Genomic DNA, 57,671 nt, shown 5'->3' on the forward strand with positions numbered 1-57,671 from the left:
AAAAGCTCTTAAGCAAGGGATTACAAAAGTTGTTTTTGATCGTGATGGACGTTTATATCATGGACGTATTAAAGCTTTAGCTGATGTTGCAAGAGAGGAAGGATTAATATTTTGATAAACGAAAACAATCAAAGATATAAATTTAGTCCTAGAAAAATTAATAGTATTTTTAAAGAAAAAGTAGTTTTAATTAATAGAATTACTAAAGTAGTCAAAGGTGGACGTCGTTTAAGATTTTCTGCTTTAGTTGTTGTCGGAGATAAAAAAGGTCAAGTAGGTTTTGCAACTGCGAAAGCTCAAGAAATTTTAGATGCTATTAGAAAAGCTTTAGAAAAAGCTAAAAAAAATTTAATTAAAGTTTCGTTATCTGGAACTACTATTCCACATGAAATTATAGGTAAATTTGGCGCTTCTAAAACTTTATTAAAACCTGCTTCTAAAGGAACGGGAATTATTGCTGGTGGAGCAGCTAGAACTGTTTTTGAATTAGTTGGTGTTCGTGATATATTAGCTAAATCTTTAGGTTCGAGAACTTCTATAAATATTTTAAGAGCTATAATGGATGGTTTACAAAAATTAAGAACTATAAAAGATGTTGAAAAAAGTAGAGGCATTAATTTGATTTCAAGATTCAAAGGTAAAAACAAATGAACAAGTTAGAAATCACTTTAAAAAAAAGTTTAATCGGTAGAACGCCTAATCAAATTAAGAACGCTAATGTTTTAGGTTTGAAAAAAATTAATCAAAAAGTTATAAAAGATGATGTTCAAATTATTAGAGGCATTCTTAAGAAAATTAATCATTTGGTTTTGATTAAAGAAATTGTCAGCAAAGAGAGCGATTAAAAAATGTTATTACATTCATTAAAACCGGTTAAAGGTGCTAGAAAAACTACCAAACGTTTAGGACGTGGCCCTGGTAGTGGTAACGGAAAAACTTCCGGAAAAGGTCATAAAGGCCAGTTAGCTCGTACTGGTGGAGGCACTCGATTGGGTTTCGAAGGAGGTCAAACACCTTTTTTTCAAAGAATACCAAAAAGAGGTTTTCATAATTTTAATCAAATTAAATATTGTGTAGTTAATTTAAAAGATTTAGAAGTTTTTGAAGATGGTACTACTGTAACAAAAGAAATGTTATTTAAAAAAAGAATAATTAAAAATAATAAATCATTTGTTAAAATTTTAGCCAAAGGCGATTTAACTAAAAAATTAATTATCCAAGGATGTCAATGTTCTCAAAAAGCAAAAGATGTTATTAATAAAAATGGTGGCAATATAGAAATATAAGGTAATTTTATATGATAAAATTAATTAGTTGCTTGTCAAATAAAAAAAAAATAATTAAAAAAATTCTATTTACTTTGGTGATTGTTTTGATTTATTTTATTGGTACTCAAATATATATTCCTTTTCATACGAAGAAAGAATATATATTTTGGCGTTCGAATATTACCAATAATCAAAACAATATATTGTCTTTGTTTGATCATAACAACAGTTTAACTCTTTTGTCTTTGAGTGTTTTTCCTTATGTTACTGCTTCTATAATAATTCAATTAGGACAAAAAATTTTACCTTTTTTAATAGAATGGCAAGAACAAGGAGAAAAAGGTAAATATAAAATTAATATAGTTACTAGAATTTTGACTATTTTGATCGCTTTAGGTCAAGGATGGGCCATTATCAAAAGTTTAACCTTATGGGACGTTATGGCAGGGTACAAATACGCTAACATTCTTGTTGATCTCTTTTTTTTAGTAGTAGGGGTTTTCATTTGTATTTGGTTAGCAGATTTGATAACTTCCAAAGGATTAGGCAATGGAATTTCTATTTTAATAGCTATAGGAATATCCGAAAAATTATATAAAACTTTTTTTTATTTGTTAAATTTTGATAACAATCAAGATTTATTAGTTCGTTCATTAGTTCTGATTTCTTTTTTAGTTTTATTGATATTAACAATTGTCTTAAGTACAGCTTATTTAAAAATTCCTATTTATTATGCTGTAGATAAGAATAATGATAAAATAGATAAGCATATTCCATTTAAATTAAATACATCTGGTATTTTACCTATTATTTTAGCTGATACTTTTTTAAATATATTTTCTTATATAAAAATTTTATTTAATAATGATAAGGTTAATAATTTTCTTCAAATATTTATTAAATCACGTTCTAATTTAGGTATATATTTTTTTCTTTATCTATTATTAATTTTATTATTTTCTTTTTTTTCATCTTTTATGGCTATCAATCCAAAAGACGTTGCAGAACATTTGTCTAAACAAAATGCTTATTTAAAAGATGTTAAACCAGGAATATCTACTGTTAAAAAACTTACTCATGAAATTTTTAAATTAACTTGTATTGGAAGTTTATTTTTAACTTTATTAGCTGCTTGTCCACAAATAATTAATTATTTTGTTGGCCCTGATATATCTAGTCAAATTCAGTTTGGTGGAACTAGTTTTTTGATTATTGTTGGTGTCGCTATAGAATCTATACAAAATCTTAAAACTGAAGATAATGTTAAAAAACAATATAATACATTTTTTTAAATTTTAAAAAAACAGAAGTTGTTGATTTATTATGACATTAATTAAATCTTTAGATGAAATTATTATAATGAGAGAAGCAGGAAAGATTTTATCTCGTATAAGAGAAGAAATGTTAAATTTTTTAAAAATAGGTATTTCTACTTTTGAATTAGATATGATAGCTTCAGGTTTAATTAAAAAACATAGAGTTGTTTCTGCTTTTAAAGGTTATCAGGGTTTTGGAGGTCATACTTGTATTTCTATTAACGAAGTTATAGTTCATGGTTGGCCTTCTAAAAAGAGAATTCTAGAATTCGGTGATATTGTTTCTTTAGATATAGGTATTAAATATAAAGGTTGTTTTGTAGATTCCTCTTGGACTTATGTTTTAGGAATGGTTTCTTCTGAAACGCAACAATTAGTAGATAATACAAAAGAAGCTTTATTTTTAGGTATCAACCAAGTGAAACCTGGTAATAAAATTTCAGATATTTCTAGAGCTATTGCTAAAATAGGTAATTTTCACAATTATGGTATAATAGAGATTTTTTCAGGCCATGGTATAGGACGTCAACTTCATGAAAAACCTTATATTTTTAATTTTGATTTTACACCTGAAGATTACGTGTTAAAACCAGGAATGACCTTTTGTATCGAACCTATGTTTACTTTAGGAAGTAAAAAGGTTAAAATATTAAAAGATGGCTGGACCGCTATTACTTTGGATTCAAGTTTAAGTGCTCATTTTGAGCATACCATTTTGGTCACTGAAAAAGGATATGAGATTTTAACATAAATAAAAAAACAATAAATAATTAAGGAGAAATAATGAAATGGTTGATGATAAAATTTCTGAGGCTATAGTTGTTGAAGCGTTACCTAATGCAAATTTTAAATTAAAATTACCTGACGATAGAATTATTACTGGTTATATTTCTGGCAAGATAAGAAAGAGTAAAATAAATATATTAGTAGGTGATACAGTACAAGTTGATTATAAAGGACGTATTGTTTATCGTTTAATTAAAAAGGAGTATCACAAATGAAAGTAAAAGCTTCTGTTAAAAAACGTAGTGATGATGATATTGTTGTGCGTCGTAAAAAAAGGGTTTACATTATAAATAAAAAAAAACGTCGCTATAATCAAAGACAAGGCTAAAAGAAAGGGAAAAATTGTTTAAATGAAAAAGATTTCAAAAAAAATTCCTCCAAATAGACAAGCAGATATTTACTTAAAACAAACCTATTATGGTATTGGTATATCGACGGCTACAAAAATATTAAAACAATTAAATATTGATCCCAAATCTAAAGTTGGTGAATTGAATGAAAACCAATTATCTAGCATTCGAAACGAATGTAATAAGTTGAATATAGAAGGTAATTTAAGGAGAGAAATTACTTTAAATATTAAAAGATTAAAAGAAATAGGTTGTGACAGAGGTATTCATCATCGTAGAGGTTTACCAGTTAGAGGTCAAAAAACTCGAAATAATGCTAAAACAGCTAAAAAAAGTCGTAAAAAAGTTTCTGTTGGAACTACAAAATCTAATAAAGGGACGGGAAGAGTATTTTAATTATGTCTCAAAATAGCGCTTCAAATAATAAGCAAAAAAAAAGAATTAAAACAAAAAAAAATAAAAAAAATGTTCCTATAGGAATAGCTCATATTCAAGCTACTTTTAATAACACTATTATAACTATTACAGATTTAGAAGGTAATGCTGTTGCTTGGTGTAGTGGTGGTTTAGTGGGTTATAAGAATAGTAAAAAATCTACTTCATATGTAGCTCAACAAGTAGCTAAAAAAGTTTCTTTTTTAGCACAAGAAAAAGGAATGAAACAAATCGAAGTTTATGTTAAAGGTCCTGGTACAGGTAGAGAAACTTCTATTCGATCTTTGCAAGAGTCTGGTTTAGAAATCACTGCTATTAAAGATGTTACACCTGTACCACATAATGGTTGTAGACCACCTAAACGTCCTCGTGGATAATACAAACTTATGAAAGAGAATTAATTGTTTATAATGAAAAAATTAAAATTTATAAAACCTAATATGATTGTACAACAAGAAGAATCAGATTTATCTTTCGGCAAATTTATTATCCAACCCTTGGAAAAAGGATTAGGCCTTACAATCGGTAATTCTTTAAGAAGAATTTTGTTATCTTCTTTGCCAGGGGTTGCTATTGTTAATGTTAAAATTGAAGGCGTTGACCACGAGTTTAGCGTTATACCAGGTGTTTACGAAGATGTTATGTCTATTGTTTTAAATTTAAAAAAAGTTATTATTAGTACAACTTCGCAAGAAGAAGATTTTGAAACAAAATTATATATTGATGCTGTTGGCGAAAAAGTAGTAACAGCAGCTGATTTTAGTTCTAACGAAGAAATTGAAATTTGTAATAAAGAACATGTAATAGCTCATTTATCTCCAGATGTTTCTTTTAAGTTAGAAGTGACTGTTAAAAGAGGTATTGGTTACGTATCTGCTCAAGATAACGAAATTTATAATAAAAATCAATTTGGAGTTATCGCAATTGATTCTTTATATACTCCAATTTTAAAAGTTTCTTATAATGTAGAACAAAAAATAAGTAATAAAGAAGAATTAGTTATGGACATAGAAACTAATAAATCTATTGCACCTAAAGAAGCTTTATCCATGGCATCTAAAATTTTAGTTGATCATTTAAATGTTTTAGTTAATTTATGCGATCAAACTAAAGAAAAAGAATTCATTTATGAACCTCAAGTAGATAATTTTAATCATGCTTTAAATTTAAAAATTGATCAATTAGAAGTATCAGTTAGATTGTTTAATAGTTTGCAAAAATCAGGCATTAATACAGTTCAAGATTTAGTAAATAAAAATGAAAAAGATATTTTGCAATTAAATAGTTTAGGTAAGAAATCTTTCGAAGAATTAAAAAAAAAAATGAAAGAATTAGAACTTAAATTTAAAGATAATAATTAATTTAAATGATAAATGATATTAAATATTTAAAAAATAACTTAAAATAAAATGTGTATATAATAAAAATTATTTTAATTGTTAAAAAAGGTGTAAAAATATATGGCTTATAGTAAATTAAGATGTGATACATCTCATAGAAAATCTTTGTTAAAAAATTTAGTTTCTAGTTTAATTATTAATGAACGTCTTATTACTACCGAAGCTAGAGCTAAAGAGATTAGCAAATTAATTGATAGAGTGATCTCTTTAAGTAAAAAAAATACTTTAGATTCTAAAAGATTAGCTTCAACTTTTTTATTTAACCAAAAGATTGATTTAGAAAAAACTGTTTTAAAGAAATTATTTCAAGAAATAACACCTAAATATACAGATAGAAACAGTGGTTATACTAAAGTTATCAAAAGTGTATGTCGTAGAGGCGATGCCGCTCCAATGGCTTTTATTCTTTTTGTTTAACTATTAAAAAACATTTTTTATTTAAACAATAAAAATTTCAAAATTCAAGAAAATAAAAAGGTTAATTTAAAATGATAATTGTTAAAAATTTAAGTTTTAATTATAAAGATAAACAAATTTTTAATGATTTGAATTTTGAAATTTCTATGGGCCAATGGGTTTCTATTGTCGGTGATAATGGTTCTGGAAAAACTACTTTAGCTAAAATTTTAATTGGTTTATTAAAACAAAATAAAGGTCAAATTTTTATTAATAATAATGAATTAAAAGAAAATAATTTGTTTCAATTACGTTCTTTAATGGGTATTGTTTTTCAAAATCCTGATTATCAATTTGTTGGTTTTGATGTTGAAAGTGATATTGCTTTTGGTTTAGAAAATAAATTATTATCACGAGAAGAAATAAAAGATACAATTGATAAATACGCTAAAATGTTTAATATTAAACATTTATTAAACTCTAAACCTAATGAATTATCTGGTGGTCAAAAACAAAAAGTAGCAATAACTTCTGTTTTAGCTATGAATCCAGATATTATTATTTTTGATGAACCTACATCTTTTTTAGATCCTCAAAGTTCTAAAGAAATATTTAACATTATTAAAAATATCCATAAACAAAAAGATAAAATTTTGATTACAATAACTCATGATTTATCTTTTGCTTTAAAGAGTGATAAAATTATGATTTTGGAAAAAGGTAATTTAATAAAACAAGATACAAGTTCCAATTTATTAAAAGATATGTCATTTGTAAAAAAATATTTTCATAATTTACCCTTAGGACTTAAAATTTATTATGAATTAGAAGAAATACAAGATTCATTAGAAATAAATCAAAAAAAAATGAGTAAATTAAAGGATTTTTTATGGCAATACAGTTTAGAGATGTAACTTTTTACTATAATAAAAAAACAAAAGCAGCTTTAAAAAATATAAATTTAGATATAAATGAAAAAGATGATTTTATATCTATAATTGGTAAAATAGGATCTGGAAAATCAACTTTAGTTCAATTGATGAATGGTTTATTGATTCCTTCTGAAGGTTATTTGAATATTTTTGGACATAAAATAGATAAAAAAACATCTCCACAAAATTTAATTTCTTTAAAGCAAAAAATAGGTTTAGTTTTTCAATTTCCAGAATATCAACTTTTTGAGAATACTGTTTTAAAAGATGTTATGTTCGGACCTAAGAATTTTAATAAAAATGACAATGAAGCAAAAAGAAAAGCTATTCAAGTTTTAAAACAAGTAGGAATACATGAATATTTATTCGAACAATCCCCTTTTAAATTATCTGAAGGGCAACAAAGAAAAGTTGCTATTGCTGGGGTTTTAGCTATTGAACCATCTATTTTGATTTTGGATGAACCTACTAGAGGTTTAGATGTTAATAGTCAAAAAGAAATTATGACTATCTTAAAAAATAAAAATCAAAAAGAACGTAATACCATTATGTTTATTACTCATGATATGGATTTAGTTGCTGAATACGCTAATAAAATTCTTTTTTTAGATCGAGGGGAAATTTTTTTCTTTGATTTAAAAAAGATTTTTTTTATGAAATATAAATTATCAGAATTTGGTTTATCAGAACCACAAAGTTTTAAAATTTTAAAATTTTTAAATAAAAAATTAGGTATTCCTTTTGAACCTAAGTTTTCATATGAAGAATTATTACAATATTTGAAAAAAATTTATAAAGGTTATACAAAAACAAATGGAGATGGTTAATACAAAAGCGAAATCTTTTATATATAAAATTCATCCTTCTTTAAAAATTATTTTATTTCTTTTAATTTTTAAAATTGTTTTTAGTTTTAATTTAGATTTAAATACTGAATTTAAGTTAATATCAACAAAAACAATATTTTATTTAACTTATTTTATGTTTTTTATTTATGTTTTTATATTTTTATCAAATATTGTTCCTAATTTTTTTAGAAAATTAATAAGACAAATTTTTAGTTTAAAATTTTTTTTCTTTTTTAATCTATGGCTTAATGTTAATTCTCGAATGATAAATTCAAACGATTTATCTTTTTATATTTTTAAAATTGATACAAAATTATTTACATTTCTTATTATTTTTTTATATTTTGTATCATTTTTTTTTGTAAAAAGAGAAACATATAAAAATATTTATTTTTTTATTATGTCGATCTCTTTTTTTTTATTACCTTCTGTTTTAGGATTTTTTTTCGAAGACATTTTTTTCCATTATTTAACACCGTTTTTTTTTGACAAAAAAGTTTTTTGGAACATTTTTGTGATTTTGTTTCGTATTTGTTTATTTTTTATGATTAATTTATTAATTAGTAAAACAACTTCTTTTATCGAAATTAATGATGGTTTAGAAATTATTTTAAAACCTTTGAAATTTATTAAGTTTCCTGTCGAAGTTTTTTCTCTTATGATGTCTTTAATTTTTATGTCTATACCTTTTTTGTTAGAAGAAAGTCAAAAAATTTTAAAATCTCAAATATCTAGAGGTCTTAATTTTTATACCAAAAATATTATAAAAAAAGTTTATTATTTAATTTCTTTATTAGTTCCTATTCTTATTTTAGCTTTTAAAAAATCTTTTGTTTTGGCTAATGCAATGGAAACTAGAGGTTATGTTTTAGGTAATAAACGAACAAAATTTCATAATTATAAAATCAAACAAATGGATTGTTTTGTTTTTGTTTTTATTTTGATATTCTTTTTGTTGAGTTTTAATATTTAATAATAAAATTTAATATATAAAGAGGTTTTATTTGAAAACTTTCAATTTTAAACTAACTTTAAGTTATGATGGAACTAATTATTATGGTTATCAAAGACAGAATAATGTAATAACTATCCAATCGGTTTTAGAATTATCTTTATTTAAGATAACTAAACAAAAAATAAAAACTATAGCTGCTAGTCGTACTGATAAAGGAGTTCATGCCAAAGAACAAATTATTAATTTTAAAACTTCTTTTTGGATTGAACCAGATTCTTTAAAAAGAGCTTTAAATAAAATTTTTCCTAACGATATTCAAGTTTTAGATATAGAACATGTTGATTCTTTTTTTCATGCTCGTTATGATTCTAAATCTAAAATTTATCAGTATGTTTTTTCAAAACATAAATTAAACCCTTTTAATTATCGTTTTCAAGTATATTTTGAAAATCTTGATTTCTTTTTAATTGAACAAGCAATGTTATTGTTAACAGGAGAAAAAGATTTTGCTTTGTTTACTAGTAATAAAGATTCTAAAAAAAAGACAATTAAGTTAATTTATGAAGTTTATTTAAGAGAAAATCAAAACCAGTTTATTTTATTTTTTCATGGAAAAGGTTTCTTAAAACAAATGATTCTTTTTTTAGTAGGTTTTTTGATTTTGATAGGTCAAAGAAAAAAAACTTTGATAGATTTAAAAAACATGTTTAATATAGAAGAAAATAAGAAATTATCTTTTATCGCACCTGCTAATGGGCTTTGTTTAAAAAAAATTTTTTATTAAAAAGGAAAATATATAATGTTTATTTCTTTTGAAGGCTGTGAAGGAACAGGCAAAACTACTTTATCTAAATTTTTATGTCAAAAAATTCGTAAAAAATATGAAGTTATTTTAACTAAAGAACCAGGATGTTATTTGCCTTTGAATATTGAAATCCGAAAACTTCTGTTACGATTTTATGATAAAATTGATTTTTATACAGAAGCCTTGTTATATGCCTCTGATAGAACAGAACATTTAAAAAAAATAATTATTCCTGCTTTAAAAGCAAATAAAATTGTTATTTGTGATCGTTATCTGGATTCTTCTATAGCTTATCAAGGATATGCTAGACAATTAGGTTCAGATTTTATAAAACAAATTAATTTTTTGGCTATTCAATATTTACCTAATATAACTTTTTATTTAGATATTGATCCTAAAATCGGTATACAAAGGTTAAATGTTCAAAGAAAAGATAAAATAGAATATTTTGATTTAGAAAAAATTAATTTTCATAATGAAGTAAGAAAAGGCTATCTTCAACTTTATAAAGAATATCCTAATAGAATTTATAAAATAGATGCTTCTCTTTCTTTAGAAGAGATTGAGTTAATAATCGAAAAAAAAATCGAACAATTATTAAAAAATAAAATATGATTAATAAAAATGAATTATTAGAAAAATTTAAAGTCATTATTCAGAATAAGAAATTAACTCATCTTTATTTAATAGAAAGTTCAAATATAGAAGAACAAAAATTATTTATGTTTGAATTGGTTTATGAATTTTTAAAAAATTCAAATTGTTCTGAATCTTTAAAAAAACTTATAAGAACTTTTTCTTATCCTAATTTTTATTATTTAGATTCTTATGATAAGAAAATAACTAAAGAACAAATTTTAGCAATGCAATCTTATTTCAATCAAACTTCTTTAATTCAAGAAAAAAAAGTTTATGTTATTAATGGGATCGAAAATATATCTTATAATTCTTCTAATAGTTTGCTGTATTTTTTAGAAAATCCTATTAACGAAAATATTTTGGGTATTTTATTGACTAAAGATCGTCATCTATTACTTCCAACTATTTTATCTCGTGCTCAAATTTTTTCTTTAGCAAATAAACACTATACTGATTTATCTTTGGTTAACGAAGTTGAACAATTAAATGAATTAGATATAATTTTAATTTCTTTATTGAAAAAGAATAGAACAATAGAAATAGATGATTATTTTTATGATTTAAAAAAATTTTTTGTATTTTTTTTGAATACTTTACCAGAAAAAGAAATAGTTTCTAAATTATTTTTTCATGTTCGTTTTTTAATTAAAGACAAATATTTTATGGATGATTTTATATTGCTTGTGATAAATTTTTTTTTAGATTTATATTATAAAAAAAATGATTTTGTTTCTTTTTTTCCAAGTTTTTTATCAAACAACACTTTTTATAATAAATTACCTTTTTCAGTGATTATTGAAATTTGGAATTGTTTATTAGATGTAGAACAAAAAAAAATATTTTTAGATTCTCGTTCTTGTTGTGTTTTATTATTCATAGAACTAGATAAAAAAATAAAATCTTTTATAGGAGTTTTTGGTTCTAAATAATATGGTTACTATTCAACAAACTTTTCTTCAAAATAAAAATATTTTGTATTTAGTTGCGACACCTATTGGTAATATGTCTGATTTAAGTTTTAGAGCTTTAGAAACTTTAAAAAAAGTTGATTACATTTTATCTGAAGATACTAGAATGGCTTTGAAAATTTTACATTTTTATGATTTCAAAAATAAATTAATTTCTTTGCATAAATACAATGAAAAAGAACGTCTTCAACAAGTTTTATTTTTATTAAAAGAAGGTAAAAATTTAGCTTTAATTAGTAATGCCGGAACACCTTTAATTAGTGATCCAGGTCTTTTTTTAGTTCAAGAAGTTAAAAAAGTTGGTTTTCATGTAACTGTTATCCCTGGTCCATCTGCTTTTTTGGCTGCTTTTGTTCTTTCTTCTTTTGAAACTCCTTTTTTATTTTTAGGTTTTTTATCTAAAAAAAAAGAGATGAAGAAAAAAATTTTATTAAAATATCGTTTTTTTGAAGGTTCTTTAATTTTATATGAATCTGCTCCAAGAATTAAAGAAACATTATTATTAATTCAAGTTTGTTATGGAGAAAGAAATATCTCTTTGTCTAGAGAATTAACTAAAAAATTTGAAACTATTATCACTGGTTCTTTAGAAGAAATTTTGGAACAAAAATTATCTTTAAGAGGGGAATATGTTTTAGTTATAGAAACTAATAAAAATAATTATTTATATCAAGATATTAGTTTAGAAGAACATATTAATTTTTTCTTAGAACAAGGTTATAATGAAAAAGAAGCTTTCATTAAAGTAGCACGAGCACGTAAAATATCTAAAAAAATACTTTTTAATAAGTTTAAGATTCAAAAAAAATAAAATAAAGGTGTAAAAGAGATAAATGAGTAATTTAGTTGATAAAAAAAATTTTTATATCGCAACTTCTATTGTTTATGCTTCTTCTATCCCTCACATTGGTAATATTTATGAAATGATTTTGGCTGATGTTATAGCAAGATTTAAAAGATTAGAAGGCTATCAAGTTTATTTTCAAACAGGAACCGATGAACATGGTCAAAAAATAGAAAAAAAAGCATTACAATCAGGTTTAGATGCTCAAAATTATGTTAATCAAATTTCTGATAAAGTAAAAGCTATTTATAACCGAATGAATATTAAATATGATTTTTTTATAAAAACAAGTTCTTTGAATCATAAAAAAAAAGTTCAAATGATTATTGATAAACTTTTTCAAAAAGGAGATATTTATTTAGGTTTATATGAAGGTTGGTATTCTGTTAACGATGAAAGTTATATTTCTGAAAAAGATTTAATTGACGGAAAAACAGTTGACGGAGAAACTCCTGTTTGGACTAAAGAAGAAGTTTATTTTTTTAAATTATCTAAATATCAAGATAAATTATTACATTATTTAGAGAATGAACCTGATTTAATTCTCCCTCTTCATATTAAAAAAGAAATTTTGAATTTATTAAATACTCCTTTAGATGATTTATCTATTTCGAGAACTTCATTTAAATGGGGCATTAAGTTAAATATTAATCCTAAACATGTGGTTTATGTTTGGATAGATGCTTTAAGTAATTATATTACAGGATTAAATTATCCTTTTTTTGATGAGGAAGAAAGTCTTAAGTTTAAACAATTTTGGCCTTGTGATGTTCATGTTATCGGAAAAGATATTAGTAGATTTCATTTGATTTATTTCCCTATTTTATTAATGGCTTTAGATTTGTCTTTGCCAAAAAAATTTTTAATTCATCCTTGGATTTTATTTAATAATAAAAAAATGTCTAAATCTTTAAATAATACTATTTATACAGATGATTTATTAAAAATTTTTCCTGTAGATGCTATTCGTTATTTTGTTTTACATGAAACACCTTATACTTCTGATGGTGTTTTAACTTATGACCTTTTATTTGAAAGATATAATACAGATCTCGTGAATACTGTAGGTAATTTATTGAACCGTACTTTAGGAATGATTGAAAAATATAAAAATAAAAAATTAAGTAAAAATTTAAAACCTGTTAAAGAATTTGAAACAATTAATTTAATTCAAGAAACTGCTAATACCGTATCTTGTGTACGCTATCATATGAAAGATTATAAAATAGGTGATGCTTTAGAATGTATTTTAAAATTATCTCGTTTATGTAATAAATATATTGATTTTACTAAACCATGGAATTTAATTAAAGATACAAAAAATTTAGATAAATTAGATTTTGTTTTGTATTCTTTGATCGAAACTATTCGTTTTATAGGTGTTTTATTACAACCTTTTTTACCAATAACAGCTAATAATATTTTAAAACAGATCAAAGCAGAAGATATTACATTTGAAAGTTTAAAGATATTTGGGCTTACAACGGAAAAAGAATTGAATGTTAAGATAAAACTTTTTGAACGTTTGAATAAAGATGATTTTTTTATAAATTAAATTCACATATTCATTTAATAAAATTTGAATATAAAATGCTAAATTATAAAATACGCTTGTTAGTTATTTATAAGATAATGATTTTATTTAGAAAAAAAAGAAAGAATTGATAACATTAAAACAGAAAAATACAAAATTTTATTTATCTTAATTATTTGTTTTTTTATAAAAATTAATTACAATATTTTTTCAGTATATGGTCTGATAGAATTAGAACAAAACAAAAAACCTATACCAGATATAATTAAAATTCAAAGAATAAAAAATGATAAAGTAGAAAAAATATATGATTATGGTTATGATGGAAATACCAAATTATTAGCAAAAAAACAAAATAACACAATAAAAAGAATTTATGAATATTATTATAATCACGAACATAAAATGACTAAAAGAATAGAAAAAATTTATTGGGATGGAAACGATAGTTATAATCAATTGTTACAAGAAAATTTGAATACATTTGAGTATAATAACAAAAATCAATTAGTTTATTTGAAAAATGAAATAAAAAATATTGAATGTATATTCAAATATAATAACAAAAATCAATTAGTCAGTTTGATAGATTTCAAAAACGGATTTAAAGTTAAATTTAAATATAATATTCAAAATCAATTAGTACAAAAAATAATTAAATATCATAATAATTTATTTATATCAAAAAAAACATTTATTTATGAATACAATGATTTAGGTCAAAAGACTAAAAAAATTCTTTATAAAATGAAAATAATAAAAAATTTCTTTTTTTCTTTAATTACACAAAATAAAATAATGAATATGACTGTTCAAGATTATAAATATAATGAACAAGGACTTAGAATGCAAAAAATAACAAAAAATATTGATAATACATATTCAATATATAAATATAAATATTTTGATGTTAAAAATAATAAAATCATTGAATAAATTTTTATTATATGTTTTTGCATAATTATATTTACAAATATAATTTAATTTATTATTTAAATTTTTTTAAAAAAATAAAATATAAAGCATATGTTGAAGAATTTTAGTTTTAAAAGTTTTTTTAGATAAAAATGGTAAAAAATATATATTATAGATAGACAACTACGTCATTATTTTGTTACTTTATCGAAACAATATTTTAAATAAAAAATAAATATTTTAGTTGACAATATCGTCGAAGAGGTGTTTTCAAATGCTTACAAAAATTTTTTGGAATGTTTAGAACAAATCTATAATATAATACAGCCAAACAATTTACACCAGTGATAATAAAGATTAAACAAAAAACTATATTATAAATATAATATGAATATAAATAATAAAAATAAAACTCAAAAGAATTTTAAAAATCAAAAATTTAAGTAATAAAATAATTGGATTCAACTTAATTATTTTAAATTATATACAAAAAAATCATACTGTGTAGGTATGATTTTTTTGTATAAATAAATTTTATTTCTTTAATTTTAGATATTTTGTAAATATTATATTGAATAAATTTTTTAATAATTTTATCTAGAAATATTGCCATTGTCCTTGTTTTTTGGTTTTTGTATAAGTTTTTGTTCTGTTCTTTGCAATCGACGTTGACAAATAATAATAATTTGTTGTCTGATTTCTTGAAACCTATTTTGAATAGATAATATTTCTTCTTCAGAAGGATTGTTAGACATTTGTATTCCTAACAAACCTTGTTCTAGTGATAAAGCTAGCAATATACGATGATCATTAAGTTCTTCCATTATATTATGATTATTTTTTGAAGAATCATCATTACTTTCTGGAAAATGTTCATTATTCATACCTAAAATTTTATTATTGTTCATAAAAATCAAAAAAAATAAACAAATGCAAATAAATTTAAATTGATTTTTTAATTTCAACATTAATTTTAAAAACTCCTTTGTATTATTTATACTTAAATTTTTTTAAACCATTTTTAATAATATAAAAAATTTTATTATTACTAATTTTTTTATCATTTGTAAACTCTTCTCATAATAAATTACTAAGCTTCTCTTATAAAAAAATAATAAACTTAAAATTAAAGGCACACATATACAATATTATCACATTTGTGAGTTAACTTTTTTATTTATTATATTATCAAAGAAATAGTGACATAAAGAGAATTGCAAAAAAATAAAACTTCTTTAATAAAATATAATTTATTTATGTTACGATTATTTTCTCAAAATAAATAAAGATAGTTTTGTATTTTTATCGGAATACAAAAAAGAAAAAATTAGAAAATTTCATTGATTACCCTCATTTTGAATTAGTTTTTGATATACATTATAGAAGGCAAGTAAGCAAAACCACTTTATTACAATAATTTGTTAAAAATATAAAATTTTTTATTATATAGCTGATTTATCGAATTTTAAAAGAAAATTTAAAAAAATAACAATTACATTATTAGAATAATTTTAAGAGTCCTAAAATTTTTTAGAAGATTTTTAATAATCTTTGAAAGTTAACTAAATTAGTTTTACTTCAACTATTATCTATTTTGTTTGATATTTTTTTTATAAATGTAATAATTGATTTTCAAGGATTTTTAAGTTTGAAATTTTAAAAGATATAAATATTTTTTTCAAAACATATTTTAATTATTTATTTGATTAATAATAATTGGTTTGTTAATTTTATTATTAATACTTTTAAGTTATAGTTATTCTATTAAAAAAGAATTATAAAAAAATGAGATTCTTAAATTTTTGGTAAAATTAATTTTATTAAATTAGATAATTTTTTCGAATTTTAAAAAAAATACTTAGGATAATATTTATTTTTTTTGATAGTTACGTAATAAGCTATCCAATTTTGTTTTTGATCTAAAACAACGAAAGACTTTCGAGTTATAATTTGTCTTTCGTCTAAAATAATACCATTTTTAACTAATTTAATTAAAAAATCATTTAAAATTATTTTTTGTGTTTTTTGAAAAAGTTCTTTAACATCTATTAAATTTTCAAAAGTAATTGATTCAATATTTTGAGCATTTTTTAAATTATAAGAACCTATTTTAGTTCGAATTAAATTTTTTAAAGCTCCATAAGTATTCATTCTGGCTGCAATATCTCTAATTAAACTTCTTATATAAGTTCCTTTTGAAACTTTTGTTTTAAAATTTATGGAATCATTTGTAAAAGGCGGAATTATTTTGAAATTTTTAATATGAACTTGTCTAGGCGGAATATCAATTTGAATATTTTTTCTTGCTAAATTATACATCTTTTGACCTTTTATTTTGATAGCAGAATACATAGGAGGTATTTGTGAATATTTTTTTTTATCAAAATAAAGAGAGTTTTGTTTTATTTGTTGGGATTCTAAAATATTTTCCTTTTTATGAATTAAATTTCCTGTTATGTCTAAGGTATCAAAATGTTGGTTAAATTGCACTGTTCCGTTTTTTTATACAATTTTTATCTATAAAATTGTTCTTTAAGACTTAAAATTAAGTTGATAATTGCATATCTTTTCAAAATCACAAAGCATTTTGATTAGTTTCAATTGTGTCTAATGTTTTTTCATAATTTGTTAGTTTCAAAAGATATTTTTTTTTATATTTTACCTCTCACTATATAGTTAGGTAAAAAAAGTTCAAAAGTCACCTATAAAATGAAAAGAAAATGATTTTTATTATTAATAATAACATTTTATGCAAAAAAAGGCGCAAAAAAGTTACCTTTTTTAAAAGGTCTGGTTTTTAAAAATTTTTTAATTCTTTTATCTTAAACTTTGTTTATTATATTGGATAGGCGAAAGATAATTTAATTTGGTTAACAACCATTTTTTATTCCAAAAAGAAGGGAATTGGTTAATGATTTTGCTTATTTTGGCATTGGAATCTTGAAATAATAAAGGATGACGATTGAATAAAATGCTTTTCATTTGACCGAATAAATTTTCAATAACAGCGTTATCTCTAGGGGTGGCTTTACGCGACATGCTGATAAGAAAACCTTTTTTAACTAAAATTTTTTGTATTTTTTGAGATTGATAAACTGCGCCTTGATCAGAGTGGATAATACAAGGATTTTTTAGTTTAGGAATTTTTTTGATAGTGTTTAGAATTAAAGCTTTATTTTGTTTATCAGAAACATGTGAAGCGATAATTTGGTTGTTAAAAGCGTCGATAATACAAGAAAAATATAAAAATCCTTCATTAGTTTTAAAATAAGTAATGTCGGTAAAGAGTTTTTGCATCGGTTGGGTTGTTTTAAAGTCTTGTTTAATTAAATTAGGCACTATATTTAAATTTTCTTTCAAAGAATGATAACAGTATTTATTTTTTTTCATCCTTAAACGACAACAAATGCCTTTTTCTTTCATAATATGGTAAACTTTTTTCTTAGTGATAGTTTCATTAAAAGTTTTTAAGTATAAATCAGTGATTTTTCGATGCCCTAAGAAATATTCATGAATTTTACATAAAGATGCAATACGTTTTTCTTGTAATAATTGTTTTTCTTGCTTTAATTTTAATTTTATTTCAGTTTTTAACCAATAATAATAGGTACTCCGTTTTATTTGAATGGTTTTTAAAATTGTGGTTAAATTGAGGTCTTTTTCAAACTGTTTCACTAACTTAAAAACTATTTCTTTGTTGATATTATGAATTTGAGAAAGCATTTTTTGTAATAATTTCAGTTTTTGTTTTAATTTATGCATTAATTTGATATTAATCACCTTTATATATTTTTAGTATATTGACAATTATAACTCTAAAAGTTTTTTATATTAAGAAATAGTTTTAATTATTTATTAAAACACTTATTAGATGTTTTTATAAAAAACCTCATTAACTAATACTGGTTAGGCAGTTAATTTAAAAATTAAAATTTATTAATAAATTAAAATATTTTAAAAAATTAAGTTTTTAAAAAAGAAATCTTTTTTTATATCGATTAATAATAATGATAGATAAAAGATACAACGATAATATCAAATATCGAGTATCATTATCATTATCGATATAAAATATAAAATATCACTCGTTAAAAGAGGTTTGTGTTTGTATAGGGTATTGAAAGGGATAAAGTGTCATAAAAATATCAATAAACTGTTAGTGAAGTGTCATAAAAGTGTCAGTCTTGAGAAATATATTTATATTTAGGATGTTTTTTTACCCGATAACCTTGTTTTGACTTAGTTAAGAAAAATTGGATATATTTGAAATCTTTCAACTGATAATAAATAACATTTAAGCCTTTTTTATAGTTGGTTTTGATAGGTTTATTGTATTTATCTACTTTATTAAGGTCTAATTGATATAATTGTAAGGTTTCTAGTTTATGAGGATTAATTTTGCCAATTAATTCTTTGATGGCGTTTTTAGATGCATTTTTATAATTTTGACAAAATATTTTTATGATTATTTTTTTGTTTTTTTATCGAATTTATTTTATTTATTTTTTCATACATATTTTCTAAATGATAAATTTTTATCTTTAACATAATAACTAATTTTTAATTTATCATTTTTGTTTGCTTTAGAAAGATTTTGAAATTTTATATTATAAATTGCTTGTCAATTGGTTTTATTTTGATTGTTTTTTGTCGCCATCACTTGATGATTATTAAAAATAAATAATAATCCTACAAAAATAATTAAAAAAAGATAAATTGTTTTAAATTGATTTTTTAATTTAATCATTGATTAAATCTACTTTATTTTTATTATTCTTTTTTAGTATTATGTTTATCTTTGAAGATTGATAAAGTTTGGCGAATAGGGTTTTTCAGTGGAGATGGAAGTCTGTTAATTTAAAGTTGTCATTGTGGACGACGAAAGCCTCGCCAAGGTAGTTAGTCTTTGTCTTCTTCGAGTAAAGTATTTAGGATCTTTGTATTTAAGAGGATGAGCGTAGTTATATCCTTAAGGCCTTTATATTGTTGTTTTTTCGATGTTTATGCAAAAGATAATATATAACTGATTGTCGTCTTGTTTATTAAAATCTGTGCTATCGAAATCATCTAGAGTATTTTTTTATCTATTTTTTTATTATAACTCTTACTTTCTTTATTCCTCAACGGTTGAAAGGGTTGACATTTTTTTAATAAATAATAAAAAACTTTATTTTTTTTGCAAATTATGTCTTTATATATAAAATTTATATTTTTTAAAGTTTTGTAAAAAATGACTACTTTATACAAAATTTATTTTTTAATTTTTTTAAAAACAGGAAAAGATAATTTTTAGTTTTTTATCATTTATGTTTTTGAATTATTTTTTATTTCATCTTGAACAATTTTAAATATTAAAAAAATAAAAAAATTTTTTAATTAAAAAGATATAATTTTTAAATTATCTTTTGTTATTTTTAATAATAAACTTTTATTATTATTATTTTCTTTTTTTAGAATATTTAGTTTATTTTTTAATTCTGAATCATTTAAATAAGGAATATTAGCGAAAGTTAAGGATAAAGAGGTCGCTTCATTTATATTTTTTACTTTAACAAATACTTTTGTTTTAGTTCTAAATTTAGATAAAGCAATTCCATATTTTTTATCATCTACTAAAATAGCAGCAATAGAATGTTTTAAAGTAATTTGAATTATACCCCAAGTTAAAATATCTTCCGGATTTTCAGAATTATACATTTGAGCAAGTAATTCATGATTTATATTTTTTTCAGCTTCTGTTTGAATTTGATACATTGTTGCCACTGCATTTTTTGGATAAAGTCCTGAAGCTGTTTCGCCTGATAACATTGTAGCGGTTGTTCCTTCTAGTACAGCATTATAAACATCACTTGTTTCTGCTTTGGTAGGACGAGGATTTTTTTGCATAGATTCTAACATTTGTGTCGCTACAATAACAGGCTTGCCAACACGTAAACAATTTTGAATTATTTGTGTTTGATAAAAAGGAACCTTCGCGCTATTAATTTCGATTCCTAGATCTCCACGAGCTACCATAATACCATCAGAAAATTGAATAATTTCTTTTAAATTATCTAAGCTTTCTTGATTTTCTATTTTAGAAATAATTTGCACATTATGATTCGGTTGAGTATTTAAAATTTTTCTTACATCTAAAATATCTTGTTTTCTTCTTACAAAAGAAAGAGCTAAAAAATTATAGTTTTGTTGACAAGCAAAAATAATATCTGTTTTATCTTTTTCGGAAATATAAGGCATGTTTAATTTGATATTTGGAACATTAACACCTCTACGTGATTTAACTACATGACTATTATTAGCTTTAGTTATTAATTCACGATTTTGTGAATCTTTTCCAACAACTTCTAAAGTTAAGTAACCATCATCAATAAAAATAAAATTACCTTCTTTAATATCATCATATAATTTATCATAAGTTAAAGAAAATTTTTCTTTTGTTCCTAAAATTTCATTAAAAGCAATTCTTACTTCAGAATTTTTTTCAATTTTAACTTCTCCATCGAAATTATGAGTTCGAATTTCAGGACCTTGGGTATCAAGCATAGTTCCTAAATAATTATCATTTTCTTGATTGATATCTTTAATTATTTTTAAAATATTTTCGCTATTTTTGTGATTAGCATGGGAAAAATTAAAACGAACTACAGATAGTCCTTTTTTAGATAAATTTTTTAAAATTTCTTTATCTTCACAAGCGGGTCCTAATGTAGCAATTAATTTTATTTTATTCATTAATTTATTTCACTAACTTTCTTTAAATATGTTGGTTATAAAAAAACAAGATTTTAAAATGTTTTCTTCTTTCTAATATTTAAAAAAATGTTTATTTACTACATAAATAATAACATAAAAAAAATATCATAAATATTTTTTTTATGTTATTATTTTTATGATATAAAAAAATTGTAATGTAAGTTAATAAATTAAAAGTTATGATCGAAATTTTTTGCAATTTTAAAATTTATTTTAATATATAATTTATAAAATCATAAATTTGATATTAAATGTATTTTTTATTATAAACATCCGAATCAAGTTCATCTAATTCAAATTATTTTGTCAATATAATTAAAAAAAAGTATAAGAGTAATTTCTGTGATTGCCAAAAAAATATCAAGATTTTGTAATTTTATTATTTATTTTTTATATTATGTTTTTGTCTTTATTCTTATTTATTTTATTTTGTTAAATATTTCTAATTATTTGTTTCCTAAACACACTTCTAAATTTATTTTTTTTAATATTCATCATATATCTAGTGGAAGTATGAAACCAAAGTACGATAAAAATGATTTAATTGTGATAAAAAGAATAACTGATAAAGAACGTGAAGAATTAAAAAAAGGTGAATGTGTAGTTTTTTATATTGATGAACAATTTCAAACTAATCCTGTATTAAGACAAAACCCTTTTATATTACACGAAGTACAAAAAAATAATAAAACAGAACGTTTTATAACAACGAAAGGGAAGGCTAATAAAGAAAGTTTAGACTTAGAAAAACATATTAATTATGATAATGTTTTGTTTAAAATTCTTTATTCTATACCTTTATCAAAAATTACAATTAAAAATAGATATTTTTCATATTTTTTTGTTTTCATCTTTTTCTTATCAATGATTATTTTGTTAAAATCGAAATTTTATTATATTATTAAATTTATTAAAATGCGATTTATTAAATTCAAATATTTAAATTTTGATAAATAAAATATAAATAAAATTGAATATACTTTTGCTTGACATAAATAAAAAAGGAATTTATTAATAATTGAATAATAATGTCTGATGAAAAAAATTATTTAGTATTGGTTGTGAAAAATTGAATTTTATTAATACATTTGAAATATTTTTAAAAATTGAGCGTAATTATTCGCCTTTTACTATTAAAAATTATGTTTATGATGTAAAAGAATTTCAGCATTTTTTGTTTCAAAAAAATATGAAATTCAATTTCAATAATTTATCTAAAGCAAATGAAGCTCGCTATTTTGTATCTTATTTAAGTATTAAAAAGTTTTCTAATATTAGTATTTTAAGAAAGATTTCTGCCTTAAGAACTTTTTATAATTTTTTAATTGAAAGATATCATTTTAAACATAATATTTTTAATTTAATTAAATTAAAGAAAAAATCTAGAAAATTACCTCAAATTTTATCTGAACAATTTATTCAACATTTATTTGAATCCATTGATATATCTAATATTTTAGGTTACAGAAATTATATTATTTTAGATTTACTTTATAGTTGCGGTTTGAGAGTCAGCGAATTAATTCATTTAAAAATCAAAGATATTTATTTAATCGATAATCGAATTTTAATTTATGGCAAGGGCAAAAAAGAAAGATTTTTGCCTCTTCATAAGAATTTATCCAATATGCTTAAATATTATTTAATTTCTATTAGAAATAAATTTTTAGATAAAAAAGAAAATTTGAAACAACCAAAAAATCAATTTTTATTAATTAATTACAAAGGTAATCCTTTAACAGAAAAAGGGATTAGATTTATTTTGAATAAATTAAGTTCGAAAACTGATGAAAAGATTACTATAAATCCGCATGCTTTAAGACATGCCTTTGCTACTATTTTATTAAATAATGGTGCAGATTTGCGAGTTGTTCAAGAGTTATTAGGACATGCTAATATTAAAACAACTCAAATTTATACTTATATTTCTGATGTTTTTTTAAAAAATAAATTTTCAGAACATCATCCTAGAAATTTTTATAAACAAAATTTAGTTAAAAAAGAATAAAAGGTAATTAGAATTGCAAAATAAAGTAAAATTTTTTTTTGAAATAATAAGTTCTTACAAAGATAAAGGTATTAATTTGCCCCAAAGACAAACTCTTTTTAGTGCAGGTTATGATTTTGAATCTGCGATAGATATTATTATTAAACCTCGAGAATTATTTTTACTTCCTACAGGTATAAAAAGTTGTTTTGATTCTGATAAAGTATTATTTATTTATCCTAGGTCATCATTATCTGTAAAAAAAGGGTTAATCATGCCTAATAGTGTAGGAATTATAGATAGTGATTATTATAATAATCCTAAAAACGAAGGACATATTTTCATACCTTTATATAATTTATTTGATAAAGAAATCAAAATTAAAAAAACAGAAAGAATAGCTCAAGGTATTTTAAAAGATTTTTATTTAACTAATAATGATTTTGTTTCAAATAATAAAAGTCGTAAAGATGGTTTTGGTAGCACTTAAAGTATTTTTTAACAAATTAAATAAAATTTAGATTATAAAAACAAAAATATGTTAAAATAAGATTTAGAATCATATCAAATAATAATTTAATAAAAAATATAATTTGTATATTCAAAATGATGATAAATTTGATTTTGTAACAATTTTATTTATTTCAAAGTGTTTCGAAGTTTTTATAAAAAAATTAAATAGGAGTTGTTTTGATTTTATGTCATCTGTTGTCTCTATTAAGCAATTATTAGGTTCAGGAATTCATTTTGGAAGTGCATCTAGAAAATGTCATTATAAAATGAAACCTTTTCTTTTTTCCAACGAAAATGGAATACCTATTGTAAGAAATAAAATTCATATTATAGATCTTAGAAAAACAATTGAAGCGATTGAATTAGCTTATCCTAAGGTAGTAGAATTAGTCGCTAATAATGGAAAAATTTTGTTTTTAGGAACAAAAAAACAAATTCGCGAAATCATTCAACAAGAAGCCGAAAGATCCAACCAGTATTATATTTCATATAGATGGTTAGGCGGAACTTTTACTAATTTTCAAACTATTTTAAAAAGAATTCATTTTTTAAAAGATTTATATAATCAAGAAAAAGATGGTTTATGGAATGGATTGCCTAAAAAAGAAATTATAAAATTAACAAGACAAAGAGAAAAATTAGAGAGATTTTTAGGTGGCATCAAAGAGATGAACAAATTGCCACAAGCTATTTTTGTTGTTGATGTTAAAAAAGATATTATAGCTATAACTGAGGCTCGTAAACTTAATATTAAAGTTTTTGGCATTATTGATAGCGATTGTGATCCTGATTTAGTTGATTATATTATTCCTTCTAATAATGATGCTATTAAAGGAGTTAGATTGATAACTTCTATTATAGCTAATGCCGCAATCGAGGGTGAGACAAAAATAAATAAAACTAAGGATAACTATATAAATATAAAAGATAAAGAACAATTAGAAATAGAACAAAAAGTATAAATTCAAATACTTTGTATTGATAAATATAAAGTATTTGAATTATGTTTAATGAATGTAAATCAATTTAAAAAAGATGTTTGTTTTTCTTGATATTCAGACGTCTTTTTTTATATTAAGATTTAATATACATTGATATGTTTTGTTATAAAACATAAAATAAATTTGTTTATTGTATAATATTAAAATAAAAAATAAAAAGGAATAGTTAATGAAAATAACACTTGAAATGATCAAAGAGTTAAGAAAAAAAACTCAAGCAGGGATTACTTATTGTAAAAAAGCTCTAGAAGAAACTCAAGGAGATGTTGATTCTGCGGTTGATATATTAAAAAAAAAAGGTCTTTTTTATTATAAACCCGATAAAAAAGATACTTTGCAAGGTTTAACAAATGTTATTGTTAATAAAAATAAAGCTATTTTATATGAATTAAATACAGAAACAGATTTTGTTACTCAAAATAAAAATTTTATCGAATTATATAATGAAGTAGGACAAATTTTATTAGAAGCTGATTTTTATGTTAAAATTTTGTCAGATTTTTTGAAATATAAATGGAATGGACGAACTGTAGAAGAAATTATTTCTCAAAAAGCTTTTATCATCAAAGAACAAATTGTTTTATCACGTATTCAAATAGTTTACAAAAAAGATCAAGAAGGTTTTGGTTTTTATAAACATCAAGGAGGCAAAATTTCTTCTTTAGTTCATTTGAGTAATTCTTCCGCTGACGCTGAAGAACATTTACCAGTACATGTAGTAGCCATGAAACCTAAATTTCTTAACAAAGATTTAGTTGATATTAAGTTTGTAAATCAAGAAAAAGAAAATTTATTGGAACAAATAAAACAAAAAAATACTAATAAACCATTAAATGATACAACGTTAGAAAAAATAGCAGTAAATAATTTAAAAGCTTTAATCGAAAAAAATTGCTTTTTAGAACAACCATTTTATATGGATTTTAATCAAAAAGTTAGTGAATATTTAAAACAAAATAACACTAATATTATTGCTTATTATTGTTTTGAAGTTGGTAAAAGATAATTTTTTGAAATCAATTTATTTTTTATATCTAAAAAGGAGGAAAATTAATGTTTCAAAGAGTTCTTTTAAAATTAAGCGGAGAGGCATTAAAAGGAGAAAATTTTAACATTAATCCTCAAAAAGTTAAAAAAATTGCTGAAGAAATCAAAGAAATCAAAGATTTAGGGATTGAAATTATAATTATTGTTGGTGCTGGTAATATTTGGCGGGGTTTAGTAGGTCAAGAATTAGGAATGGAACGAAGTCGTTCTGATTATATGGGAATGTTAGGAACTATTATTAATTCTTTAGCTTTACAAGATGCTTTAAATAATTTACAAATTCAAACGAGAGTAATGACATCTTTTCCTGTTATTGCAGTGGCAGAACCCTATATTAAAGAAAAAGCTTTAAGACATTTAGATAAAAATAGAATTGTTATTTTAGGAACGGGATTAGGTTTGCCTTATTTTTCAACAGACACTGCTGCTGCTCTTAGATCAGCAGAATTAAATGTAGATGCTATTTTAATGGCCAAAAACGGAGTACAAGGTGTCTATGATAAAGATCCTAAAAAACATAAAAATGCTTGTTTATTGAAAAACATCGATTATAAAGAAATTATTTCTAAAAGATTAAATATTATGGATATGACAGCTGTATCTTTGTGTTGGGAAAATAAGATTGATATTTTAGTTTTTGACATGAATACAAAAGGTAATATTAAAAAAGTTATTTTACGAGAAAACATAGGAACTTTGATTACTTCTGAGGAGAAATAAAATGGAAGATTTAACAAAAGAAATTTTAGAACAATTAGATATAGAAATGTTAACAGTTCATAAAATAATGCTAAATAAATTCGATAATATCCGAACAGGAAGAGCAAATCCGAAAATTTTGGATAAAATAATTATTAAATATTACGATTCCGATATATCTTTAAAAAATATTAGTAATATTAGTGTTGTAGAAGGTAATCAAATCAATATTAAACCATTTGATAACACAATTATTAATGACATTTCAAAGGCTATTTTGAATTCTGATTTAGGGATAACTCCTGAAAATGATGGTCAAATAGTAAAATTAGTTTTTCCAAAACCTACAGAAGAAAAAAGACAAATGTTAATTAAAGAAGTTAAAAAAACTTCAGAACAAATTAAAATTCAAATAAGAAATATTATTCGTCGCGGAAAAGACAAATTTTACAAAATGAAAACTAATGAAACAATAGAAAATATTTTTTTAAAAGATTTAAAAAATTTAAATAATAAATGGATTAAATCAATAGACAATGAAATCATTAAAAAAAATAATGAATTATCTGTAATTTAAAATGAAACAAAAAACAATTATTAAGAAAATTTATATCGGGATAATTCTTTTTTTAATAAATTCATTGTTTTTTTATTTTTTAACAAAGTTCGATCAAAATAATGACGCTTATGTTTTTGTTTATTTTTGTTTATTTTTTGTTTTGTTTATTATAATAGGTGCAATTAAAGAAATATTAAAATCAGCAAAATTAAATAAAAATAAATTTTTACAAATTCCTTATTTTCTTTTTTCTTTTCTATTTTTTTTCTATTCTTTTTTTATTTTATTGTTTCAATTTAAAGACAAACATATATTTAATTTTGGCTTTGAAAATGGTTCGAGTAAAATATTTTTAATAATTCAAAAAATAATTTTATTTGATGAAAATTATTTTTTATTTGCTTTTTTATTTTTTTTCATTTGTTTATGGTTTTGTTTTTTATTTATTCGTGATTTTAAAACGAAGAATTTAAATTTTCTTTTATTAATTTTATTTTATATTGTTTTTTCTAATGCTTGTTTTTTAGTTTTAGTATCTTTCAATTATCAATGGTTTTTATATCTTTTTGTTATTACTATTGCAAATGATAGTTTTGCTTTTTTAGGTGGTATTTTATTTGGTAAACATCTTTTATATCCTAGTGTTAGCCCTAAAAAAACTTGGGAAGGTTTTTTTTGTGGTATTATAATGACTTTCATTATTGTTTGTTTTTTGTTTCCAAATCAAATAATAAAACCACTTTTTTTACTCTTTACTTTGTGTAATTGTGTTATATCCCAAATAGGAGATTTAATTTCCTCTAAATTTAAAAGAGATTTTTCAGTTAAAGATTTTGATGATATAATACCAGGTCATGGTGGTTTATTAGATCGTTTCGATTCTTTATTGTTTTTATCTTTTTTTGTTATTTTGTTTTTGTCAAGTCCTTTGTCAAACAATATTTAAAAAAAAAAAAAAACAAATATTTTTTATGAAATATTTGTTTTATATATTAAACTCTTTGTAATCTTAGTTTTTTTAATGCACGTGCAGATATGTAAACTTTTTTCTTTTGTCCTTTTTCATCTATAATGCGAATTTTTTGTAAATTAGCTTTCCATGTTTTGCGAGTAGCATTCATTGCATGACTACGTTTATTGCCAAATAAAGTTGTTTTTTGAGTGATATAACATTTACTCATGATATTTTATAAACTACTCCTTTTTATTGATGTTTTATTATTTATAACTACTTTTTATTATAATATATTTTTATTAAAAAAAACATATTATAAAAACAAGATTTTTTGTTTATTATTTCTGAATTGATTTTTGCCTTTTTTATAAAATAATTATTTAGATTATCTTTCTTGTTTTATATTTTTGTGATTTATTATTTATTCTTTTTTTGTATTATTGGAACATGTTATAATATATTTAGTTTTAATTTATTTTAAATTTTTAAAATAATATAATTAATTAATAAATATGAACTTGTGTTTATAATAATTATTTCTATATTATTTTTTGAAAAATTTAAAATAAAATAATATTTAATAAATAAAAGGATTTTATAACCACATGACAGAATATAAAATTATGGATGGTTTTTTGTTTAAACAAATGATTATAAACGGAGCTTTTAATTTAAAAAACAATCATCAAAAAATAAATAATCTTAATGTTTTTCCTGTCCCTGATGGCGACACTGGAACTAATATGTATTTGACTATGATGGAAGGAGTGGAAAAACTTCAATCAAATGATGAATCTTCTATTATTAAAGTAACTCAAATTTTGTCTGATGCTTTGTTAATGGGTTCTAAGGGTAATTCAGGTGTTATTTTATCTCAATTTTTTTCTGGAATTCATGAATATATTAATAATTTACAAAAAAACAGTGTTGATGTTAAAGAATTTATTGAATCCTGGATTAGTGGTTACCAAAAGGCTTATGCAGCAGTTATTGAACCAGTCGAAGGAACTATTTTAACTGTTTTACGAGAATCTATTGAATTGACTGTTAAACAAAAAGACAAAATAAACACAATTAAAGAAGTTATACAAACAATCATAAGAAACGCTAAAATTTCTTTAAGAAAAACTCCTGATTTATTACCTATTTTAAAAGAATCAAAAGTAGTTGATAGCGGAGGAGCAGGATTTATTTTTATTATAGAAGGTATGTTGTTATATTTAAATAATATTAAGTTAAAAGACGAAGATATAAATGAACTATATTTAAAAGCGAATCATAGGAATCATAATATTAACGAAAATATTGAATTAAAATATACTTTTTGTACAGAGTTTATTATTAAATTAAATAAAAATAATCAGTTTGGTATTGATGAGTATAAGAAGACAATGAATTCTTATGGTGATTCTTTAATTTTGTTCACAGATGATGATTTGTTAAAAATTCATATTCATACTAATTTTCCTGATAACGTTTTAAAACAATTATTGCTTTGTGGTACATTAGTTAAATCTAAAATTGATAACATGAAAAAACAAAATAAAGAATTTATATGGAATAATCAAACGAAAAATAATAAATATTTTCTTGTTACTTTTGTTGATGATTTAAGTGAAGATATTGAAAAAACTTTTAAAGAATTACATTCTGATATTGTGATAAATTTACAAACAAAAAATTATTCATCAGAAGATTTAAACTTGATATTTAATAAAATAAATTCCGAAATAATTGTAGTATTTCCTAATGGACCTGAAATAATTTCTGTTATTGAAAATCTATCTAAATTAGAACCTTCTTTAAATATTAAAATTATGCCTACCAAAAACATTGTCGAAAGTTATAATGCGCTTTTAGTTTTTCAACATGATTTATCTTTAGAGGAAAATTTAAATAATATTCAAATGAATATGAAAAAAATTAAAATTAGTAAAATTATTAATTTAAAATATTTAAGTAAAATCCAAACAGAAACAGTTGATTTAGATGGTTTTTCATCTTGCTTTCAAGAAAAAATTATAGAAAATCATAAAGATTTAGTTGTTTTAGCTAAAAATTTATTAACAAAAATGATTGATAAAACAAATAGTTTTTTAACTATTTTTTATGATAAACAAACTATTTTTGAAAAAAATTTAGAAAAAATAGAATCTTTTTTAGAAAAAAAATTTCCTGAACTTGAAATAGAAAAAATAGAAAGTGATAACAATGTTTATCCTTATATTTTTTCTTTAGAATAATTTTTTTAAAGCTTCTTGTTGTGTTGTTATTTAAATAAAGCAAATATTTTGCATATCTAAATTTTTTTATTATTTTTATGTAGGTATGGTGCAATTTGGTATGCGCTCATGCTTTGAGGAGCATGTGAATTTTTTTGTGAATTCTAGTTTTCACTATCCACATCATTTTTATAATATTTAATTTTCTATTTTTGTATTATAATAAAGTATAATTAAAATTATTTTTTAATAATTTCATATTATTTAAAGAAAAAAATAAAATTTGATTTTGATCAAATAATTTTATTTTATTAATTATAAAATTAACTTATAATTGGCTCACATTATAGATCAAAAATTTATGTTTTTTAAAAAAAATAAATTAATTTAAAGAAAGAGGGTTCATAATATTAAAAAAAGATTATTTTTTTTTGATATCGATGATACTTTATATAGTAGTCATAAAAAAGAAATTTTACCTCAAACTAAAAAATTAATTTGGGAATTATCTCTTATACCTGATACGGTATTAGGAATTGCTACTGGAAGAAATTATGCAAATTTAAATGTTCTTCAGGAATTATTGCCTTGTTTTAAATATTTAGTTTTAATTAATAGTGCTTTGGTTTTAGAAGACGATCATATTATTCATGAAAATCCAATTCCTTTGAATTATATTAATGAGGTTTTAGATAAAATAAAGTTATATCATAGAAATAATAAAATTATAGCTGCTGGAATAAGCATGAATAAAACAGCTTTTTTTTATAATGATAATTTTAATCAAATAAACATTATTGATTATTGGCAGACAAAATTTGATATTCCCATTGATAATCAATTTCATTTGAAAGAAAAAGTTTTCATGTTAAATATTTTCGGAGATGAACAACAAAAAATTAAACCTTTTCTAGATGAATTAGGTTATTTTCAAAGTTATTTTTGGAAAACTCATATCGATTTAACAATGAAAAATATTAATAAGTTATATGGTATTCGAAAAATTCAAAAAAAATATCCTGAACACCAGTTAATTTGTATTGGAGATGGACGTAATGATAAAGAAATGTTGGATTTTGCTGATATTGGTATTGTGATGGATAATTGTGAATATCCAGATGTTAAAGAAAAAGCTAATTTAATATCGAATCATATTTTGGATAATAAAATGTATGATTTTTTTAAAAAACATAATTTAATTTGAAATAAGTTAATTTTTTTTCATTCATTATTTTGTGTTGAAAAAAAATTTTCTTTTTTTTCTTAAAACAAAAAAATTAATGATTTTTTATTTATATTTTTTTCTTTTAAAATTAATAATTGATAAAGGAATTTTAAATGGATCAAAAAACAAAAGAGTTATATATTTTTACAGAAAAATTCCAAAATTTGAAAGAACCGGAAAAAAATATTTTTTCTAAAATTGTTAATAAATTGTTTCAAGTAAATTATTTGACTATTCAAAAAACGGAAGACACGAAAGATTATCGTTTTATTTTATTATATAAGGAACTTTTTTATTCTTTTTTTCAACTTTCTGATTTTCAATTAGAAATTAGAAAATATGATGAAGTAATTTTTATTAAAAATTTAAATAATTTTAATAAATTAAAATTAAAAAAAGAAGAAAGTTTAATTTTATTAATTTTACGTATTTTGTTTCAAAAAAACAAAGAAAATAAATCCGGCGGAGATATTATTACAATATATTTACAAGATATTTATTATAAATTAAATAGTATCGGTTATAAAGAAATTAAAAAAATAACTAAAGAAAAAACAAAAAATATTTTAACTTTATTTAAAAGATACAATATTATTAATTATGTAGATAATGATTTATCCGATGATTCCTTAATAACAATTTATAATACTATTCTTTATTTGATTGATCTAAATATGATTGAACAATACAAAGAGTCATTAAAATTTGAAATTTGATAAAATTAAAATGAAAAAATTAACTAGAATAAAATTAATTAATTGGCATTTATTTGCTTATCAAGATATAGAAATTAAAGATAATATCTTGATTTCAGGAGAAAACGGAGCTGGAAAATCAACTTTATTAGATGCTTTGCAATACGTTTTGATAGGAGAGAAAAAAGGTGTCAAATTTAATATAGCTGCTAATGATAATGCTAAGCGTTCTTTAGAAAGTTATATTAAAGGAAAATTAGGTCTCGAAAATAAAGAATTTTTGAGAAATAAAGATGTTGTAACTCATATTGCTTTAGAATTTTATGACGACATCCGAGAAGAATATACTATTTTAGGTTGTGTTTTAGAATTACCTTATAGAGGTTTATTAAAAGATAAATTTTATCTTTTTTCTGGATTATCATTAGCTAAAAATATTTTTGTATTTGAAAATCAAGTTAGAAATATTAAAAATATGCGGGAATATTTAAGGACTTTGGATAAAAATTTTGATTTTTTTGACACCAAGCAGCAATATCGAAATGCAATTGGTAAATATTTAGACATTAATATTATAAAATATTTAAAAATATTACCTAAAGCATTATCTTTTAAACCCTTGAATTTGCAAAAATTTATTTTTGATTTTTTATTGGAAGAAAATCCTATTAATATTAATAGTTTAAAAAATAATGTACAACAGTTAAAAAAAATTGAATCTCAAATGGAAATAGAGAAAAATAAATTAAAAGAATTAACTAAAATTATAGAAATAGAAAAAAATTTAAAACAAATAGACATTCACATTAAGATTCATTCTTTATCAGAAAAAATGTTTGTGGTTCATAAAAATGAAACTTATTTAAAACAAATATTAACTAAAAAAGAATTAATTGAAAAAGAATTAGTTTCTTTGCTATCTCAAAAACAACAATATAATGAATCTATCCAACAATTAAATGATTATATTTTGCGATTTCAAACTAATAAAATTCAAAAAAATTTAGGTTCTGTTTTATATTCTTTGCAAACAAATTTAGTTAATAAACAAATAATTTTGGATAAAATTCAAGATAAAATAGATATTTTCGATAAACAATTAAAAGAAGAAATGGTTCTTTTAGAAAAATTGTTTATTTTAGACAAAGAATTTATTTTAGAAGAAAATTATAAGCAAATTAATTCTTTTTTAAATCAACCTACGGAAAAAAATTCTGTTTCATTACAGAATAATATTAATGAAATATCTAATTATTTTTCTCAAAAAATTATTAATATCAATATTTCGCAAAATAATTTAAAAAAAGAAATGGTATTTTTGCAAGAAAAAATCAATAAAAATAATTATGAGTTAGACATGATTAATAAAAATTACGTTTCTAAAAACAATCATTTTGTTAGGATTAATGATTTATTAAAAAAGAAATTAAATGATAAATATAATAAAAATATTTTTGTCTATCCTTTGTGTGAATTGATAGAAGTTAAAGATGAATTATGGCGAAACGCGATAGAAGGTTTTTTAGGTTCTAGAAAATTTAATTTAATTATAGACTATCGTTATTTTGATTCTGCTTTACAAATTTATGAACAAATACAAGATGATTTAAAAATTTATGATGTTGGTTTAGTCAATGTAGAAAAAATTCCTTATATAGAGGATAATCTTGATAGTTTAGCTTCTTATATTTCTAGTGATAACAAAGATGCTTTAAAATATATCAAAATATTATTATCTAATATTAAATGTGAATTAAATATTGCAAATTTGAAAAATCACAAAACAGCTATTACTCCTTTAGGAATGATTTATAGCAATTATACTGCAAAAAAATTAAATCCAAGGACTTATCAAATTCCTTATATAGGTGTTCATTCTTATAAAATACGTAAAAAGATTCTTTTAAACGAAGTTAATTTTCAAAAAGATGAATTAATGGACAAACAAAATGAATTTAGAAAAAATGAAAATATTATTTCTTTAATTGAAAAAAGTAAAATTCTTTCCATTATTAATTTAGATTATTTTTCTTTATTTCAACAAAAAAAAGAAACAACATTGCATTTATTTAATATCAAAGAAAAGATAAAAAAATTAAGTCTTGATTCTGATTTATCTCAATTAGAAAATAATATTTTGCGATTACAAGAAGAAACAAAAACAAAAAAAACAGAATTAGAAAATATTTTGTTAAAGATTTCTGAAAATAAACATAAAGAAAATATTTATATTAATCAGATTCATAATTTAGAAAAAGAACTTCTTAAATATAAAGATGAATTATATGCTGAAGAACAAAAAGAAATTATTAATATTGAAGCAGCTTCTGTTCAGTTTCATAATTATTTACGTGAATTTTTGAATAATTATGAAATCATTTTTAAAAATATTAAAGAAAATTTGCAAAATATTGAACAACAAAAAAATATTTTAAAAATAGATCTTATTTCTTTGATGAAAAAATATATTGATGACTATCATTTATTACATCTTGAACCTAAATTAGAAAATTTTATTTTTTTTATGAAAGAATATAATTTTATTAATTCTAAAAATTTAATTCAATATGAGCAAGAAGCTAAAGAATTAAGTATCAAAACAGAAATTATTTTTAAAGAAGAATTTATTAATAAATTAAAAAAAAGCATTATGGAAACTAAGCAACAAATTGAAAATTTAAATCAAATTTTAAAACATAGACCTTTTGGAAATGATTATTATCAAATTATAACTAAACCTTCTGATGATGTTGAGTATCAAAAATATTATTCTTTTTTTATCAAAGAAAACGAAACAGAAGAAATTAATGTGTTAAATGAAAATGATTTATTGCATAAAGATAATCTTTTAAACGAATTATTTCAAAAGATAATGTCTTTTGAGAAAGAATACGAAAATATAACTTATCAATTTTTAGATTATCGTAATTATTTAGATTATGATATCAAAATCTATGATAAAGAAGGTAATTTTTCTTTTTTTTCTAAAATTTTTAGAGAAAAATCAGGAGGAGAAACTCAAGTTCCTTTTTATATAATTATAGCTATTTGTTTTGAACAATTATTAATTGAAAATAGTTCATCTAAAGGTTGTTTGGTTTTTTTTGACGAAGCTTTTAATAACATGGACGAAAGCAGAATAGACGCTATGATGTCATTTTTTAATAATTTAAAAATACAATTTTTTATTGCAATTCCTCCTCAAAGAATTTTTAATATTTTGCCGCATGTAAAAACTAATTTAATTGTGGTTAAAGAAAATAATTATGCTATCATAGAGAGTTTTATAAAAGATATTTAACAAAGATTTTTATATTAAATGTACCTTATTTTTAAATTTCATTCCTAAACAAATAGAAATTATTTCATTTATAAAAATATTATTTTTTGTCATTAATTTAATTGTAATAAAAATTATAATTTATAAAAATACTTAATATGAAAGAAGATATTTGGAAAACATGTTTCGAAACAAAATAATTATAAAAACAATTATTTATTATGTTTTCAGAACTATTTTGTTTTTGATTAATTCTGCTGTTAATATTTTTATATTATATTTATTTTTAATGTTTTTAGGAAAATTTTTTTTATCACCACAAAAAAATATTTCTTTTTTTAAATTTGATATTTATAGAGTTGCTAGTGAAAGCATGGAACAACATATTAACAAAGGTGATTATGTTGTTATTAAACATCTTTCTGATAGCGATAAACATAAACTTAAACAAGGTGATATTGTAATTTTTAGCAACTCAAGGTTTCCGAATTCTATATCACCTACAGGTGTTATATATCCTATTATTCATAGGGTTGTTGAAAATAATGTTGTATTGCAACGAATTCAAACCAAAGGCGATAATAATGATGAAATTGATTATTATCCAACTGATTATGAGGGTGTTTTTGCTACATATTTTATTCATTTTAATTTTATAAGCTTAATGTTGATGATGTTTATTTTTATTCCTTTTATGTTACTTATGTCTTATGCACCATCATTTTTAAAAAAGTTATTATTGTTATAAAAAATTTTAAAAAAATAATTAGGTTAAAATAAATGTGGAAAGAATTTCTTTGTCAAGAAAAAAAGAAAAGATATTTTCAAAAATTGATGAATTTTATAAAAAATGAAATCCAAAAAGGAAAGAAAATTTTTCCTCCTTTCGCAAATATTTTTGAAGCTTTGCGATTAACTCCTTATCAAAATATAAAAGTTGTTATTTTAGGTCAAGATCCTTATTTTAATATAAATCAAGCTCATGGTTTATCTTTTAGTGTTTTGAATAATCAAACTCCTTCTAGCCTCAAAAATATTTTTAAAGAATTAAAAAATGATTTAAATTTAATATCTTATAATAATAATTTAACTTCATGGGCTTTAGAAGGAGTTTTATTATTAAATAGCATTTTAACAGTAGAAGAAGGTAAACCTTTAAGTCATCAAAATATTGGTTGGGAAGAGTTTACCAAAAATATTTTCAAATTTTTGTATCAAAAAGACAAAATAGTTTATATTTTATGGGGTAAATTTGCTCAAGGATATACTAAATATATTAATTTAGACAAAAATTATATTTTAAAAAGTGCTCATCCTTCACCTTTTTCAGCTTATAAAGGATTTTTCGGAAATAATTTTTTTTCTAAAACCAATTTTTATTTAATTAAAAATAAGATCGCTCCTATAGATTGGGATTTAAATAAAATAGTAAAAAAATAAATTATTTAAGAAATATTATAAAAGTGGGAACTTTTTGTATGAACCATTATGTTTTTAAAAAATTAAATTTAGAACAAATACAAATATTACAAAGAAAATATGAAAATTATATTATTTCTAATTATACAAATAATATTTGTTTAACAATCAAAAAACAACTATTAAAGATAACTTGTTATAATAACGGAACTTGTTTATTACAAGGTAAGGAAGTTAATAAAGAAGTAGAATATATAAAAAAATTTTTATATTTAGATGAACCATCTAATATAAATATTGATAAATCAAAAGAAATAAATAATAAAAAACATGTTGGCTCAGATGAAGTAGGTATAGGTGATGTTTTCGGCCCCATTGTCGTTTGTTCTGTTTTAGTAACTGAAAAACAAATACCTTTTTTGAAAGAAATAGGTATAAGAGACTCTAAAAAAATATCAGATAGTAAAATTGAAAAACTTTTTCTGATGATTAAAGATAAATTTGATTATTATGTTAAAATATTGACGCCTTGCGAATTTAATATTTGGATTCAAAAATATAATACGAAACATATCCAAGCTTTATTGCATAATCAAGTTATTTTAGAAATTATAAAAAAAATAAAAGAAAACACGATTGTTGTTTTGGATCGATTTGTGAATTCTAAAAAATATTTTCAATATTTACAAAATGAACAAAAAATATATAAGCGAATTAAATTCGAAACTAAAGCAGAAAGTAAATATGTAAGTGTTGCTTTAGCTTCTGTTATAGCAAGAGCTGTTTTTTTAAAAGAAATTAACAAATTAAAAGATGAAATAGGTTATAAATTATTATTAGGAGCAGGTTCTAAAGTAGACGAACAAATATATCAAATGTATCAAAACAATAAAGAATTAGTTTTTTTTCAAAAAATAGCTAAATGCAATTTTAAAAATATTAAAAAATATTTTAATTAATATTTTTTTGAATTATTTTTACATTTGAACTATTTTTTTAAGATTTATTTATATATTGTAAATATTTAAATTATTTATCTGTTATGATAACGTTGATTATATATTTATTTTTAATTTTTGTAATGTTGAAAAGATAGAAACAAATTGTTTATAAAAAGAGGTAATATATGTCTACTATTTTTACTAAAATAATTAAAAGACAAATCCCTAGTTATATTCTTTATGAAGATGAATTAGTTATTGCTTTTTTAGATATTTCACAAGCTACTAAAGGACATACTTTAGTTGTTACTAAAGAAGAATATAAAACCATTGATGAAGTTCCGACAAATGTTTTTAAACATCTTTTTGAGGTAGTACACAAAATTAGTAAAACTTTGATCACAACTTTGAATTGTCAGGGTATTAATTTGATAAATAATAATGGTATTGTATCAGGGCAAACAATATTTCATTATCATATTCATTTGTTGCCTCGATTTTCTTTAGAAGAAATAAAAATTATTTTCACTGATAATAGTGATAAAATGAATAGTACTTATTATGAACGAATTACAAAAAATATTGTTATGAATTTAGAAAAACAATTAATGATAATTAAATAAAGGTTAACAAAATATATGAAATGGACGATCAAAAACACTAAAAAACAAACTATAATGGAAGAAATTTTGAATGCTGTTTCTCATGGTTTAATGGTTCCTAGTAGTGTTGCTATTTTTGTTTATTTTTGTATTAAATTTGAAGGTTTCAGTTTGTCTTTGTTTTTCTTAACATTAACTATGTTTATGCTTTATTTAATGAGTTGTTTATATCATTCTTTATCTTTTACAAAAGCTAAAAAACAATTTCAAAGATTCGATCATATTTGTATTTATTTATTAATTTGGGGAAGTTTTTTACCATTTTTATTTTTCAAACAAGAAACCGATTTATTTACTTTAATTTTTTTTATCTTGCAATCTCTTTGTATTTTGATAGGAATATTATTTAAAATATTTAAAATGGGACAAGGAGAACGAATTCATTTAATTTTATTTTTATTATTAGGGTGGAGTGGTGTTATTGTTATATTTCGAAACAAAAAAATTTTTTTCGATTTTAAACAAATTATAATATTATTATTTCTTGTTTTAGGAGGTGTTTTTTATAGTATTGGAACTTTTTTTTATGTTAACGTATATAAAAAATATTTTCATTTTATTTGGCATTTATTTGTTGTTTTAGGTAATTTATGTCATGTATATTCTGTTTATAAATTTTGTACTCTTGTATAAATTATTTTTAATATGAAGGTAATAAAAATGATTTTATTTTTCGAAAATAATATATAATATGAATATGGATAATGAAATGAAATTAATTTTAGCAATAATTTCTAACGAAGATGCTAATAAAGTACAAAATTATTTAAATGAATATAATTTTTTTCATACTAGATTAGATATTAAAGGTGGATTTTTAAAAGAAAACAATACTACTTTTATTATTGGTCTAAAAAAAGAAAAAGTAGATCAAGTTTTAGAAATTTTTAAAGAACATTCGCAAGCAAAAACACAATTAATCCCTAAGAATGATTTCAATGAAATGAGCGCTTATTCAGATTTATCTTCTGAAATTACTATCGGAGGAACTACTGTTTTTGTCTTAAATATAGAAAAATTTTTACAAATATAAAACTTTTTATATAATATAAAAAGTTAAACAAAGAAAGTGAAGTAATTATAATGGCTTTAACTAAAAAACAAAAAAAAGATATTATTTTACAAACTATTGATTCTGAAGTAAATACAGGTTGTACTGAAGTTCAAATTGCTATATTATCAAGAGAAATTGAAGAATTAAATAAACATTTAAAAGAACATCCTTCTGATTTTCATTCTAAACGTGGTTTATTAATAAAAAATAAAAAAAGAAGTACTTTAATAAAATATTTAAAAACTCAAATAAAATAAAAAAACTATCTTAAGAAACTAAGATAGTTTTTTTATTTTATTTGAGTTTTTAATTTGGAGCGAATGAGGGGAATCGAACCCCCGTCTTATGCTTGGCAAGCATAAGTAATAACCACTATACGACATTCGCAATTAGAATTTATAAAATTAAAACAAAAACTTACCATGTAATTATAACATAAAATACAACATCTAGATTAATTATTATTATGATGGTGCCTCAAACAAGAATTGAACTTGTATTTTGTCATTACCATTGACATGTTTTACCATTAAACTATAGAGGCTATTTTATTATATTGAAGTGTTCTTAAAAACCGATCTATTAGAGAGTCTCGTTTTGTTCTATGGAGTGTTCGTAAAAACTGATCTATTAGAGAGTCTCGTTTTTTCTAAAAATTATTTTTTAGAAATCAAAATTGTTTATTAATTATTTTTATAATAACATAATAAAATAATTTTTTAACAATTAAAATTTTGAAAATTATTTTTTTAGAAATCAAAATTGTTTATTAATTATTTTTATAATAACATAAAATTTATTTTTTTTAAGAAATAAATTATTTTTTGAAATTATTAAAATTAAAAATCTTGTCAAGTGTTTTTAAACATTTTTTTTAATTTTTTTTAAGCCTATAAAAGGTTTGTTTTAAAGATAATTTAAAAAAATTTATAAATTTGAGGTTGACAAAGTTTAAAATTAAGTTATAATTAAAACGAAAGTTTTTTAAAAAAGAAAAAAAGAAAAAGAAAAGAACCAAAAGAAAAAGAAAAAAAGAAAAAATTTTAAAAATCTAAATCTAAATCTATGATCTAAAAAGACATATCATCTACTTAATATAGATGATATACAAAAAAAAAAAAAAAAAAAAAAAAAAAAAAAAAATAGATTTTAGATTTAGATTATTAAAAAAATTTTAAAAAATTATTAATTTAAAAATAATTCAAAAATATCATTAATTACATTGATTAAATAATAAGATTTTAATGTTAACAAATCAAACATTAAATCTTTTTTTTGTAAAAAAATCATGAAATATTTATAAAAATTTAATAAAATATTATGTATTTTAGGTATTTATTAAGATTAAATATTTATAAAATTAAAAAAAAGATAAAAATATCGCGGCGACTAAACCGCAAATCAATGTTTCCTACTGCAATCAAAAAAATCTCGCTTATTTTAGCTGTTTGAGGCCTTATAGAAGGTGTTTTGAAGTTGTTTGAAACCATAATAATGATTTTGACAAAAGAATTGTTTAAAATGATGTTTAAAATTAAAAAAAATAATTTCTATTAATAAAACCTCTTTGAAAGAGGTTTTATTAATTTTAACCAACAGTTAAAGGTTCTCAAATTATATTGTTTGAGAACTTTTCTTTTAATTAATATTTTGAGCTTTAAATTGTAAAGGCGATAAATAACCTAAATAAGCTAAAGGACGGTGTTGATTATAATTTTGAATAAATAAAGGAATTTTATGCATTAAAAACTCTTTGGTTAAGAGTTCTTTTTTTTCAAGATAAAGAAACTCTGCTTTTAAATTGCCGAAAAAAGCTTCAATGCAGGCGTTTTGTGAAGGTTGACCTCTCTCTGAGAAACTAGGAATAAAGTTTTTCGCTTGCAGGGCTTTTTGCCATTCTTTCGAAGTATATTGGCTTCCTTGGTCTGAATGAAACAAACAACCTTTTAAAGATTGAGGCAAAGATTTTAAAGTTTGGATCATCATTTCATGAGTCATTTTAGAACCGATATTATAAGTAACAATTTCACGGTTATATAAATCCATAATGACTGATAAATAAAGTGTTTGATTTTTCCCATAAGTTAAATAAGTAATATCAGTGCATAGTTTTTGATAAGGACGAGAAGCTTGAAAATTGTTTTTGATTAAATTGAAACTAGAATAAGGTAAATAATGGATTTTTCTTTCGCGTTTGACATATTTATTTTTCAAAGTTTGGCATAATAAACCTAGTTTTTTCATTTTTAAATAAATTTCTTTTAAATTCGTTTGAAAATGTTTTTTGACAGCTTGATAAATTCTTCGATGACCCCAAAGATAAAAACTTTGACCTTCTTTATTGTAATATTGGTGTTGAGCACAAAGGTTTTGAATAGCTTTATCTAAAGGAGTTAAAAAAGGCGGTTGATTTTGTTGTTTTAACCAATGATAATAAGAATTTTTGGAAATCCCTAAGATTTTTGTCAGTTGAGTTAAAGCAATTTTATTTTTATATTTATTAATGATGTTTAAATAAAAATGTCTAGATTGTTTTCTTTTGTTTAACAATTTTTTAACTTTTTGTTTGATTTCAATGATAAAAGGAGAATGAGATTGGTATTGAATACTTGTTTTCGAAGAGTATGTATGGCCTAATTTTTGTTGCAGGCGATAACTTTGATGATTATTAAACCATTGACTCCAACGATCAATTTGTCTAGTACTACGAATTTGAAATTTCTTTTGAATGTCTTTTCTTCTCATCCCTTCTTTTTTAGCAAAAACTACTTGCAATTTCGTTTCAAAGGAATAAAAATTTCTTTTTAAAGCCATCAAATACTCGTTTCTATCCGTTTTCTTAAATAAAATCGTTTAGCTTTTCTATTATAAACTATTTTTATTACTTTTATTTAAGAAAATGGTTTTTTAATTATTTGGACTCCTTTTTTGTTTAAATGTTTATTTAAATGTTATTTATCTTGCTGAGTATTCATTGGTTCCGTGTATAAAGTAATATATTGTTTTACAGGGTTGAAGTGGAGGAAGTAGGTTTTGGTTCTTTCTTTATCTGTTGTAGGCCAAATAGAACGACCAAGAAAATCTTCTCTAGGCATGTCTATTTTACATAAATACCAATCTTGATCAGTATCTAAGATGTATTTCGGTCCGTCATATGTAATCTTAATGTGGTCTGTTTCTTTGTTATCTATATTATGATTTATCCATACACCACTTCTATTTATATTATTTAATGTGAACAAAGAATTATCCTTAACATTATCATATTTTACAGAAACCTGTTGAAACACATTATATCGGTCTCTCATACTTGAATCGTTTCGAGCCCACCATTCACTAAAAGGTTTATTTTTAACAAAAGCACCTAATTCACTAGGTACTTTCTCTGGATATTGACATTTATTTAGACCATTGAATCCAAAAAAAGTATAAGTTCTGTCGATCATTGGTGTTCCAAAAACATAAACTGAGTCTGACAAAGATAATATATCTTTATATTTCCCATCTTTGTTCCAATTTAACATTATATTTGATTTTGCATCAATTAGATATTCTTCGAAGATAGGATTAAAATCTTTATCTTGTCTGGCTTCAAACCATTCTTTTTTAGTTTCAATTTGAGGTTGAGGAATAGGAATTATTTTGTTAGCATTTTGTTTATTTTTTATATACGCAATAATAAAACATATAAATAATATTTATAAGTAGATGATAGACATAATAATGTTAATTTTTTTGTTTTTAAACATAAATAAAACCCCTTTTTTTAAATAATGAATTATATAGTTTTATTTTAACATAAACATTGTTTTATTTATGTTTTCAATCTTCTTACCACCAATTTTTAATTTGATCCCATATAAGATCTCGTGTTGCAGAATCAATCAATTGTAGACCTGCATTACCTCCTGGTACAAAACTAGCTGCTATATGGCCTACCCTCATTACCTTATCTGCTTTTTTGTTAAAATCCCATTTGTCTTTTAAGTCTGTGTATTTTGTTGTTAATGTATCATATTTGTTTGTTTTCTGTTTTAATAATGTATCTTGCATATCTAAATCCTTTTTCGTCTTCTCATGCGCCTCTTTCTCTTTTTTTAATTCCTCTTTTAATTCTTCAATCTTTTGGTTTAATTCAGCGTTGTCAATTCCTAAACTATTATTAGCGTCTTCTAACCCTTTAATCGTTCCTTCTAAATTTTGAATGCGTTTGCCTTGTTCTACGTATAATTGCATTTGTTGGTTTAATTCATGATTTAAACGATTAATTTCAGTTGCTTGTTCTTCAATGGTTTTTTGTAATTGGGCTATTTCTTCATCTTTTTGTTGGATAATAGTTTTTAATTCTTGTTCGTGTTTTTCTAATTGCTTAACTTTCTCTTGAGTATGTTTTAATTCTTGTTCTTTTTGTTTTAATTTTTCATTTAGTGTTTGGTCAATGTTCCCTGTTTTTTCTAAGTCCGCTTTTATTTGTTGGATATCATTGATTAATTCATTATTTTCTTTTGTTTTGGCTGCTAGTTCTTGGTTAACTTGATTTAAGTCATTATGATATTTTGCTTTTAAGTTAGCGTTTTCTTCTTCTAATTGTTGGATATTGGTTTGATATCCTTTTTCTTTTGTTTCTAATTCTCGTTGTTCTTGTTTTAATTTTTTAATATGAGCTTCTTTTTGACGAATTGCTTCTTGTAAACCAGGATTATCTGTTTGTTGTTGTTTAATTAATTTCTTAAGTTCTTTTTGTAATTCTTGTTGTTCTGAGGTTGTGTTTGTTATTGCTTCGTTGACTCTTTTTATTTCTTGTATTTTGAAATTAGTTACAGGAGGCGGAGTTAAACTTAAATTTTTGGTGAACTTGATTATTGTATATTTACTTTGTACCTTCTGATCCCAATCAGGTCTCCAATCTATCTGGATTTTATCTAAATTTTGATCTGCTTTGTCTTTGAAATAAAAATACTTATTATATTTGTCAAACTTAACATAATAATTGCCATTATGATCTATTTGGCTGTCGTATTTTTTGTCATCAACTATTATTTCAAAAGGTTCAGGTGAATAATAACGTTTTAAATCTTTAATTTTAGCCCAACTTGCTTCGTCAGATATCATTCCATCAGTACCAGTTTTAATTTCAGAATTATTCAGCCACTTTTGGTAAGCATTTTCTTCATTAATTAAAGCGTATTTCGTTTGATGTAGTTCATTTAAATTTGTTGTTACTTTGTTTACTTTGTTTTGTTTTTTGATTAAATCATTCTTTAATTGTTGACTTTTTTCGGTATTTTTTTGCATTTGTTGTTTTAAATTAGTAGTTTCGATTTCTAATTCTTTAATTTGTTGTTGGTATTTTGTGATTTGTTCTTTGATTTCAGCTAAAGTTTTTTCATGTTGTTCTCTTAAATTCTTTGTTTCTTCTTTTTTACCTTGTAATTGTTCTTTTAAAGATGTTTCTTTTTCTTTTGAATTTTTAATGTGGTCGTCTTTCAGAAGTAATTGCGTTTCGAAATGAATTTGATTAGCCGTAATTTGGGCTTTTAAATGGTTTATTTCTTTAGTTAATAATTCTTTTTCTTGAGTAGAAAGGTTGTTTGCTTCTATTAAGCGGTTTTCTTTGTTAATTAATTCGTTTTCTTTATTGTGAATTTCTTGTTGAAGTTGTTTCAAATCTTCCTCTTTTGTTTGTAATTTGTTTTCTAAATCTTTCATTTTTTGTTCGTCTTGGGTAATTCTTTGGTTTTTATTGTTAATGAAAATTTTGTTTTCTTCTAAATTCTTTTTAATCTCTTGAATTTCTTGTTCTAATTGGGTTTTATCAATAGTTAAAGTTTGGTTTTTCGCCTCTAAAGTTTGTTTTTCTTGTTGAAATTGTTCTTCCAGGGTTTTGATTTCTGTTTGCATTGTTTCTAAAACTGTTGTTAATTCTTTTTGTTTTTGTTGTTCTTGGGCTAAAATCTCTTTTTGAGCGTTCATTTTTGTTTCTTTAGTGTTTAAATCAGTTGTTAATTCCTTAATTTTTTTTCTTAGAGCTTCTTTTTCTTGTTCGGTTAAATTCGTATTATGTTTTAATTCTTGTTCTTTGTTATCTTTATCTTCTTGAATTCGTTGATAATCTTGGGTTAATTGTTCTACAGCTTGGTTTTGTCGTTCCAATTCTGTTTTTAAAGTTTCAATAGCTATCTTTTGTTCTTCTAACGCTTCTTTTTTCTCTTCCACAACCTTTTTTTCTTGTGCTAATTGGGCTGTTAACGCTTGAATTTCTTGAGTTAAAGCTGTTTTTTCTGCTTCATTAGGTAGTGCTTTATTGAAGATTTGTTTTTTTTTGTTAACAAGTTTTTTAAATTATCTTTTTCACTTTGCAAGTTCATTATCGGGATAGATCAGATGCGTTTCGGATTACTCCTATTACAAACTGGCCTCCCACACCACGGAACAAGCAAGTTTCCAAGCATTCCGCGGTTATAATATTTCTAGTTTTTGACGATTTAAAATTATTTTATTTGGATAATTTGTTTTGTTTTTGTGTTTTCTGGAACCAAGCAAATGTATTTATTTGTTGGTTCGTTATTTTACGATGACAATCTTTGCATAGTATTTTCGTTTTTTTGTTTCTGATACTTTGCCAGTTCTTGTTTCGTATTGTCTTCGTGTGATGGATTTCAAGTTGTTTTCTATCTTTTCGACAATTTTCACATTTAACAGCTTGCAATCTATCCGTTAATTTGGTTTTAGTTTTGTAGCTATTTGCATTAGGGGTTAGGTTTATCTTTTGATATTTCCTTAATCCTTTTACATAATTCCAACTAAACGCAGGCCAAATATCATATCTGAATTTCGTTTTGGTTTCGTATTTAATTCCAAAACTTTTTCCAATTCGATATTTTTTTCGGACAGTTGCAATTGAACTTTTATCCTTTCCTCCAAGAGTTTTCAGTAGTGAATACGTTGCGTAGTAGTACCATTTATTTAATTGGGAGATGTTGGAGATATAGGAATAATAATTTGTTATGCCACTAAATATAGCTTTATAATTCCTTATTATTTCTAACTTTTCCAAACTTAACAGTGATTTATTATGAATAATTTTATTATTTTTATTTATCCATCCTAATTCTTTTGCTTTCTCCGCAATTAAGTTCCTATTCATTTTAAGTTGTGGTTTTCCATTAAGACTGGATTTGGTATTTTTTTCTCTGATGTCCTCTTTGGTTGGCTCAACCATTAATTCATATCCAAGAAATTCAATACCTTTCTTTGTCTTCTGGATTTTCGTTTTATCGATTGAAGTCTTTAATTTTAATTTCTCTTCAATAAATTCCATTACCATCTTCTTAATCTGTTCGGGCAATGTTTTACTTTGACAACTAACCCCGATTATAAAATCATCTGCATATCTTATATATTCAATTCGAATTGATTTTTGTTTGTCACAACAAATTCCTTTCAATTCTCTTTGTAATCTTTTGACTAATTCTTTATCCTTTTTCTCTTTTCCCTTTTCAATTTTCCTTAATATTTTCCTGTAAGTTGGATTGTCTTTGGTTTTGAGGAATCTTGATAACTCTCCTTTAAGGTTTTTTATATAACTGTCTAGTTCATTTAACATGATATTAGATAATATCGGCGATATAATTCCTCCTTGCGGAGTGCCTGAATGGGTTGGTATGTGTTGTCCTTTTTTCATGACGCCACTTTTAACCATTCTCGCAATTAGTCTTTTGACTTTATATTTTGTGATATGTTTGTCGATGATTTCATATAAAATATTATGATTAACTGTGTCAAAAAAATCTTTTAAATCAATTTTAATAAACCAGTTGATACCTTTGAATTTCTGTTGGAATCGTTTTAGAGCGTCATGACATGATTTGCCAGGACGGAATCCAAAATTATCTTCCGAGAATTTCGGTTCATAATATGCTTCTAACTGACATCTTATAACTTCCTGAATCGTTCTGTCTTTAACAGTTGGAATTCCAATCGGTCTCGTTTTGTCGTTAGGTTTGGGTATTTCCACTCTCTTCACTGGTGAAGGTTCATATATTCCTTCTCGAATTTCGTCATTCCATTTTTTGATTGTTTTTAAAGTCAATCCGTCTATGGTTTGTGAATCGATTCCAGCGGTCCCAGCCCCTTTGTTGGTCGCAATCTTATTAAAGGCTTTATAATAACTCTCAATATTATTGGTTAACCATTGAAAGGTGGCTTTTGGTACTCTCTTATTGTCTTTCGATTTCGTCGCAATTCTGTTTAAATGCGTAGTCAGTTTTGAAATTTTGTTAATTTCATTTGATAACATATAGTCACCGTCCTTCTACGCCGTTAAACTCGAAATATTATTTCCTCTTTCGCCTTGTAAAGGTTATTAACCTTCGCCTTGGTTGGTCGATTATCTAACATCTTCCGATGTTAGTTTTGCTCCAACGACTACTATGATTCTGCTTTTTCCTTGAATCCATAAGGCTTTTTATCCCCTTATGTTTAGGTTTGACCTTGATTTTTGGGAAGATCCAAGTTTCTCTTATTAACTACGATGGATTTCTTAGGTATGCTGACCTTGGCATTTACTCTAGGTGTTTAGTCTATGAGATAGGGAAATCCCGTTTAGCTAGGTGAGTCAAGACGTTGGTTTTTATACCAGAAAGAGGATTTTTAGTCCTCTTGATAATCTAAATAGTCGAAGAATTTAACTATTTATTTCCATCTTGCAAGTTGTTTCAGTTACTTTCAACTTGGTTAATCAATTACCCTTCTTATTGCATTTAGGCTCATTTCAGAGCTTATCCATAAAATCCATTCTTCTTGCGGTCTCATCTTGGCTATTAACTTCGCCTCAATCCGCTTTTATCTTCTGCTGTAATCCACTATTCTTTCGTTTAGCGAACCGAAGATATGAATTACGCGATTATCACGCGTTGCAGTTCGTTAATCTGCTCTTAATAAGGCCTCTTTGGCGCCCTTCTTCTTGATTTAAAGAAGTATTGATGATGATAGGAAGATTATTATGATGGCGAGTTTCTAAAAGAGATAACAAAATATCATTACGAAAATATTCTGTCATCGTACCAAAACCAAAATCATCTAATAATAAAACTTCAACTTCGGATAAGATTTTCATTTTCTTTTCTGTGGTTTCGTCATACCAATTTAATTTAAATTGACGGATAAAATCAGGCATAAAGATAAATAAAAAATTTTTTTGATGATTTAAAAAATGTTTCATCAACAATTTGAAAAAGAAAGTTTTCCCAGTATCTAACTCGCCGTATAAAAACAAACTCTTTTTTTGTTGATAAGAAGTTAAATAATTTTTTAAAATGCTATCAATATTATGTTGTTGACGATAAGAAATTAAATTATTAATGGTTAAACCTTTTATTTTTTCAAAATTAATATTTTGTTGAAAGAAATAATGTTTTTTTGAAATCTCTATTTCTAAATATTTTTGATGAACATGTTGAGTTTCTTTGAAAACAATATGGACATAAGGTGTTAATTTTAAAATGGGTTGGTAACTATCTTTTAAAGGATTAAAATCTTTTTTAGCTTTTAAATATTGATGTACAGTTAATAAATCTTCATCGTCAAAAGCATAATTTTTTAATTCTAAATCTTGTTGAAGTGCTGCTCTTATTGTTTGGAAAATATTTTCTATTAAATCATTTTTCATTTTAATTTCTTTTATTTCTTCCTAACAATTCATCTCTTAAATCTAACCAATAATCTCTTGTTCTTTGTTTGTGATAAAGATGAGGATGGACTTGAAGAATTTTTTGTTGTTGATGGAAATAATAATTTTGGTTGATTTGATCTGTTATTTTTAGTTCAAAGGGTTTATTTTTGATTTCAGACAGTTGTTTTAAATCTTGGTAATTGATAAAATAAATATTTTTTTCAGTATTAAAATTAGTTTCATTATCATCTTTTAAAGAAATAAGAATATGATATTTTTTTAATTTTTTTAAATATGTTAAAATTTCTTCATTATCATAAATTCTTTTTTTCATGGTCTTGAACTCCTTTTTTTATTTTTAAATAATGTAAAATTGTTAATCAGTCTCTATCTTTTGAATTGTTTGGCCGTCTTTTTCGTAATAAATTTTACCAAAAACGGTTTTACCATCAGAGTTATAAAAAGTTTCTTGAATTATTTTTTTTGTAAGTGGGTATCGCGATAGATTAGATGCGTTTCAGAATTACTCCTTATTACAAACTAGCCCCGCACACCACGGAACGAGCAAGTTTCCAAGCATTCCGCGGTTATAATATTTCTAGTTTTTGACGATTTAAATTTATTTTATTTGGATAATTTGTTCGTTTTTTGTGTTTTGTTGACCCATACAAATGATTTTATTTGTTGGTTCGTTATTTTACGATGACAATCTTTGCATAGTATCTTTGTTTCTTTGTTTCTGATGCTTTGCCAGTTTTTGTTTCGTACTGTTTTGGTATGATGAATTTCAAGTTGATATCCGTCTCCATAACATTTTTCACATTTAACAGCTTGCAATCTATCCGTTAGTTTGGTTCTACTTCGGTAAGAATTCTCGTGAACTGCTAAGTCATTCAAATTGTTATTTTTAAATTTCCTTAGTCCTTTCACATAACTCCAACTGAATGTAGGCCAAATATCATATTTGGGTTTTGTCTTAGTTTCATACTCAATTCCAAAACTTTTCCCAATCCGATATTTCTTTCGGACAGTTGCGATTGAACTTTTATCCTTTCCTCCAAGAGTTTTTAGTAGTGAATATGTTGCGTAGTAATACCATTTGCCTAATTGTGTAATGTTCGATATGTAGGAATAATAATTTACAATCCCATTAAATATGGCTTTATAATTCCTTATTATTTCTAATTTCTCAAAACTTACTAAAGATTTATTATGAATAATTTTATTATTATTGTTTATCCATCTTAATTCTTTCGCTTTCTCCGCAATTAAACTCCTTTTCATTTTAAGTTGTGGTCTTCCGTTAAGAGTAGATTTAGTATTCTTTTCTTTTATTTCCTCTTTGGTTGGATTAACCATTAATTCATATCCAAGAAATTCGATACCTTTCTTCGTCTTTTGGATTTTCGTTTTCTCAATTGAAGTCTTTAATTTTAATTTATCTTCAATAAATTCCACTACCATTTTCTTAATCTGTTGGGGTAATGTTTTACTTTGGCAACTAACTCCAATTATGAAGTCATCTGCATATCTTATATATTCAATTCGAATTGGTTTTTGTTTGTTACGACAAATTCCTTTCAATTCTTTTTGTAATCTGGCGACTAAATTTTTATGTTTTTTCTCTTTTCCCTTTTCAATCTTCCTTAACATTTTCATGTAAATTGGATTTATTTTGGTTTTAAGAAATTTTGATAATTCTCTTTTAAGGTTCTTTATATAACCATCCAGTTCATTTAACATGATATTAGATAATATCGGTGATATAATACCACCTTGTGGAGTGCCCGAATGAGTTGGTCTGTGTTGTCCTTCTTTCATGACACCACTTTTAACCATTCTAGCAATTAGTCTTTTGACTTTATATTTTGTGATATGTTTATCGATGATTTCATCTAGCATTTTATGATTAACTGTGTCAAAAAAATCTTTCAAATCGATTTTTATGAACCAGTTGATGCCTTGGAATCTCTGTTGGAATCGTTTTAGAGCGTCGTGACATGATTTACCAGGACGGAATCCAAAACTATCTTCGGAGAATTTGGGTTCATAATATGCTTCTAACTGACATCTTATAACTTCCTGAATCGTTCTGTCTTTAACAGTTGGAATTCCAAGCGGTCTCGTTTTGCCGTTAGGTTTGGGGATTTCTACTCTTTTCACTGGTGAGGGTTCATATGTTCCTTCTCTAATTTCCTCGTTCCATTTTTGGATTGTTTTTAAAGTCAGTCCATCGATGGTTTGTGAGTCAATTCCAGCGGTACCAGCTCCTTTATTGGTTGCAATTTTATTAAAGGCTTTATAATAGCTTTCCATATTATTGGTTAACCATTGAAAGGTGGTTCTTGGTACTTTCTTATTTTCTTTCGATTTCGTCACAATTCTGTTTAAATGCGTAGTCAGTTTAGAAATTTTGTTAATTTCATTTGATAACATATAGTCACCGTCCTTCTACGCCGTTAAACACGAAATATTATTTCCTCTTTCGCCTTGTAAAGGTCATTAACCTTCGCCTTGGTTGGGCGATTATCTAACATATTCCGATGTTAGTTTTGCTCCAACGACTACTATGATTCTGCTTTTTCCTTGAGTCCCCCAAGACTTTTTACCTCTCGGGTTTAGGTTTAACCTTGACTTTTAGGAAGGTCCAAGTTACTCTTATTAACTACGATGGATTTCTTAGGTATGCTGACCTTGGCATTAATTCATAAATGATTAGTTTATGAAATAGGTAAATACCGTTTAGCTAGGTGAGTCAAGATGTTGGTTTTTATACCAGAAAGAGGTTTCTTAGTCCTCTTGATAATCTAAATAGTCAACACAAATAACTATTTAATTCCATCTTGCAAGTCGTTTCATTTACTTTCAACTTGGTTATGAAATTACTCTTCTTATTGCATTTAGGCTCATTTCAGAGCTTATCCATAAAAATCCTTTCTTCTTGCGGTCTCGTCTTGGCTATTAACTTCGCCTCAATCCGCTTTTATCTTCTGCTGTAATCCGCTATTCTTTCGTTTAGCGAACCGAAGATATGAATTACGCGATTATCACGCGTTGCAGTTCGTTAATCTGCTGTTAATAAGGCCTCTTTGGCGCCCTGTATTCTTCAATGTAAGTAATTGTTTGACCATCTTTTTCGTAATAAATTTTTTTGATCAATTTATCATCGCAATTATATTCTTTGATAACATCATTTTCTTGAATAATTTTATTGTTCATTTTTTGTTAACTCTTTTATTTATTCATTGCCATAATTGTCAATGGCTTTAATTTGTCCGTCAAGATGGTAGCATATTCTTTTAATTTTGTATCCTCTTTCAGGATGGTAATCAGTAATATAATCAATTGTTTTACCGTCGGAATAGTACTTTATTTGTTTAATTAATCTATGTCCTTTATATTCGTTAATGTACTCAATTTTTTTACCATCCATTTGGTAATAAGTTGTTGTAATTCCGCATCCTGATTTCGGATTATATTCTTCAATAGAAAAAATTTTTTTACCGTCATAGTGATAAAATGTTCTTTTAACTATGTCTCTTATGTTAGGATGGTATTCAAAAACACAATTAAGGGTTTGGTCTATGACATCAAAGTGTTTTAATTTAATGCGAGCGCCTGTATTCAGGATGGTATTCTTGAATAAGCCAAATTTTATCCTCGTTAGGATATGAATAGTAGGTTGTTAATTTAATTAATTTCTTTTCTTGATTAAATTCTTTAACGATTCTTTCTCCGTATTCGTCTCTTGTTTCAATGATTGTATTTTGGTTCATAATTTACTCCTTTTTTGTGTAAATCCTTTTACACACAAACTAAATTAAAAAGGAAAATATTCAAACCTTTTTAATTTAGTTTCTATTTAAAAAAATTTTTTTAACTAAATTATTTTTTAAAAATAATTTCGGGCAAAAGAAAAAAGTCAAACTGTTTATTTTTTTTAATAAACAATTTGACTTAATTAGTGACTTCATGGTGGTTCCATATTTTGGAACTCAACCTATTTAAACCCACTAAATAATTTTATTATAATAAATAAATCTTTTAAAACGTGATATAAAATAATGTTTATTTTATCAATATTTATTATATAATAAAAAAGGTGTTTCATCTAATTATATAATATATATAAAAAGGAGTTTTAAAATTAATTAATGGAAAACAGAACAAAAATTAAATTCCAAGGCGTAGTAAAATGGTTCGATGTAACTAAAGGTTTTGGTTTTATAAAAACAGTAAAACCTATTGGTGAATTTACATATAACGAAATTGCTGAACAATTTTCTTTAGATAACGATGAAATAGAACAATTTATCGATAATAGAGATAAATCAGAAGATGATTTATTTTGTCATTCAAATTCTATTATAGAAGGCAATAATGAAACATTACCTGGACATTATCAAGATAGTAAATATAAAAAATTAAAAGAAAATGATAAAGTAGAATTTTTTATTAAATTAGTTAAAGGCAGAGAACAAGCTTGTTATATTGTTTTAGTTTAATTTATTTATAAAAAAATCAATATTTTAAAAAAGATTCTATTTATTGAATCTTTTTTTAATTAAAAAAACAATTTGTTTCTTTTTTTAATTAAAAAAAGAAACAAAAATATAATAGTAAAACTAGGATATTTTTAATGAAAAAATTTAGTAGTGAATCAGTTACCAAAGGACATCCTGATAAAATAGCAGATCAAATTTCGGATGCTTTGTTAGATTATTTTTTACAACACGATCCTGAATCTAAAGTAGCAATTGAAACAGCAGTAACAAAACAAAAAGTTATTGTTTTTGGTGAAATTAAAACTTCTTTTAAAATATGTTCTGAAAAAATTGAAGAAATTATTCGACAAGTTATTCAAGAAATAGGATATGATAATGAAAAAGAGAACTTTTGTTACCATAAATTATCTATTTTAAACTTAATTCATGAGCAATCAACTGAATTAACACAAATTGTTAGTAAAGGTGCAGGAGATCAAGGTTTAATGTTTGGTTACGCCACAAACGAAACACATCTTTTGTTGCCTTTAAATTTTTTTTTAGTTAGAAATTTATCTTTAAAATTAACTGAAGTTAGAGAAAATAAAGTTTTACCTTTTTTAAGACCAGATGGTAAAACTCAAATTACTTTAGTTTATGATGATCAAAATAAACCTCTTTATATAGATTCTATTGTTATTTCTGCTCAACATACAGAAAATATTACTCAAGAATTTTTACAAAAAAAAATTTTAAAATATATTATCGAACCAACAATTGATCCACGTTGGATAAATAAAAAAACTAATTTTTATATTAACCCTTCTAAAAGTTTTATTATTGGAGGTCCTTCAGCTGATGCAGGATTAACAGGAAGAAAAATTATTCAAGATGCTTATGGTAGTGAAGTTCGTCATGGTGGTGGTTGTTTTAGTGGTAAAGATCCCTCTAAAGTTGACAGAAGTGGTGCTTATATGGCTAGGTATTTAGCTAAAAATATTGTCGCTTCTGGTTTATGTGATAAATGTGAAATTCAAATCTCTTATGTTATTGGTTTATTTAAACCTGTTAGTGTTTTTATAAATGCTTTTGGTACTAATAAAATACCAGAATCTTTAATTCTTGAAAAGATTGAAAAAAATTTTGATTTGAGCCCACAAGGTATAATTAAAAAATTAAATTTAAAAAAACCTTTGTTTCAAATAACTTCGCGTGAAGGACATTTCGGACGTAATGATGATATATTTTCTTGGGAAATATTAGATCAAGTTTCTCTTTTTTCTAAATTATTGAAATAAAAAGTTTTCTTTTGAATTTTAATTTTTTTGATATTATTTTTTAATTAATTGTGCTATAAATAGTAAAAAAGGACTTTATTTTAATATGAAAAATTCTAAATTAGTTTCTAAATTAGTTAAAGAAATAACTCCTCGCGAAATTAATTTTGGTAGATGGTATAAAGAAATTTGTTTAAAAGCAGAATTACTAGATTATTCAGATATTAAAGGTTTTTTTATTTATTTACCTTATGGGTATAATATGTGGGAATCAATTAGAAATTTTGTTGATAAAAAATTAAAAAAAACTAATCATCAAAATGTTTATTTTCCTTTGGTATTTACTGAAAATTTATTTCAAAAAGAACAAGAACATATTGAAGGATTTTCTCCTGAAACTGTAATGATTGAAGAAGTAAATAATGAAAAGTTACCAGAAAAAATAATTTTACGACCGACTTCAGAAGTATTATTCGCTCGATATTATTCTAAAAAAATATTTTCTTATCGTGATTTACCTAAATTATTTAACCAATGGTGTAATGTTGTACGTTGGGAAAAAACTAACAAACCTTTTTTAAGAAGTAAAGAGTTTTTGTGGCAAGAAGGGCATACAGTTCATGCTACAAAAGAAGAAGCTATAAAAGAAACCGTTTCTATATTGAATTTATATAAAAAATTAGGTAAAGAACTTTTAGCTATTCCTTTTATTTCAGGTAAAAAAACAGATTTAGAAAAATTTAAAGGTGCTGAATGGACTTATTCTATAGAAGCTTTGATGCACGATAAACAAGCTCTTCAAGCTGGTACTTCCCATTATTTAGGAACTAAATTTTCCAAAAAATTTAACATTAAATTTCAAGATCATAATTTACAAACGCAATTTGCGGAACAAACTTCTTGGGGGATTTCTACAAGATTAATAGGAGCTATTATTATGATTCATGGAGACGACGAAGGTTTGGTTTTACCTCCTTATATTGCTCCTATTCAAATAGTTATTATTCCGATTCAAATTCATAACTCAGAAGTTTTAAACAAAGCTAATGAATTATATAAAAAATTATCTAAAAAATATAGAGTTGTTTTAGACAATCAAAATAAAAATATTGGGTTTAAATTTAGTCATTACGAATTAAAAGGAATCCCTTTAAGAATTGAATTAGGTTTAAGAGATTTGCAAGAAAATAAACTGACATTATTTACAAGATATAATTTTGAAAAACAAACAATTGAAGAAAAAAAATTATTAAAAGAAATCCCTGTTTTATTAAAAACAATTCATACAGAAATGTTTCAAAAGGCTTTGAATTTTTTGAATCAAAATATATTTGAAGCGAAAACTTATGAAGATTTTAAACAAAATATTATAAACATAGGTTATATTAAAATGAGCGTACATGAGAATGAAGCAGAAAAAATTATAAAAGATGATACAGGAGCAACAGCGAGAGTTATTGTTTCTCAAAAATTAATCACTAAAATATGTCCTGTAACTAAAAAAAAAGCTAATCAAACTATTTTATTTGCTAGAGCTTATTAATTTTTTATTTTGTTCCAATCAAATAAATCACTTTATGAAAGAATTATAAAAAAATATAGAAATTATTTAACTATATTTAGACATTGTCGATAATAAGAGTAAAATATGAAATTCAAAGTAGCTATCATAGGTAGACCTAATGTAGGAAAATCAAGTTTATTTAATCGTATTTTGAATAAAAGATTAGCAATTGTTTATGAAGAAGCAGGAACAACTAAAGATCGCATTTATGCTGAAGCTGTATGGCTTAATCAAAAATTTTTTATCATTGATACAGGCGGAATTACTTTTGATGATGTTCCTTTGATGATACAAATTAAATATCAAACTGAATTAGCTATTTCTGAATGTCATTTAATTATTTGGGTTACTGATGGGCAAACTAGATTGTTAGAAGAAGAATTAGAAATAACTAAACTTTTACATTCTAGTAATAAAAACGTTATTATAGCAGTTAATAAAATAGATAATGTGAATTTATACGAAAATGTTTATGATTTTTATTCTTTAGGTTTTAAAGATATCATCGGTATTAGTACACAACATGGGATTGGTATCGGAAAATTGTTAGATAAAGTTGTTTCTTATTTACCTCGTTCTAAAGAAATTACTAACAATGAGATAGAAGATTTAAAATTTTCTTTAGTTGGTCGTACTAATGTTGGTAAATCTACTTTAACTAACTCTTTGTTATCCGAAGACAGAATGATTGTTTCTGATATTCCAGGAACAACAACAGACGCCGTTGATACTATTTTTAACAGAAATAATAAAAGATATCATATAATAGATACTGCTGGAATTAGAAAAAAAAAGAAAATTTATGAAACGCATGAAAAATATAGCTTTTTAAGAGCTTTAGATGCTATCGAAAGAAGTGATATTGTTTGTTTTTTATTAGATATAAGTCAAAAAATTACTGAACAAGATAGAAATATTGCTTCTTTGATTTTTAATTATTCTAAACCTTGTATTATTGTTTTTAATAAATGGGATTTATTAGAAGAAAACGAAAAATATATTAAACAATTTGAAAATCTTATAAGAACAGAGTTTAGATTTTTAAATTATGTGCCTTTTGTGTTTGTGTCTGCTCAATATAACAAAAGAATTCATACTTTATTTGAAATGTTAAATAAAGTTTTTGAAAATTATAAACAAAAGTTTTCTTCTCATGTGTTAAATGATATTTTAAATGAAGCTACTCAAATCAATCCTCCTTCTTTTTTTAATCAAGGAAAAGCTAAATTTTATTATTTAAAACAAACAGCAACTAAATGTCCAGAATTTC

At 23.4% G+C, this 57,671-nt stretch carries 60 protein-coding genes, 2 tRNA genes and 1 pseudogene (2 of these 63 only partly in view); 44 read left to right on the forward strand and 19 right to left on the reverse strand.

Going from position 1 to position 57,671, the window contains the following annotated elements; genetic code table 11:
* The 21 genes from rplR to Q2306_RS01130 form a co-directional block, all read left to right on the forward strand.
* Window positions 1-115 carry the final stretch of a 50S ribosomal protein L18 gene (gene rplR, locus Q2306_RS01030; RefSeq protein ID WP_323847894.1) on the forward strand. The gene continues 239 nt to the left of window position 1, outside the view, so the window shows 115 of its 354 coding nt (coding positions 240-354); the start codon falls outside the window, past its left edge; the stop codon is at window positions 113-115.
* A gap of 41 nt (window positions 116-156) precedes the next feature.
* Window positions 157-651: a 30S ribosomal protein S5 gene (gene rpsE / locus Q2306_RS01035; protein ID WP_323847943.1), complete on the forward strand. Its 495-nt coding sequence runs from the start codon at window positions 157-159 to the stop codon at window positions 649-651.
* Entirely contained in the window at window positions 648-845 is a 198-nt protein-coding gene (gene rpmD, locus Q2306_RS01040; RefSeq protein WP_323847895.1) for a 50S ribosomal protein L30, read from the forward strand. The genes rpsE and rpmD overlap by 4 nt, the downstream gene beginning before the upstream one ends.
* A gap of 3 nt (window positions 846-848) precedes the next feature.
* Window positions 849-1,286: a 50S ribosomal protein L15 gene (gene rplO, locus Q2306_RS01045; protein ID WP_323847896.1), complete on the forward strand. Its 438-nt coding sequence runs from the start codon at window positions 849-851 to the stop codon at window positions 1,284-1,286.
* An 11-nt stretch (window positions 1,287-1,297) separates the two neighbouring features.
* Window positions 1,298-2,560: a preprotein translocase subunit SecY gene (secY, locus tag Q2306_RS01050; RefSeq protein ID WP_323847897.1), complete on the forward strand. Its 1,263-nt coding sequence runs from the start codon at window positions 1,298-1,300 to the stop codon at window positions 2,558-2,560.
* A 31-nt stretch (window positions 2,561-2,591) separates the two neighbouring features.
* Entirely contained in the window at window positions 2,592-3,335 is a 744-nt protein-coding gene (gene map, locus Q2306_RS01055; RefSeq protein WP_323847898.1) for a type I methionyl aminopeptidase, read from the forward strand.
* A 37-nt stretch (window positions 3,336-3,372) separates the two neighbouring features.
* Complete coding sequence (locus Q2306_RS01060; protein ID WP_323847899.1) at window positions 3,373-3,585, forward strand: translation initiation factor IF-1; 213 nt, start codon at window positions 3,373-3,375, stop codon at window positions 3,583-3,585.
* Window positions 3,582-3,698 (forward strand): 50S ribosomal protein L36, encoded by a 117-nt coding sequence (gene rpmJ / locus Q2306_RS01065; RefSeq protein WP_323847900.1) that lies wholly within the window; start codon window positions 3,582-3,584, stop codon window positions 3,696-3,698. Before Q2306_RS01060 ends, rpmJ begins: the two co-directional genes overlap by 4 nt.
* A 22-nt stretch (window positions 3,699-3,720) precedes the next feature.
* Window positions 3,721-4,116, forward strand: a complete 396-nt coding sequence (gene rpsM, locus Q2306_RS01070; RefSeq protein ID WP_323847901.1) for a 30S ribosomal protein S13 — start codon at window positions 3,721-3,723, stop codon at window positions 4,114-4,116.
* A 2-nt stretch (window positions 4,117-4,118) separates the two neighbouring features.
* Entirely contained in the window at window positions 4,119-4,532 is a 414-nt protein-coding gene (rpsK, locus tag Q2306_RS01075; protein ID WP_323847902.1) for a 30S ribosomal protein S11, read from the forward strand.
* 33 nt (window positions 4,533-4,565) lie between these two features.
* Window positions 4,566-5,516, forward strand: a complete 951-nt coding sequence (locus Q2306_RS01080) for a DNA-directed RNA polymerase subunit alpha (RefSeq protein WP_323847903.1) — start codon at window positions 4,566-4,568, stop codon at window positions 5,514-5,516.
* Window positions 5,517-5,615: 99 nt separating this feature from the next.
* The gene (gene rplQ, locus Q2306_RS01085) at window positions 5,616-5,972 is read left to right on the forward strand and encodes a 50S ribosomal protein L17 (protein ID WP_323847904.1); all 357 of its coding nucleotides are present in this window, start codon (window positions 5,616-5,618) and stop codon (window positions 5,970-5,972) included.
* Between the two features lie 71 nt (window positions 5,973-6,043).
* Window positions 6,044-6,865 (forward strand): energy-coupling factor transporter ATPase, encoded by an 822-nt coding sequence (locus Q2306_RS01090; protein ID WP_323847905.1) that lies wholly within the window; start codon window positions 6,044-6,046, stop codon window positions 6,863-6,865.
* Window positions 6,841-7,710, forward strand: a complete 870-nt coding sequence (locus tag Q2306_RS01095; RefSeq protein WP_323847906.1) for an ATP-binding cassette domain-containing protein — start codon at window positions 6,841-6,843, stop codon at window positions 7,708-7,710. The genes Q2306_RS01090 and Q2306_RS01095 overlap by 25 nt, the downstream gene beginning before the upstream one ends.
* The gene (locus Q2306_RS01100; protein WP_323847907.1) at window positions 7,697-8,704 is read left to right on the forward strand and encodes an energy-coupling factor transporter transmembrane component T; all 1,008 of its coding nucleotides are present in this window, start codon (window positions 7,697-7,699) and stop codon (window positions 8,702-8,704) included. Before Q2306_RS01095 ends, Q2306_RS01100 begins: the two co-directional genes overlap by 14 nt.
* A 31-nt stretch (window positions 8,705-8,735) precedes the next feature.
* The gene (gene truA, locus Q2306_RS01105) at window positions 8,736-9,470 is read left to right on the forward strand and encodes a tRNA pseudouridine(38-40) synthase TruA (RefSeq protein WP_323847908.1); all 735 of its coding nucleotides are present in this window, start codon (window positions 8,736-8,738) and stop codon (window positions 9,468-9,470) included.
* Between the two features lie 15 nt (window positions 9,471-9,485).
* Entirely contained in the window at window positions 9,486-10,106 is a 621-nt protein-coding gene (gene tmk / locus Q2306_RS01110; protein ID WP_323847909.1) for a dTMP kinase, read from the forward strand.
* Window positions 10,103-11,059 carry a hypothetical protein gene (locus Q2306_RS01115; protein WP_323847910.1) on the forward strand — a complete coding sequence of 319 codons (957 nt, stop codon included), beginning with the start codon at window positions 10,103-10,105 and terminating at the stop codon, window positions 11,057-11,059. The genes tmk and Q2306_RS01115 overlap by 4 nt, the downstream gene beginning before the upstream one ends.
* Before the next feature lies 1 nt (window position 11,060).
* Entirely contained in the window at window positions 11,061-11,909 is an 849-nt protein-coding gene (gene rsmI, locus Q2306_RS01120; protein WP_323847944.1) for a 16S rRNA (cytidine(1402)-2'-O)-methyltransferase, read from the forward strand.
* Window positions 11,910-11,931: 22 nt separating this feature from the next.
* Entirely contained in the window at window positions 11,932-13,497 is a 1,566-nt protein-coding gene (metG, locus tag Q2306_RS01125; protein ID WP_323847911.1) for a methionine--tRNA ligase, read from the forward strand.
* A gap of 384 nt (window positions 13,498-13,881) precedes the next feature.
* Window positions 13,882-14,412: a hypothetical protein gene (locus Q2306_RS01130; RefSeq protein WP_323847912.1), complete on the forward strand. Its 531-nt coding sequence runs from the start codon at window positions 13,882-13,884 to the stop codon at window positions 14,410-14,412.
* Between the two features lie 572 nt (window positions 14,413-14,984).
* On the opposite strand, the gene Q2306_RS01135 is transcribed toward Q2306_RS01130, so the two are convergent.
* The 6 genes and pseudogenes from Q2306_RS01135 to pyk all read right to left on the reverse strand — a co-directional run bounded on the left by Q2306_RS01135 (window position 14,985) and on the right by pyk (window position 21,123).
* Complete coding sequence (locus Q2306_RS01135; RefSeq protein WP_323847913.1) at window positions 14,985-15,359, reverse strand: hypothetical protein; 375 nt, start codon at window positions 15,357-15,359, stop codon at window positions 14,985-14,987.
* 877 nt (window positions 15,360-16,236) lie between these two features.
* On the reverse strand, window positions 16,237-16,881 hold the full coding sequence (locus Q2306_RS01140) for a pseudouridine synthase (RefSeq protein WP_323847914.1): 645 nt from the start codon (window positions 16,879-16,881) through the stop codon (window positions 16,237-16,239).
* A 327-nt stretch (window positions 16,882-17,208) separates the two neighbouring features.
* Window positions 17,209-18,153 (reverse strand): IS3 family transposase, encoded by a 945-nt coding sequence (locus Q2306_RS01145; protein ID WP_323847915.1) that lies wholly within the window; start codon window positions 18,151-18,153, stop codon window positions 17,209-17,211.
* A 416-nt stretch (window positions 18,154-18,569) separates the two neighbouring features.
* Window positions 18,570-18,836: pseudogene (locus Q2306_RS01150) on the reverse strand (phase variable surface lipoprotein); the annotation flags it as partial.
* Between the two features lie 176 nt (window positions 18,837-19,012).
* Window positions 19,013-19,138, reverse strand: a complete 126-nt coding sequence (locus tag Q2306_RS01155; RefSeq protein ID WP_323847916.1) for an SVM family protein — start codon at window positions 19,136-19,138, stop codon at window positions 19,013-19,015.
* A 629-nt stretch (window positions 19,139-19,767) separates the two neighbouring features.
* A complete protein-coding gene (gene pyk, locus Q2306_RS01160; RefSeq protein WP_323847917.1) occupies window positions 19,768-21,123 on the reverse strand; it encodes a pyruvate kinase in 1,356 nt (451 codons plus the stop codon).
* Window positions 21,124-21,486: 363 nt separating this feature from the next.
* On the opposite strand from pyk, the gene Q2306_RS01165 reads away from it, so the two are divergent.
* The 8 genes from Q2306_RS01165 (at window position 21,487) to Q2306_RS01200 (ending at window position 27,896) form a co-directional block, all read left to right on the forward strand.
* On the forward strand, window positions 21,487-22,101 hold the full coding sequence (locus tag Q2306_RS01165) for a S26 family signal peptidase (RefSeq protein ID WP_323847918.1): 615 nt from the start codon (window positions 21,487-21,489) through the stop codon (window positions 22,099-22,101).
* 112 nt (window positions 22,102-22,213) lie between these two features.
* Entirely contained in the window at window positions 22,214-23,152 is a 939-nt protein-coding gene (locus tag Q2306_RS01170) for a tyrosine-type recombinase/integrase (protein ID WP_323847919.1), read from the forward strand.
* 13 nt (window positions 23,153-23,165) lie between these two features.
* On the forward strand, window positions 23,166-23,621 hold the full coding sequence (locus Q2306_RS01175) for a dUTP diphosphatase (protein WP_323847920.1): 456 nt from the start codon (window positions 23,166-23,168) through the stop codon (window positions 23,619-23,621).
* Between the two features lie 208 nt (window positions 23,622-23,829).
* On the forward strand, window positions 23,830-24,606 hold the full coding sequence (gene rpsB / locus Q2306_RS01180) for a 30S ribosomal protein S2 (protein WP_323847921.1): 777 nt from the start codon (window positions 23,830-23,832) through the stop codon (window positions 24,604-24,606).
* Window positions 24,607-24,814: 208 nt separating this feature from the next.
* The gene (tsf, locus tag Q2306_RS01185; RefSeq protein ID WP_323847922.1) at window positions 24,815-25,651 is read left to right on the forward strand and encodes a translation elongation factor Ts; all 837 of its coding nucleotides are present in this window, start codon (window positions 24,815-24,817) and stop codon (window positions 25,649-25,651) included.
* A gap of 47 nt (window positions 25,652-25,698) precedes the next feature.
* Complete coding sequence (gene pyrH, locus Q2306_RS01190; RefSeq protein ID WP_323847923.1) at window positions 25,699-26,412, forward strand: UMP kinase; 714 nt, start codon at window positions 25,699-25,701, stop codon at window positions 26,410-26,412.
* Window position 26,413: 1 nt separating this feature from the next.
* On the forward strand, window positions 26,414-26,968 hold the full coding sequence (locus tag Q2306_RS01195) for a ribosome-recycling factor (RefSeq protein ID WP_323847924.1): 555 nt from the start codon (window positions 26,414-26,416) through the stop codon (window positions 26,966-26,968).
* A 1-nt stretch (window position 26,969) separates the two neighbouring features.
* Window positions 26,970-27,896, forward strand: a complete 927-nt coding sequence (locus tag Q2306_RS01200) for a phosphatidate cytidylyltransferase (RefSeq protein WP_323847925.1) — start codon at window positions 26,970-26,972, stop codon at window positions 27,894-27,896.
* 46 nt (window positions 27,897-27,942) lie between these two features.
* Here Q2306_RS01200 and rpmB read toward each other — a convergent pair whose 3' ends face one another.
* The gene (gene rpmB, locus Q2306_RS01205; protein WP_323847926.1) at window positions 27,943-28,131 is read right to left on the reverse strand and encodes a 50S ribosomal protein L28; all 189 of its coding nucleotides are present in this window, start codon (window positions 28,129-28,131) and stop codon (window positions 27,943-27,945) included.
* 379 nt (window positions 28,132-28,510) lie between these two features.
* On the opposite strand from rpmB, the gene Q2306_RS01210 reads away from it, so the two are divergent.
* The 11 genes from Q2306_RS01210 to rpsO all read left to right on the forward strand — a co-directional run bounded on the left by Q2306_RS01210 (window position 28,511) and on the right by rpsO (window position 39,660).
* Window positions 28,511-30,148, forward strand: coding sequence for a DAK2 domain-containing protein (locus tag Q2306_RS01210; protein ID WP_323847927.1), 1,638 nt, complete (start codon window positions 28,511-28,513; stop codon window positions 30,146-30,148).
* 388 nt (window positions 30,149-30,536) lie between these two features.
* A complete protein-coding gene (locus Q2306_RS01215) occupies window positions 30,537-31,331 on the forward strand; it encodes an HAD family hydrolase (RefSeq protein WP_323847945.1) in 795 nt (264 codons plus the stop codon).
* A gap of 134 nt (window positions 31,332-31,465) precedes the next feature.
* Window positions 31,466-32,068, forward strand: coding sequence for a DUF4194 domain-containing protein (locus Q2306_RS01220; protein ID WP_323847928.1), 603 nt, complete (start codon window positions 31,466-31,468; stop codon window positions 32,066-32,068).
* Window positions 32,058-35,348: an SbcC/MukB-like Walker B domain-containing protein gene (locus Q2306_RS01225; protein WP_323847929.1), complete on the forward strand. Its 3,291-nt coding sequence runs from the start codon at window positions 32,058-32,060 to the stop codon at window positions 35,346-35,348. Before Q2306_RS01220 ends, Q2306_RS01225 begins: the two co-directional genes overlap by 11 nt.
* 160 nt (window positions 35,349-35,508) lie before the next feature.
* The gene (locus tag Q2306_RS01230) at window positions 35,509-36,075 is read left to right on the forward strand and encodes a signal peptidase I (RefSeq protein WP_323847930.1); all 567 of its coding nucleotides are present in this window, start codon (window positions 35,509-35,511) and stop codon (window positions 36,073-36,075) included.
* Between the two features lie 32 nt (window positions 36,076-36,107).
* Complete coding sequence (locus Q2306_RS01235; protein ID WP_323847931.1) at window positions 36,108-36,767, forward strand: uracil-DNA glycosylase; 660 nt, start codon at window positions 36,108-36,110, stop codon at window positions 36,765-36,767.
* A gap of 38 nt (window positions 36,768-36,805) precedes the next feature.
* Entirely contained in the window at window positions 36,806-37,705 is a 900-nt protein-coding gene (gene rnhC, locus Q2306_RS01240; protein WP_323847932.1) for a ribonuclease HIII, read from the forward strand.
* A gap of 167 nt (window positions 37,706-37,872) precedes the next feature.
* Window positions 37,873-38,310 carry an HIT domain-containing protein gene (locus Q2306_RS01245; RefSeq protein WP_323847933.1) on the forward strand — a complete coding sequence of 146 codons (438 nt, stop codon included), beginning with the start codon at window positions 37,873-37,875 and terminating at the stop codon, window positions 38,308-38,310.
* 15 nt (window positions 38,311-38,325) lie between these two features.
* On the forward strand, window positions 38,326-38,982 hold the full coding sequence (locus Q2306_RS01250; protein ID WP_323847934.1) for a hemolysin III family protein: 657 nt from the start codon (window positions 38,326-38,328) through the stop codon (window positions 38,980-38,982).
* Between the two features lie 58 nt (window positions 38,983-39,040).
* Entirely contained in the window at window positions 39,041-39,382 is a 342-nt protein-coding gene (locus Q2306_RS01255; protein WP_323847935.1) for a cyclic-di-AMP receptor, read from the forward strand.
* A gap of 50 nt (window positions 39,383-39,432) precedes the next feature.
* Window positions 39,433-39,660 (forward strand): 30S ribosomal protein S15, encoded by a 228-nt coding sequence (gene rpsO, locus Q2306_RS01260; protein ID WP_323847936.1) that lies wholly within the window; start codon window positions 39,433-39,435, stop codon window positions 39,658-39,660.
* Window positions 39,661-39,715: 55 nt separating this feature from the next.
* Here rpsO and Q2306_RS01265 read toward each other — a convergent pair.
* The 12 genes from Q2306_RS01265 to Q2306_RS01320 form a co-directional block, all read right to left on the reverse strand.
* A tRNA-Gly gene (locus Q2306_RS01265) sits at window positions 39,716-39,790 on the reverse strand.
* Between the two features lie 83 nt (window positions 39,791-39,873).
* A tRNA-Thr gene (locus Q2306_RS01270) sits at window positions 39,874-39,947 on the reverse strand.
* Window positions 39,948-41,041: 1,094 nt separating this feature from the next.
* Window positions 41,042-42,217, reverse strand: a complete 1,176-nt coding sequence (locus tag Q2306_RS01275; RefSeq protein WP_323847937.1) for an IS3 family transposase — start codon at window positions 42,215-42,217, stop codon at window positions 41,042-41,044.
* Window positions 42,218-42,354: 137 nt separating this feature from the next.
* Entirely contained in the window at window positions 42,355-42,927 is a 573-nt protein-coding gene (locus tag Q2306_RS01280) for a hypothetical protein (protein WP_323847938.1), read from the reverse strand.
* Window positions 42,928-43,234: 307 nt separating this feature from the next.
* On the reverse strand, window positions 43,235-45,619 hold the full coding sequence (locus Q2306_RS01285; protein ID WP_323847939.1) for a hypothetical protein: 2,385 nt from the start codon (window positions 45,617-45,619) through the stop codon (window positions 43,235-43,237).
* A gap of 280 nt (window positions 45,620-45,899) precedes the next feature.
* A complete protein-coding gene (locus tag Q2306_RS01290; protein ID WP_323847940.1) occupies window positions 45,900-47,702 on the reverse strand; it encodes a reverse transcriptase domain-containing protein in 1,803 nt (600 codons plus the stop codon).
* 609 nt (window positions 47,703-48,311) lie between these two features.
* Window positions 48,312-49,073 (reverse strand): ATP-binding protein, encoded by a 762-nt coding sequence (locus Q2306_RS01295; protein ID WP_323847508.1) that lies wholly within the window; start codon window positions 49,071-49,073, stop codon window positions 48,312-48,314.
* Between the two features lies 1 nt (window position 49,074).
* Window positions 49,075-49,410: a hypothetical protein gene (locus tag Q2306_RS01300; RefSeq protein ID WP_323847509.1), complete on the reverse strand. Its 336-nt coding sequence runs from the start codon at window positions 49,408-49,410 to the stop codon at window positions 49,075-49,077.
* 290 nt (window positions 49,411-49,700) lie between these two features.
* Window positions 49,701-51,512, reverse strand: coding sequence for a group II intron reverse transcriptase/maturase (gene ltrA / locus Q2306_RS01305; RefSeq protein WP_323847510.1), 1,812 nt, complete (start codon window positions 51,510-51,512; stop codon window positions 49,701-49,703).
* Window positions 51,513-52,151: 639 nt separating this feature from the next.
* Entirely contained in the window at window positions 52,152-52,295 is a 144-nt protein-coding gene (locus Q2306_RS01310; protein ID WP_323847511.1) for a DUF2963 domain-containing protein, read from the reverse strand.
* 19 nt (window positions 52,296-52,314) lie between these two features.
* Window positions 52,315-52,752 (reverse strand): DUF2963 domain-containing protein, encoded by a 438-nt coding sequence (locus tag Q2306_RS01315; protein WP_323847946.1) that lies wholly within the window; start codon window positions 52,750-52,752, stop codon window positions 52,315-52,317.
* On the reverse strand, window positions 52,682-52,852 hold the full coding sequence (locus tag Q2306_RS01320) for a hypothetical protein (protein ID WP_323847512.1): 171 nt from the start codon (window positions 52,850-52,852) through the stop codon (window positions 52,682-52,684). The genes Q2306_RS01315 and Q2306_RS01320 overlap by 71 nt, the downstream gene beginning before the upstream one ends.
* Window positions 52,853-53,230: 378 nt before the next feature.
* Here Q2306_RS01320 and Q2306_RS01325 point away from each other — a divergent pair, with 378 nt between their 5' ends.
* The 4 genes from Q2306_RS01325 to der form a co-directional block, all read left to right on the forward strand.
* Window positions 53,231-53,581, forward strand: a complete 351-nt coding sequence (locus Q2306_RS01325) for a cold shock domain-containing protein (RefSeq protein WP_323847513.1) — start codon at window positions 53,231-53,233, stop codon at window positions 53,579-53,581.
* Window positions 53,582-53,715: 134 nt separating this feature from the next.
* Window positions 53,716-54,858, forward strand: a complete 1,143-nt coding sequence (metK, locus tag Q2306_RS01330) for a methionine adenosyltransferase (protein WP_323847514.1) — start codon at window positions 53,716-53,718, stop codon at window positions 54,856-54,858.
* A gap of 85 nt (window positions 54,859-54,943) precedes the next feature.
* Window positions 54,944-56,380 carry a proline--tRNA ligase gene (proS, locus tag Q2306_RS01335; RefSeq protein WP_323847515.1) on the forward strand — a complete coding sequence of 479 codons (1,437 nt, stop codon included), beginning with the start codon at window positions 54,944-54,946 and terminating at the stop codon, window positions 56,378-56,380.
* Window positions 56,381-56,485: 105 nt separating this feature from the next.
* Window positions 56,486-57,671, forward strand: the 5' portion of a protein-coding gene (gene der, locus Q2306_RS01340) for a ribosome biogenesis GTPase Der (protein ID WP_323847516.1). Its footprint extends 134 nt past the window's final position; the window shows 1,186 of its 1,320 coding nt (coding positions 1-1,186); its start codon is at window positions 56,486-56,488; its stop codon lies beyond the right edge, outside the window.

It is taken from the genome of Phytoplasma sp., from assembly GCF_035187685.1.
Lineage (GTDB): Bacteria > Bacillota_I > Bacilli_A > Acholeplasmatales > Acholeplasmataceae > Phytoplasma.

Excerpts from the sequence above, each read along its gene's own strand:
- rpmD (WP_323847895.1), top strand. The coding sequence starts at position 648 with ATGAACAAGTTAGAAATCACTTTAAAAAAAAGTTTAATCGGTAGAACG.
- rplO (WP_323847896.1), top strand. The coding sequence starts at position 849 with ATGTTATTACATTCATTAAAACCGGTTAAAGGTGCTAGAAAAACTACC.
- secY (WP_323847897.1), top strand. The coding sequence starts at position 1,298 with ATGATAAAATTAATTAGTTGCTTGTCAAATAAAAAAAAAATAATTAAA.
- map (WP_323847898.1), top strand. The coding sequence starts at position 2,592 with ATGACATTAATTAAATCTTTAGATGAAATTATTATAATGAGAGAAGCA.
- Q2306_RS01060 (WP_323847899.1), top strand. The coding sequence starts at position 3,373 with ATGGTTGATGATAAAATTTCTGAGGCTATAGTTGTTGAAGCGTTACCT.
- rpmJ (WP_323847900.1), top strand. The coding sequence starts at position 3,582 with ATGAAAGTAAAAGCTTCTGTTAAAAAACGTAGTGATGATGATATTGTT.
- rpsM (WP_323847901.1), top strand. The coding sequence starts at position 3,721 with ATGAAAAAGATTTCAAAAAAAATTCCTCCAAATAGACAAGCAGATATT.
- rpsK (WP_323847902.1), top strand. The coding sequence starts at position 4,119 with ATGTCTCAAAATAGCGCTTCAAATAATAAGCAAAAAAAAAGAATTAAA.
- Q2306_RS01080 (WP_323847903.1), top strand. The coding sequence starts at position 4,566 with ATGAAAAAATTAAAATTTATAAAACCTAATATGATTGTACAACAAGAA.
- rplQ (WP_323847904.1), top strand. The coding sequence starts at position 5,616 with ATGGCTTATAGTAAATTAAGATGTGATACATCTCATAGAAAATCTTTG.
- Q2306_RS01090 (WP_323847905.1), top strand. The coding sequence starts at position 6,044 with ATGATAATTGTTAAAAATTTAAGTTTTAATTATAAAGATAAACAAATT.
- Q2306_RS01095 (WP_323847906.1), top strand. The coding sequence starts at position 6,841 with ATGGCAATACAGTTTAGAGATGTAACTTTTTACTATAATAAAAAAACA.
- Q2306_RS01100 (WP_323847907.1), top strand. The coding sequence starts at position 7,697 with ATGGAGATGGTTAATACAAAAGCGAAATCTTTTATATATAAAATTCAT.
- tmk (WP_323847909.1), top strand. The coding sequence starts at position 9,486 with ATGTTTATTTCTTTTGAAGGCTGTGAAGGAACAGGCAAAACTACTTTA.
- Q2306_RS01115 (WP_323847910.1), top strand. The coding sequence starts at position 10,103 with ATGATTAATAAAAATGAATTATTAGAAAAATTTAAAGTCATTATTCAG.
- rsmI (WP_323847944.1), top strand. The coding sequence starts at position 11,061 with ATGGTTACTATTCAACAAACTTTTCTTCAAAATAAAAATATTTTGTAT.
- metG (WP_323847911.1), top strand. The coding sequence starts at position 11,932 with ATGAGTAATTTAGTTGATAAAAAAAATTTTTATATCGCAACTTCTATT.
- Q2306_RS01130 (WP_323847912.1), top strand. The coding sequence starts at position 13,882 with ATGACTAAAAGAATAGAAAAAATTTATTGGGATGGAAACGATAGTTAT.
- Q2306_RS01135 (WP_323847913.1), bottom strand. The coding sequence starts at position 15,359 with ATGTTGAAATTAAAAAATCAATTTAAATTTATTTGCATTTGTTTATTT.
- Q2306_RS01145 (WP_323847915.1), bottom strand. The coding sequence starts at position 18,153 with ATGCATAAATTAAAACAAAAACTGAAATTATTACAAAAAATGCTTTCT.
- Q2306_RS01155 (WP_323847916.1), bottom strand. The coding sequence starts at position 19,138 with ATGATTAAATTAAAAAATCAATTTAAAACAATTTATCTTTTTTTAATT.
- pyk (WP_323847917.1), bottom strand. The coding sequence starts at position 21,123 with ATGAATAAAATAAAATTAATTGCTACATTAGGACCCGCTTGTGAAGAT.
- rpsB (WP_323847921.1), top strand. The coding sequence starts at position 23,830 with ATGTCATCTGTTGTCTCTATTAAGCAATTATTAGGTTCAGGAATTCAT.
- tsf (WP_323847922.1), top strand. The coding sequence starts at position 24,815 with ATGAAAATAACACTTGAAATGATCAAAGAGTTAAGAAAAAAAACTCAA.
- pyrH (WP_323847923.1), top strand. The coding sequence starts at position 25,699 with ATGTTTCAAAGAGTTCTTTTAAAATTAAGCGGAGAGGCATTAAAAGGA.
- Q2306_RS01195 (WP_323847924.1), top strand. The coding sequence starts at position 26,414 with ATGGAAGATTTAACAAAAGAAATTTTAGAACAATTAGATATAGAAATG.
- Q2306_RS01200 (WP_323847925.1), top strand. The coding sequence starts at position 26,970 with ATGAAACAAAAAACAATTATTAAGAAAATTTATATCGGGATAATTCTT.
- rpmB (WP_323847926.1), bottom strand. The coding sequence starts at position 28,131 with ATGAGTAAATGTTATATCACTCAAAAAACAACTTTATTTGGCAATAAA.
- Q2306_RS01210 (WP_323847927.1), top strand. The coding sequence starts at position 28,511 with ATGACAGAATATAAAATTATGGATGGTTTTTTGTTTAAACAAATGATT.
- Q2306_RS01220 (WP_323847928.1), top strand. The coding sequence starts at position 31,466 with ATGGATCAAAAAACAAAAGAGTTATATATTTTTACAGAAAAATTCCAA.
- Q2306_RS01230 (WP_323847930.1), top strand. The coding sequence starts at position 35,509 with ATGTTTCGAAACAAAATAATTATAAAAACAATTATTTATTATGTTTTC.
- Q2306_RS01235 (WP_323847931.1), top strand. The coding sequence starts at position 36,108 with ATGTGGAAAGAATTTCTTTGTCAAGAAAAAAAGAAAAGATATTTTCAA.
- rnhC (WP_323847932.1), top strand. The coding sequence starts at position 36,806 with ATGAACCATTATGTTTTTAAAAAATTAAATTTAGAACAAATACAAATA.
- Q2306_RS01245 (WP_323847933.1), top strand. The coding sequence starts at position 37,873 with ATGTCTACTATTTTTACTAAAATAATTAAAAGACAAATCCCTAGTTAT.
- Q2306_RS01250 (WP_323847934.1), top strand. The coding sequence starts at position 38,326 with ATGAAATGGACGATCAAAAACACTAAAAAACAAACTATAATGGAAGAA.
- Q2306_RS01255 (WP_323847935.1), top strand. The coding sequence starts at position 39,041 with ATGAATATGGATAATGAAATGAAATTAATTTTAGCAATAATTTCTAAC.
- rpsO (WP_323847936.1), top strand. The coding sequence starts at position 39,433 with ATGGCTTTAACTAAAAAACAAAAAAAAGATATTATTTTACAAACTATT.
- Q2306_RS01275 (WP_323847937.1), bottom strand. The coding sequence starts at position 42,217 with ATGGCTTTAAAAAGAAATTTTTATTCCTTTGAAACGAAATTGCAAGTA.
- Q2306_RS01280 (WP_323847938.1), bottom strand. The coding sequence starts at position 42,927 with ATGTTAAATTGGAACAAAGATGGGAAATATAAAGATATATTATCTTTG.
- Q2306_RS01290 (WP_323847940.1), bottom strand. The coding sequence starts at position 47,702 with ATGTTATCAAATGAAATTAACAAAATTTCAAAACTGACTACGCATTTA.
- Q2306_RS01295 (WP_323847508.1), bottom strand. The coding sequence starts at position 49,073 with ATGAAAAATGATTTAATAGAAAATATTTTCCAAACAATAAGAGCAGCA.
- Q2306_RS01300 (WP_323847509.1), bottom strand. The coding sequence starts at position 49,410 with ATGAAAAAAAGAATTTATGATAATGAAGAAATTTTAACATATTTAAAA.
- ltrA (WP_323847510.1), bottom strand. The coding sequence starts at position 51,512 with ATGTTATCAAATGAAATTAACAAAATTTCTAAACTGACTACGCATTTA.
- Q2306_RS01310 (WP_323847511.1), bottom strand. The coding sequence starts at position 52,295 with ATGAACAATAAAATTATTCAAGAAAATGATGTTATCAAAGAATATAAT.
- Q2306_RS01320 (WP_323847512.1), bottom strand. The coding sequence starts at position 52,852 with ATGAACCAAAATACAATCATTGAAACAAGAGACGAATACGGAGAAAGA.
- Q2306_RS01325 (WP_323847513.1), top strand. The coding sequence starts at position 53,231 with ATGGAAAACAGAACAAAAATTAAATTCCAAGGCGTAGTAAAATGGTTC.
- metK (WP_323847514.1), top strand. The coding sequence starts at position 53,716 with ATGAAAAAATTTAGTAGTGAATCAGTTACCAAAGGACATCCTGATAAA.
- proS (WP_323847515.1), top strand. The coding sequence starts at position 54,944 with ATGAAAAATTCTAAATTAGTTTCTAAATTAGTTAAAGAAATAACTCCT.